At 35.8% G+C, this 57671-nt stretch carries 52 protein-coding genes and 1 riboswitch (1 of these 53 running past the window's edge); of the genes, 2 read left to right on the top strand and 50 right to left on the bottom strand.

The annotated features are described in order from the left end of the window. The 12 genes from GX308_01465 to dprA form a co-directional block, all read right to left on the bottom strand. Nucleotides 1–533: the 5' portion of a hypothetical protein gene (locus GX308_01465; GenBank protein ID NLK20760.1), read on the bottom strand. Its footprint begins 181 nt before the window's first position; only the first 533 of its 714 coding nucleotides appear in the window; its start codon is at nucleotides 531–533; its stop codon lies beyond the left edge, outside the window. Further along, a complete protein-coding gene (gene fliJ, locus GX308_01460) occupies nucleotides 526–993 on the bottom strand; it encodes a flagellar export protein FliJ (protein NLK20759.1) in 468 nt (155 codons plus the stop codon). Before fliJ ends, GX308_01465 begins: the two co-directional genes overlap by 8 nt. A gap of 11 nt (nucleotides 994–1004) precedes the next feature. After that, entirely contained in the window at nucleotides 1005–2330 is a 1326-nt protein-coding gene (fliI, locus tag GX308_01455; GenBank protein NLK20758.1) for a flagellar protein export ATPase FliI, read from the bottom strand. A gap of 34 nt (nucleotides 2331–2364) precedes the next feature. Then, nucleotides 2365–3096, bottom strand: a complete 732-nt coding sequence (locus GX308_01450; GenBank protein NLK20757.1) for a hypothetical protein — start codon at nucleotides 3094–3096, stop codon at nucleotides 2365–2367. Continuing rightward, complete coding sequence (fliG, locus tag GX308_01445; GenBank protein ID NLK20756.1) at nucleotides 3089–4102, bottom strand: flagellar motor switch protein FliG; 1014 nt, start codon at nucleotides 4100–4102, stop codon at nucleotides 3089–3091. Before fliG ends, GX308_01450 begins: the two co-directional genes overlap by 8 nt. Nucleotides 4103–4108: 6 nt before the next feature. Then, nucleotides 4109–5752 carry a flagellar M-ring protein FliF gene (fliF, locus tag GX308_01440; protein ID NLK20755.1) on the bottom strand — a complete coding sequence of 548 codons (1644 nt, stop codon included), beginning with the start codon at nucleotides 5750–5752 and terminating at the stop codon, nucleotides 4109–4111. Nucleotides 5753–5818: 66 nt separating this feature from the next. Beyond that, nucleotides 5819–6127 (bottom strand): flagellar hook-basal body complex protein FliE, encoded by a 309-nt coding sequence (gene fliE / locus GX308_01435; GenBank protein ID NLK20754.1) that lies wholly within the window; start codon nucleotides 6125–6127, stop codon nucleotides 5819–5821. 28 nt (nucleotides 6128–6155) lie between these two features. Next, nucleotides 6156–6596 (bottom strand): flagellar basal body rod protein FlgC, encoded by a 441-nt coding sequence (flgC, locus tag GX308_01430; GenBank protein ID NLK20753.1) that lies wholly within the window; start codon nucleotides 6594–6596, stop codon nucleotides 6156–6158. A gap of 14 nt (nucleotides 6597–6610) precedes the next feature. Next, nucleotides 6611–6985, bottom strand: coding sequence for a flagellar basal body rod protein FlgB (gene flgB, locus GX308_01425; protein NLK20752.1), 375 nt, complete (start codon nucleotides 6983–6985; stop codon nucleotides 6611–6613). A 270-nt stretch (nucleotides 6986–7255) separates the two neighbouring features. After that, entirely contained in the window at nucleotides 7256–8032 is a 777-nt protein-coding gene (gene codY, locus GX308_01420) for a GTP-sensing pleiotropic transcriptional regulator CodY (GenBank protein NLK20751.1), read from the bottom strand. A 320-nt stretch (nucleotides 8033–8352) separates the two neighbouring features. Continuing rightward, entirely contained in the window at nucleotides 8353–10416 is a 2064-nt protein-coding gene (gene topA / locus GX308_01415; protein ID NLK20750.1) for a type I DNA topoisomerase, read from the bottom strand. A gap of 12 nt (nucleotides 10417–10428) precedes the next feature. Further along, entirely contained in the window at nucleotides 10429–11541 is a 1113-nt protein-coding gene (gene dprA, locus GX308_01410; GenBank protein ID NLK20749.1) for a DNA-protecting protein DprA, read from the bottom strand. Between the two features lie 225 nt (nucleotides 11542–11766). On the opposite strand from dprA, the gene GX308_01405 reads away from it, so the two are divergent. After that, nucleotides 11767–13296, top strand: coding sequence for a YifB family Mg chelatase-like AAA ATPase (locus GX308_01405; protein ID NLK20748.1), 1530 nt, complete (start codon nucleotides 11767–11769; stop codon nucleotides 13294–13296). Between the two features lie 63 nt (nucleotides 13297–13359). Here the strand turns inward: GX308_01405 and GX308_01400 are convergent, their stop codons facing one another. From GX308_01400 to GX308_01285, 24 genes are all read right to left on the bottom strand, one after another. Continuing rightward, complete coding sequence (locus GX308_01400; protein NLK20747.1) at nucleotides 13360–14787, bottom strand: 4Fe-4S binding protein; 1428 nt, start codon at nucleotides 14785–14787, stop codon at nucleotides 13360–13362. 12 nt (nucleotides 14788–14799) lie between these two features. After that, nucleotides 14800–15972 (bottom strand): SpoIIE family protein phosphatase, encoded by a 1173-nt coding sequence (locus GX308_01395; GenBank protein ID NLK20746.1) that lies wholly within the window; start codon nucleotides 15970–15972, stop codon nucleotides 14800–14802. Next, a complete protein-coding gene (locus tag GX308_01390; GenBank protein NLK20745.1) occupies nucleotides 15965–17641 on the bottom strand; it encodes a 4Fe-4S dicluster domain-containing protein in 1677 nt (558 codons plus the stop codon). The genes GX308_01395 and GX308_01390 overlap by 8 nt, the downstream gene beginning before the upstream one ends. Nucleotides 17642–17668: 27 nt before the next feature. Continuing rightward, entirely contained in the window at nucleotides 17669–17908 is a 240-nt protein-coding gene (locus GX308_01385; protein NLK20744.1) for a (2Fe-2S) ferredoxin domain-containing protein, read from the bottom strand. Nucleotides 17909–17924: 16 nt separating this feature from the next. Beyond that, nucleotides 17925–18674: a phosphotransferase gene (locus GX308_01380; protein ID NLK20743.1), complete on the bottom strand. Its 750-nt coding sequence runs from the start codon at nucleotides 18672–18674 to the stop codon at nucleotides 17925–17927. Between the two features lie 12 nt (nucleotides 18675–18686). Next, complete coding sequence (gene adhE, locus GX308_01375; protein NLK20742.1) at nucleotides 18687–21296, bottom strand: bifunctional acetaldehyde-CoA/alcohol dehydrogenase; 2610 nt, start codon at nucleotides 21294–21296, stop codon at nucleotides 18687–18689. A gap of 161 nt (nucleotides 21297–21457) precedes the next feature. Then, nucleotides 21458–22381, bottom strand: coding sequence for a LysR family transcriptional regulator (locus tag GX308_01370; GenBank protein ID NLK20741.1), 924 nt, complete (start codon nucleotides 22379–22381; stop codon nucleotides 21458–21460). Between the two features lie 37 nt (nucleotides 22382–22418). Further along, on the bottom strand, nucleotides 22419–25085 hold the full coding sequence (locus GX308_01365; GenBank protein NLK20740.1) for a GTP-binding protein: 2667 nt from the start codon (nucleotides 25083–25085) through the stop codon (nucleotides 22419–22421). A gap of 215 nt (nucleotides 25086–25300) precedes the next feature. Continuing rightward, the gene (locus GX308_01360) at nucleotides 25301–25480 is read right to left on the bottom strand and encodes a MarR family transcriptional regulator (protein NLK20739.1); all 180 of its coding nucleotides are present in this window, start codon (nucleotides 25478–25480) and stop codon (nucleotides 25301–25303) included. Further along, complete coding sequence (locus tag GX308_01355; GenBank protein NLK20738.1) at nucleotides 25462–25950, bottom strand: 6,7-dimethyl-8-ribityllumazine synthase; 489 nt, start codon at nucleotides 25948–25950, stop codon at nucleotides 25462–25464. Before GX308_01355 ends, GX308_01360 begins: the two co-directional genes overlap by 19 nt. Nucleotides 25951–25962: 12 nt before the next feature. Next, on the bottom strand, nucleotides 25963–27159 hold the full coding sequence (locus GX308_01350) for a bifunctional 3,4-dihydroxy-2-butanone-4-phosphate synthase/GTP cyclohydrolase II (GenBank protein NLK20737.1): 1197 nt from the start codon (nucleotides 27157–27159) through the stop codon (nucleotides 25963–25965). Between the two features lie 18 nt (nucleotides 27160–27177). Further along, nucleotides 27178–27828 carry a riboflavin synthase gene (locus GX308_01345; GenBank protein ID NLK20736.1) on the bottom strand — a complete coding sequence of 217 codons (651 nt, stop codon included), beginning with the start codon at nucleotides 27826–27828 and terminating at the stop codon, nucleotides 27178–27180. Between the two features lie 5 nt (nucleotides 27829–27833). Then, nucleotides 27834–28934 carry a bifunctional diaminohydroxyphosphoribosylaminopyrimidine deaminase/5-amino-6-(5-phosphoribosylamino)uracil reductase RibD gene (gene ribD, locus GX308_01340; protein NLK20735.1) on the bottom strand — a complete coding sequence of 367 codons (1101 nt, stop codon included), beginning with the start codon at nucleotides 28932–28934 and terminating at the stop codon, nucleotides 27834–27836. A 134-nt stretch (nucleotides 28935–29068) separates the two neighbouring features. Continuing rightward, nucleotides 29069–29182: riboswitch (FMN riboswitch) on the bottom strand. Nucleotides 29183–29303: 121 nt separating this feature from the next. Continuing rightward, nucleotides 29304–29576 carry a metal-sensing transcriptional repressor gene (locus GX308_01335; GenBank protein ID NLK20734.1) on the bottom strand — a complete coding sequence of 91 codons (273 nt, stop codon included), beginning with the start codon at nucleotides 29574–29576 and terminating at the stop codon, nucleotides 29304–29306. A 57-nt stretch (nucleotides 29577–29633) separates the two neighbouring features. After that, nucleotides 29634–31646 carry a CPBP family intramembrane metalloprotease gene (locus tag GX308_01330; protein NLK20733.1) on the bottom strand — a complete coding sequence of 671 codons (2013 nt, stop codon included), beginning with the start codon at nucleotides 31644–31646 and terminating at the stop codon, nucleotides 29634–29636. Beyond that, nucleotides 31643–32434 carry an ABC transporter ATP-binding protein gene (locus GX308_01325; GenBank protein ID NLK20732.1) on the bottom strand — a complete coding sequence of 264 codons (792 nt, stop codon included), beginning with the start codon at nucleotides 32432–32434 and terminating at the stop codon, nucleotides 31643–31645. Before GX308_01325 ends, GX308_01330 begins: the two co-directional genes overlap by 4 nt. 71 nt (nucleotides 32435–32505) lie before the next feature. Further along, nucleotides 32506–33330 (bottom strand): hypothetical protein, encoded by an 825-nt coding sequence (locus GX308_01320; GenBank protein NLK20731.1) that lies wholly within the window; start codon nucleotides 33328–33330, stop codon nucleotides 32506–32508. Between the two features lie 79 nt (nucleotides 33331–33409). Continuing rightward, complete coding sequence (locus GX308_01315) at nucleotides 33410–33586, bottom strand: hypothetical protein (protein ID NLK20730.1); 177 nt, start codon at nucleotides 33584–33586, stop codon at nucleotides 33410–33412. A 286-nt stretch (nucleotides 33587–33872) separates the two neighbouring features. Continuing rightward, nucleotides 33873–34691, bottom strand: a complete 819-nt coding sequence (locus GX308_01310; GenBank protein NLK20729.1) for a LysM peptidoglycan-binding domain-containing protein — start codon at nucleotides 34689–34691, stop codon at nucleotides 33873–33875. A gap of 701 nt (nucleotides 34692–35392) precedes the next feature. Continuing rightward, nucleotides 35393–35869: a YbaK/EbsC family protein gene (locus GX308_01305; protein NLK20728.1), complete on the bottom strand. Its 477-nt coding sequence runs from the start codon at nucleotides 35867–35869 to the stop codon at nucleotides 35393–35395. Nucleotides 35870–35923: 54 nt separating this feature from the next. Next, complete coding sequence (locus tag GX308_01300; protein ID NLK20727.1) at nucleotides 35924–36403, bottom strand: hypothetical protein; 480 nt, start codon at nucleotides 36401–36403, stop codon at nucleotides 35924–35926. Between the two features lie 238 nt (nucleotides 36404–36641). Next, the gene (locus GX308_01295) at nucleotides 36642–36959 is read right to left on the bottom strand and encodes a rhodanese-like domain-containing protein (protein NLK20726.1); all 318 of its coding nucleotides are present in this window, start codon (nucleotides 36957–36959) and stop codon (nucleotides 36642–36644) included. Nucleotides 36960–36985: 26 nt separating this feature from the next. After that, complete coding sequence (locus GX308_01290; GenBank protein ID NLK20725.1) at nucleotides 36986–38683, bottom strand: FAD-dependent oxidoreductase; 1698 nt, start codon at nucleotides 38681–38683, stop codon at nucleotides 36986–36988. 226 nt (nucleotides 38684–38909) lie between these two features. Next, nucleotides 38910–39323, bottom strand: a complete 414-nt coding sequence (locus GX308_01285) for an EamA family transporter (GenBank protein NLK20724.1) — start codon at nucleotides 39321–39323, stop codon at nucleotides 38910–38912. A gap of 126 nt (nucleotides 39324–39449) precedes the next feature. On the opposite strand from GX308_01285, the gene GX308_01280 reads away from it, so the two are divergent. Continuing rightward, on the top strand, nucleotides 39450–40469 hold the full coding sequence (locus tag GX308_01280) for a hypothetical protein (protein ID NLK20723.1): 1020 nt from the start codon (nucleotides 39450–39452) through the stop codon (nucleotides 40467–40469). A 185-nt stretch (nucleotides 40470–40654) separates the two neighbouring features. Here GX308_01280 and GX308_01275 read toward each other — a convergent pair whose 3' ends face one another. The 14 genes from GX308_01275 to GX308_01210 form a co-directional block, all read right to left on the bottom strand. Then, nucleotides 40655–42247: a D-aminoacylase gene (locus GX308_01275; protein ID NLK20722.1), complete on the bottom strand. Its 1593-nt coding sequence runs from the start codon at nucleotides 42245–42247 to the stop codon at nucleotides 40655–40657. Nucleotides 42248–42282: 35 nt separating this feature from the next. Beyond that, complete coding sequence (locus GX308_01270; GenBank protein ID NLK20721.1) at nucleotides 42283–43467, bottom strand: YgeY family selenium metabolism-linked hydrolase; 1185 nt, start codon at nucleotides 43465–43467, stop codon at nucleotides 42283–42285. An 18-nt stretch (nucleotides 43468–43485) separates the two neighbouring features. Then, nucleotides 43486–44703: a diaminopropionate ammonia-lyase gene (gene dpaL / locus GX308_01265; protein ID NLK20720.1), complete on the bottom strand. Its 1218-nt coding sequence runs from the start codon at nucleotides 44701–44703 to the stop codon at nucleotides 43486–43488. Nucleotides 44704–44747: 44 nt separating this feature from the next. After that, a complete protein-coding gene (locus tag GX308_01260; GenBank protein ID NLK20719.1) occupies nucleotides 44748–46025 on the bottom strand; it encodes a purine/pyrimidine permease in 1278 nt (425 codons plus the stop codon). A 102-nt stretch (nucleotides 46026–46127) separates the two neighbouring features. Next, a complete protein-coding gene (xdh, locus tag GX308_01255) occupies nucleotides 46128–48677 on the bottom strand; it encodes a selenium-dependent xanthine dehydrogenase (protein NLK20718.1) in 2550 nt (849 codons plus the stop codon). 19 nt (nucleotides 48678–48696) lie between these two features. Next, complete coding sequence (gene hydA, locus GX308_01250) at nucleotides 48697–50061, bottom strand: dihydropyrimidinase (GenBank protein ID NLK20717.1); 1365 nt, start codon at nucleotides 50059–50061, stop codon at nucleotides 48697–48699. Between the two features lie 91 nt (nucleotides 50062–50152). Then, nucleotides 50153–51832, bottom strand: coding sequence for a selenate reductase (locus GX308_01245; protein ID NLK20716.1), 1680 nt, complete (start codon nucleotides 51830–51832; stop codon nucleotides 50153–50155). A gap of 20 nt (nucleotides 51833–51852) precedes the next feature. Next, complete coding sequence (gene ssnA, locus GX308_01240; GenBank protein NLK20715.1) at nucleotides 51853–53190, bottom strand: putative aminohydrolase SsnA; 1338 nt, start codon at nucleotides 53188–53190, stop codon at nucleotides 51853–51855. 13 nt (nucleotides 53191–53203) lie between these two features. Continuing rightward, nucleotides 53204–53800: a nucleotidyltransferase family protein gene (locus tag GX308_01235; GenBank protein NLK20714.1), complete on the bottom strand. Its 597-nt coding sequence runs from the start codon at nucleotides 53798–53800 to the stop codon at nucleotides 53204–53206. Then, nucleotides 53797–54570, bottom strand: coding sequence for an ABC transporter ATP-binding protein (locus tag GX308_01230; protein NLK20713.1), 774 nt, complete (start codon nucleotides 54568–54570; stop codon nucleotides 53797–53799). Before GX308_01230 ends, GX308_01235 begins: the two co-directional genes overlap by 4 nt. Continuing rightward, nucleotides 54567–55556 (bottom strand): iron ABC transporter permease, encoded by a 990-nt coding sequence (locus GX308_01225; GenBank protein ID NLK20712.1) that lies wholly within the window; start codon nucleotides 55554–55556, stop codon nucleotides 54567–54569. Before GX308_01225 ends, GX308_01230 begins: the two co-directional genes overlap by 4 nt. Next, nucleotides 55549–56565: an ABC transporter substrate-binding protein gene (locus tag GX308_01220; protein ID NLK20711.1), complete on the bottom strand. Its 1017-nt coding sequence runs from the start codon at nucleotides 56563–56565 to the stop codon at nucleotides 55549–55551. Before GX308_01220 ends, GX308_01225 begins: the two co-directional genes overlap by 8 nt. A gap of 100 nt (nucleotides 56566–56665) precedes the next feature. Then, a complete protein-coding gene (locus tag GX308_01215) occupies nucleotides 56666–57040 on the bottom strand; it encodes a RidA family protein (protein ID NLK20710.1) in 375 nt (124 codons plus the stop codon). A 213-nt stretch (nucleotides 57041–57253) separates the two neighbouring features. Beyond that, nucleotides 57254–57671 (bottom strand): hypothetical protein (locus tag GX308_01210; GenBank protein NLK20709.1); only part of this gene is annotated, 418 nt, incomplete at its 5' end.

Genomic DNA, 57671 nt, shown 5'->3' with positions numbered 1-57671 from the left:
TGTGCATATTTCTTAATCTTTTGTATCTCTATTTCCTCACCAATTAATCTTTCATATATTTCGGCGGCGGTATCGGGATGGGTGTTTTTAAAAAATTCAATAAAACCTTTGGGATCTTCTAAAGCAACCATTTCGCTGAACTTTCTCTCATCTTCTTTATATTGAATTTGCTGATTTTCTATTTCCTTTAGCCTGGTTATCTCTGCTTCTAATTTTTCGATATTGTCTTTATATATGTTGATAAATTGCTCCTTGTCCTCTATTTTTTTTTGGAGTTCTTTAGATTCCTTAACCAGTTGTTCCTTAGAAATATTAGCATATTTATCCCCTTCTTCGTTTTTAGGGGGAAGAAGATTGTTGACAATAGGAACTTTTTCTAAAGTGTTCCTTAAATATTTTTCTGTTACATTGCCAATATTAAAACGTATGATAATTCCTACAGCAATAAGTATAATAAGGAAACTTACGGTTACAATAATAAAAGGAGCCTTGCTTTTTTTATTTATATTATGTTCTTTAACTATTTCAGCCACTAGTTTTCCCCCTATCCCTTAGGCGGTTTTGTGATTTAAAACTTATGATTTCATCAATGATTTTTTGTTCACTTTTATTTACTTCTTCTAGAAATGCAGCCTTCTGCTTTTCTTTTAATGATTCAAGCATTTTCCTTTGCTTTACCACTTCCAATAGTTCGCAGCGCTTATTTTCCATATGCCTTGCGGCATCCTCCACTTTTTTGTTTTGTTCAATTATCCTTTCCTTTAAGAAACCAATATACTGATTATAATAAAGGACTTCCCGTGGAGTAATTTTATTTTCTAGCATATCCCGCATCCCACAGAATATATTGTCTGTTTTATTTATTAGTTGATGCTTTATTTCCTTTTCGTTTTGAAAGCTTGTAGAAGCCTCTCCGTATTCCTGTTTCTTTTTATCTTCTAATTTTTCTCTTATGTTCAAAATATTATCTAATCTAAATTGAAATCGGCCCATAATATGCTCCTTTAATTGGAGTTTTCATTAGTGACAATTTGCTTCATTTCCTTTAAAACATCCTTCAAATCATATTTTTCATTTATTTTTTGTGTTAAAAAGGAAATAATGGCTTTTATTTTTGAAACAGCTTCATCGATTTCTTCATTGCTTCCCCGAACATAAGCCCCTATATTTATTAAGTCCTCAGCCTCAGTATATACTGCTAATAATTTTTTAATTATATGGGAAAGTTCCTTATGTTCATCATCAATAATATCGGTCATTACCCTTGATATGCTTTGAAGAATATCTATCGCTGGGTATTGGTTTCTATTGGCTATTTTTCTAGATAAAACTATATGCCCATCTAGTATACCCCTAGCTGTATCTGTAACAGGTTCTGTCATATCATCCCCATCGACTAAAACTGTGTATAGACCGGTAATAGATCCCTTATCCGAATTACCTGCCCTTTCTAAAAGTTTCGGCATAACAGCAAATACAGATGGCGTATATCCTCGTGTTACAGGGGGTTCTCCGATAGCTAGACCTACTTCTCTTTGGGCCATGGCAAACCGTGTAAGGGAATCCATCAAAAGTAAAACATTCTTGCCTTTGTCCCTAAAGTATTCTGCAATTGCGGTTGCTGTTTGTGCCGCTTTTAAACGGACTAATGCCGGCTGGTCAGAGGTTGCTACAACAATAATTGAACGTTTTAGTCCTTCTTCTTGGAGATCTTTTTCAATGAACTCTCTTACTTCTCTTCCCCGTTCTCCAATTAAGGCAACCACATTTAAATCTGACTTTGCATTTCTTGCAATCATCCCTAATAATGTGCTTTTGCCGACGCCACTCCCTGCAAAAATCCCTACCCTTTGACCCTTTCCTATGGTCAAAAGTCCATCTATAGCTTTAACCCCTAGGGGTAAAACCTCTTTAATACGATTTCTTTTTAAAGGGTCTGGGGAATGGTTTAAAAGAGGATATTGTGTATCGGAAAGGATTGTCTTTTCCTCATCAATTGGATATCCTAACCCATCTAGTACCCTTCCAAATAAATGCTCTCCTACACCAACACTTAAAGCAGCATTAGAAGCCTCTACTATGCTTCCAGGCCCGATTCCTGTCATATCCCCTAGGGGCATTAATAATATCTTATTATCTCTAAAACCTACCACTTCTGCCTTTACAGGATTCTCTTGGTTTTGTGATTGTATAAGGCACATATCTCCAAGATTACAAATGGGTCCTATGGATTCTATGGTCAACCCAACTACCTGGGATACCTTTCCTCTATATATGTTATAATTTTTATCTAATACAACTTTATATTTTTCGATGTTAATTTTGTCCAAGTCCTCACCCATTCTATAAAGATACTATGCCATCCTACCCCAAAATAAGAAGTAAATCTTGTTTTAAACCTTGTAGTTGTGCATCTAAACCGCAATTAATACTACCAAGTTCCGTTTCTATAATACAATCTCCTAATTTTAATGTTGTATCTTTTATAATGGTAATTTTTCCATTAAAGCCTGTTTCCTCACTGAGGGCTTTTTTTGATTCTAAAACAATCGGGTAATCCCCCTCTGATATTTTAATGGTAAATTCTCCCCCATTATCCCTTGCTTCTGAGAATCCTTTTTTTATAATATATAAAATGGATTCCTTATTTACCTTTACAGCATTTTTCAAGACTTTTTCGCAGATATCAACAATTAAATCAACCATCTTAGGCTCAATACCATTTATAATCTTTTCCTTTTCTTTTAGAGCATTGTCTAATTCGGTCTTTGCTTGGATAAGTAGCCTTTTGCTTTCCTCAGAACCTTTATGAAAGCCCTCTTGATACCCTCTTTGTCTTCCCTCTTCTTCGATTTTCATTTTCGCAAGTAATGCATCTTTTTTTGCCTGGTTTAAAATCTGCTCAGACTTCTCTCTTGCTTCCTCAATCATTTTATTGGCATCCTGCTTGGCCTTTAAGATGATATTTTCTTTCATAACACCTGCCGTATTTTCGTCAACCTTTAAAATTTCATTTTGTATCTCTTCACTTATCTCTATGGGTACAGCCTCATCAGAGTTATATTTTATGGCAGGTCCCTTGATTACATTAGACAATTATTTCGTCACCTCCACCTCTGGAAATAACGATTTCACCCACATCTTCGAGTTTCCTTATAACATTAACAATTTTTTGTTGTGAATCCTCGACATCCCGTAATCTAACAGGACCCATATAATCCATATCTTCTTTTATCATACTGACTAGACGTTTTGAAAGGTTGGAAAATATAACATTTTGCACTTCTTCTCCAGAACCTTTTAGGGCAATAGCTAAATCGTTATTATCAACTTCCCTGAGAATTCTTTGGATTGAACGATTATCCAGTGTGATGATATCTTCAAATACAAACATTTTCTTCTTAATTTCTTCTGCAAGTTCTGTATCTTCAACTTCCAAGGTTTCCATAATGTGTTTTTCAGTACCCCTATCAACGGAGTTAATAATTTCTACGATTGCATCTACACCACCAACAGCAGTATAATCCTCTGTCACTAATGCTGAAAGTTTTTTCTCAAGTACCCTTTCAACTTCTTTAATGATATCAGGAGAAGTTCTATCCATTAAGGCAATTCTCCTTGCAACATCGGCCTGCTTCTCTTGGGGCAGGGATGCCAAAACTATAGATGCTTGACTGGGCTTTAGGTATGAGAGAATAAGAGCAATTGCTTGTGGATGTTCATTTTGGATGAAGTTAAGCAGTTGGGAAGCATCTGTTTTTCTTACAAAGTCAAAGGGGCGAACCTGCAATGAAACTGTAAGCCTATTGATTACTTCTAAAGCCTTTTCACTTCCCAAAGCTTTTTCTAAAACTTGTTTTGCATATGAAATACCACCTTCAGCGATATATTGCTGTGCCAAACAAATTTGATAGAAATCATCCAGCACCTTTTCCTTTATTTGAGGGGATACCGTTCGGATATTAGCAATTTCTAGGGTGAGCTGCTCTATCTCCTCTTCCTTTAAATGTTTAAAAATCCGTGCGGATTTTTCAGGTCCCAATGCAATAAGTAATATTGCTGCTTTTTCTTTCCCTGAGTATTCTTCTCTCACAACTGCCATCTATGTTCACTCCCATTCCTCGCTTAGCCAGTTGCGCAATAGACTTGCCACTGCTTCGGGTTTTTCCTCTACGAACTTATCAATTTGTCTCTTGATTTCAGATTCTTCATTGTACTCAATTGGATCTACTTCTTCCGGTTTAACTTGTGAACTTTCTAACATTTCCTCTACCGATAATTCAGGTTCTATTTCAGTTATCTCGTGAGGTTCTGTCTTCTTTATTAATGCAAAAGCTAAAAGAGCAATTAAAGCAAACAAAATGCCCATAGCTATATATTCATTGTAAGGCCTTGCTTTTATTTGTTTATCAACGAACACAGGTACTTCATATCCCACAATCTCTACATTGTTCAAATTAATTCCTGCTGCGTTAGCAACCAACCTTTCTAATTCGGGATACTCCCCATCAATATTAATCATGGCTGGTTTTGTTTTGATACGGTATTTGTATTCATCCCAGGTTTCTCCTTCAAGGAGCGAATCTGTTTCCCCATTTCCCTGGGTCTTTTCTTTTTGTTCTTGATTATAAATCTTATCTCTTAACACGACTACTGATAAATTAGATAAATCTGTTACTATGCTTCCTATACTTTTTTCTATCTCAGTATATTTTTTATCTAATTCATATTTAACTTCACTGTGATCTTCCTTAGCCTCATAATTGTTTTGACTCCCCATTTGGTATTCTGGAATATCACCACCATTTGCTGTTAGTCCCGGTTCTTCTCCTTCAGCCCCTCCACTGGCTTTTCTTGTGGATTTGTTTTCATAGGATATAATTCCCTTTTTTTCGCCTTCAATAGGAGAGCTTACAGTTTCTTGTTTTTCTTTATATTGGTCAAAATTCAAAACTAGATTAGGGGTTACCCTCACCTCATCAAATAAGGGACCTAAAATAGAAATAACCTTTTTTTCAATATCTTTTTCGGCTGCTGATTTACGTTCTTGCTGTTCACCCATATTAATCCCCGGACCATTTTCTTCACCTAGATAAAGTATATTTCCTTTATTATCTATAACCCTTACATTTCTGACATCTAAATTCTTAACGCTTCCGGCTACATAATGGGCAATACCGAGAATTTGTTTACTTGTTAATTCATTTTTTAAATCAAGCTTTACACTGGCTGTTGCCTCCTGGGTAGATGCTAAGAAAAAATTATCTTCATTGGGAATAACTAAATGAACATCCGCTGATTTTATCCCTTCAATTGAGGCAATATCACTAGCAAGTTCTTGTTGTTTGACTTCCCTATCCATAGCTTTTTTCTCTGTTTCTGTAGTTCCCATGGTGCTATTTTCTAAGGCATCTTTAAAAGTAAATCCCTTATTGGGGATTTGTTCCTTAGCTAAGGCCATCTTAGCCCTAGCATAATCTGTCTTTTTAACTTCTATTACCGTTCCTTCTTGATTGGTTATATTATAGATTTGGGCCCCGTCTAATGCCTCTTTAACATCTGCAGCCTGCGCATTAGTTAATTCCTCGTTAAATAACCTGACCAATTGAGGTCTGGTTGTAAGAAAGATAGCAATTCCTAATGTTAATATGACTAAAACAGTTATAATACCAATTCTTATTTTTTGACTTTTATCAAAACGGTTCCAGTACTCTGTAATTTGTTCGGACATCCGAGAAATTGTTTCCTGCATTAATTCACCTCATTCCTGTGCAAATATTGTATTGTTTATCATAGACTTTGTATTATCTTCCTATAATTATAGTGTAATCCTCATAATTTCTTTATAGGCCTCTAATACTTTACTATGAACTTGCACAGTAAATTGAAGTGCGATGTTTGCTTTTTCCTGAGCAATCATAACATTATGAATATTGTCTGTTTTGCCCATTACAAAGTCTAATCCAAGCTTTTCGGCTTCTTTTTGAGCCTTATCGGTTTGTTCTATTAATCCAATTGCAGCTTTATAAAATTCCTCAAAGACTTTTCCCTTTTTTTCTATTTGGTTTCGGCTAGGATCTATAGCATTACCTATGAGATTAGACCCGCCTGTAGATTCTACTTTCATGTCCATCCCCCTAATTTATATGAATGACTTAGCGTCCTATCTCCAATGCCTTTAATGCCATACTTTTATTAGTATTCATTGCTGTTACATTGGCCTCAAAGGATCTGTTTGCTGATATCATATTCACCATTTCTTCAATGATATTTACATTAGGCATTCTAACATATCCATTTTCATCTGCATCAGGGTGTTCCGGCTCATATACCAATTTAAGATCCTTATTATCCTCAACAACGCCCGCTACTCTTACACCGGAAGTACTATACTGCTCTATATTATTCTTAAGCACGGTACTAAAAGATGCCTTATTACTTCTTTCTTCAAATAACACAGTTTTTCTCTTATATGGCTGTCCATTTTCTGTCCGTGTCGTATTAACATTGGCAATATTCTGGGATATGATATCCATCCTAAGCCTTTGGGCTGTTAAACCACTAGCACTTGTGTCCATCGCATTAAAAAAAGACATATATATTCCCCCTCCTATCTACTATTTAATACAATATTTATTCGTTTAAATTCTGCAGAAACTTGGGAAATTAAAGTATTATACCTGATACTGTTTTTTGCCATTTCTGTCATTTCAACATCTATATCTACATTGTTTTCATCCATCCTCGTTTGTAATTTATCGTTTGCCATTACCATCCTAGGTTGGATGTTTTCAATATTCACCTTGCTTGGCGACTTATTAAATGCCATAGATTTTTCTAAATACTTCTCGAACTCAACTTCTTTTCTTTTATATCCCGGTGTATCCACATTAGCTATATTGTCTGCGATGGTATCATTTCTAAGCCATGACGCATCCAACGCTTTTTCTAATATGTTTGTGTTAGAATATAAACGGTTGAACAACATCTTTCTCCCCCCCCCATCTTTTAGATAATATAATCTTACTAGATTATTGTGTTTGTGTAAATCAAGATTTAAAGCTAAATTTAGCTTTAATTAGTTTTACACCAATTGATATCCATGTCAACTATTAATTTCCATATTTAAATATTTCATAGAAATTCGACTTTGTTTTCATTATATACATTTCAATACAAAGAATCAATAAAATTATTGTAAGAATTTTGACCCACACCAATACTACAAAAATAAAAAAGCGACTTCCGTCGCTTTTTATCTTCTAAGTTTGTTTAATTCTTCTATCAGGATATTATTTAAAACCTTAATATAGGTTCCTTTCATTCCTAAAGAACGGGATTCAATTACTCCGGCGCTTTCGAATTTTCTTAGGGCATTGACAATAACTGATCTAGTAATACCTACTCTATCCGCAATCTTACTAGCCACTAAAAGACCTTCAGTACCATTTAATTCCTCAAATATATGAAGTATCGCTTCTAATTCGGAATATGATAAAGTACTTATGGCAGATTTTACAATATTAGCCTTTCTATCTTCTTCGGCTGACTCCCTAGTTTTTGAACGTAGTATTTCAAGTCCAATGATTGTTGCTCCATATTCTCCTAAAATTAAATCTTCGATGGTATATTGCCCACTATCTTTATAGAATAAAAGATTTCCTAATCTTTCTCCTCCGGCAGCAATAGGGATTACAGTGCTATTGTATTTTTGTATAATATCGTCTATGTTCTTAAAACGGTATTCTGATAATGGGACATTTTCTCTGGTTTCTATTACTTTTAGTAGGAATTCGCTAACTTCTGAATCTATAAAGTTCCCCGCAGCTTCATCTTTAGACTTCAAGATGTTGTTTGAAGGATTTGTATAATTCACCCCTAAAACCTTTCCTTTTGTGTTTATAGCTAAAACATTAGATGATAAAACATCACTGAGCACCTTACATATATCATTAAAAATAACTGGTTCAGAACCTGAACGCTGTAGTAATTGATTAACCTTTCTTGTTTTTCCCAATAATTCTACTGACATATTATTTCCTCCTTAATATTATCATTGTTCCATCTGTTTAGTATTCTGTTCAAAAGATTCTCACTTTATACAATTTAAAATGTTTTTTTGGAAGTTTCACTCCAATCTTTAATCCTCAAAAAAACAAAGCTGACAGGGTCAACTTTGTTGTCAAATTCTTCTAAATAATTGTTTTTTTCTTTCAATATACATATATATCTTATCATTAATTGTTTCAAAAAACAATATGTTTTAAATAACTTACTAAAAAACTTACTTTTCTTATCTGTAAACTTAGAAATAAATTTAAAGTATACTTCATTCATATTAAGATATTATTTTTACTCTTTAGTATGACTATAATTGCAGTCTGTATTACTACATACTACCCTTACCTTATTCCTTCCTTTTTCCACTAAAAATTCCCCGCATTTAGGGCATTTTTCCCCTGTTGGCTTATTCCAAGACATAAACTCACATTCATTATTATTTTCACAACCGTAATATTTTCGTCCCTTTTTAGTCTTTTTAATAATTACTTTTCCACCACAATTGGGGCAATCTACCCCTGCTTCTTCATATAATGGCTTGGTGTTTCTACAGTCAGGGAAACCGGGACATGCTAAAAATTTACCATATCTTCCGTATTTAACTACCATATTCCTTCCGCAATTTTCGCAGATTACATCGGAGACTTCTTCTAAATCTATATTTCCTATTTCCTCCTCGGCGATTTTTAGAGTTTCACTAAATTCAGGGTAAAACTCCTTAATTATCTTTTTCCAAGGAACATCTCCATTTTCTACTCCATCTAATTGTTCTTCCATATGGGCAGTAAAATCTACGTCAACGATATTTTTAAAATATGTTTTTAAAATGTCATTTACTATTTCACCTAATTCAGTTGTGTATAAAACCTTATTTTCTTTTGCTACATAGCCCCTAGCCAAAATGGTAGTAATTGTAGGCGCATAGGTGCTAGGGCGCCCTACCCCATTTTCTTCTAAGGTTTTAACTAAGGTGGCTTCAGAAAACCTTGGAGGTGGTTGGGTAAAATGTTGTTTTCCTTCTATTTTTTGTAGCACCATAGCCTCGTTTTCATCGATATCAAACTTAGGGGTTTCGTCCTTATCCTTTTCTTTATTATATACAATAAGAAACCCATCGAATTTAATGGAGGAACCGGAATTTGTGAAAATATATTTTCCTGCGCTTATTCTAATAGAAAATGTGTTGTATTCGGCAGGGGCCATCTGACTGGCTAAAAATCTCTGCCAAATTAATTCATATAATTTATATTGGTCCTTAGATAAAGATTTTTGGATATTTTTTGGGGCCTTATCTATATAGGATGGCCTAATAGCCTCATGGGCATCTTGACTCTTTCCCTTGCTTTTATATTCCGCACCCTTTGGGTTTAAATATTCTTTGCCAAAAGTTTCTTCAATATATTCCTTTGCCTGTGCCTTTGCTTCTTCTGAAATTCTTACAGAATCTGTACGAATATATGTTATAAGACCTACTGTACCTTCCCCTTGCAAATCAATACCTTCATATAACTGTTGGGCTATTCGCATAGTTTTTTGGGTGGAAAAACCTAGATATTTAGAAGCTTCCTGCTGAAGGGTACTAGTAGTAAAGGGGGGTATTGGATTTCTTTTACGCTCTCCCCTTTTTATCTCTTCTATTTTATACTTTTGTTTTTTTACCTCTTTAATAATTTTATCTGTTTCTTCTTTGGTACTAATCTCAAGCTTTTTATCTTTTAGACCATAAAATTTAAATCCTAAAACCTTGTTATTATCTTCATTAGAAAATTCAGCATCTATGGTCCAATATTCTTCAGGAACAAAGTTTTCTATTTCTTCTTCCCTATCACAAATGAGTCTTAAGGCAACCGATTGAACTCTTCCTGCACTAAGACCCTTTCTTATTTTTCTCCAAAGAAGTGGGCTGATTTTATACCCTACAATCCTATCTAAGGCTCTTCTTGCCTGTTGTGCATCAACTACATTCATATCTATACTTCTAGCTTCTTTAATAGAATTTTTCACTGCATTTTTAGTTATTTCATTAAAGGTAATTCTGCTTATCTTTTTTTCGTCTAATTTGAGGGCATGAATCAAATGCCATGATATTGCCTCCCCTTCCCTATCAGGGTCAGTCGCTAAATATACTTTATCGGCAGCCTTTGCTTCTTTTCTTAGTTTTTTAAGAAGTTCGCCCTTCCCACGGATAGTTATATATTTAGGTTCGAAATCTTCCTCTACATTTATTCCTAGTTGGCTTTTGGGCAAATCCCTTACATGTCCCATTGATGCCTCTACCTTATATGATCTTCCTAAAAATTTCTTTATGGTTTTTGCTTTAGCTGGTGACTCTACAATAACTAAGTAGTTTGCCATAATACCCCTCCATTACTGGTTTCGGATAAATCTTTTACCCGGCAACTGCTTTATTAATCCTTTAAGTTCTAACAATGTAAGTATACTTTGAAGCCTATTTATAGGATATTTTATACTAACAGACAATACATCAATATGGGAAGGTTCAAAACTTATACAATCATATACCAAATTTTCTTCCATTGCAAGTGTACCGATTGTTTTATCTTTATATTGCGATGTATTTTCTCTTTTATCCATAGGCTTTATACTTATTTCTTCTAATATATCCTCCACATTCATAACTAATTTTGCCCCTTGTTGTATTAATTTATTAGTGCCTTTGCTTGTGCTATTAAAAATACTACCAGGAACTGCATATACTTCTTTTCCTTGTTCCAGGGCTAAATCAGCCGTAATAAGTGCACCACTTTTTTCCTCTGCCTCAATAACGATAATTCCCTGACTAAGGCCGCTGATGATTCTATTTCTTGCAGGGAAAAACCAAGGCATGGGTTTGGTACCGGGAGGATATTCTGAAATAATTGTTCCTCTTTTTTCTATGGATTCCATTAGTTTTTTGTTAAATGCAGGATAGCATATATCAACCCCATTGGCAACAATGGATACTAGAATTCCATCTGCCTCTATGGTAGCTTTATGGGCCTCTGTATCAATTCCTTGAGCCAACCCACTGATAATCCCAAAGCCTTTAGAAACCAAATCGTAAACCAGTTTTCTTGTGACCCTTATACCATATTCAGAACATTTCCTTGGACCAACTACGGCAAGAAAACCCTTTTCAAAAGTAGGCAATTCCCCCTTTGTATATATCCCTAATGGAGCATCGGGGATAGTTTTCAATAAGGAGGGGTATTTTTTGTCGTTAATTGTGAGGTAGGAAATATTCTTTTGTTGCAAGTTATAAAGCCATTTTTTTATCTGATTGGGATTTTTTGATTTATCTAATATATTTAATTCTTCTTCAGAGAGGTTGGACAAATCTTTTAATTCTTTTTTAGACTTATGCCAGAGTTCCTCAGGGGATTTGAAATAATTAATCAGTTGTATCATTTTATCCTTTTTAATACCCCTTATAGTAGTTATCCACGCCCAATAAAAAGAATCCTTTGTAATACATTCCATCGAATCACCTACCTGTATTTTATAATCGTTCTTTATGTATTATAAAAACCAATTTGAACTTAATAAATAAATTTCCCTAGAGTTTAATATTATTAACACTTCTTATATATTCTTACCTTCTTTTTTATGTTCCAATACAAATTATTTATAAACTTGGTTTATAGCCTGTAAAAATGTGGAATAATACTATTGCTTGGCATACTTGTATTTTGGAAGGAGAAACAAATGATTAGTAAAGTTAAAAGCTGTTCTCTTTATGGTATAAATGGATATCTGGTGGATGTTGAGGTAGATTTAAGCGAAGGACTTCCTGGGTTTGATCTTGTTGGGCTTCCCGATTCCTCTATCCGTGAATCCAAAGAAAGGGTCAGGGCTGCCATAAAAAATTCGGAATTCCTATTTCCTATAAAACGAATCACGGTTAATCTAGCCCCTGCAGATACTAAAAAAGAAGGCTCCGCATTCGACCTTCCTATTGCTATAGGCATTACTAGTTGTAATGAAACAATACCTGAGGATATCTTAAATAAAACTATGATAGTAGGGGAACTCTCCCTGGATGGAAGTGTTAAGCCGATTAATGGCATTTTGCCCATGGTTTATTCTGCCCTTAAAAATGGCATTACTCAGTGTATTGTCCCTTTTGAAAATGCCGCAGAAGGAGCCATAGTAGAAGATATGAAAGTCATAGGGGTCCACACTTTAAGAGATGCCTTAAACCATTTGCAAAATATAAAGCCCATCCCTCAGACTACAGTAGATATCCATTCAATTATGGTTAATCCCAGTAATAGCAACCTAGATTTTTCAGATGTTAAGGGACAAACCCATGTAAAAAGGGCCCTAGAAATATCTGCTGCCGGATCTCATAATGTCTTAATGATAGGCCCCCCTGGTTCGGGTAAAACTATGATGGCGAGAAGACTTCCCGCTATCCTCCCCGATTTATCCTTTGAAGAAAGCATAGAAATCACTAAGATATATAGTATAACTGGACTTCTTCCCAACAAAAATTCTTTAGTCAATTCAAGGCCTTTTCGTTCTCCTCACCACACTGTATCAAATTCTGCCCTTGTCGGTGGGGGACGAATTCCCAGGCCAGGAGAGGTCAGTTTGTCCCATTATGGCGTTTTATTCTTGGATGAATTGCCTGAATTTAATAAGAATGTCTTAGAGGTGTTAAGACAACCCTTAGAAGATAGAGAAGTAACCATATCACGGGTTAATGCAACCCTAACTTATCCGGCAAGTTTCATGCTCATATGCTCTATGAACCCTTGCCCCTGCGGATATCTAGGGGATGCAGAAAAATGCCACTGTCAACCAGAACAAATTAAAAGGTATTTATCCAAAATATCCGGACCCCTGCTTGATAGATTGGACATCCACGTAGAGGCATCTCCTGTTAAATATTCCGACTTAGACATAAGAGAAAAAAGCGAATCCTCTGCTAGCATTAAAGAAAGGGTATTAAAAGCACAAAAGGTTCAGCAAGAACGGTATAAAAATGAAGCCTTTTTCTTTAATGCACAACTAGGTGCAGCTCAGATTGAAAAATATTGTACCCTTGGACAAGGAGAAAGAGATTTACTTAAGACTGCCTTCGAAAAATTAAACCTAAGTGCCAGGGCATATCATAGGATACTAAAGGTATCAAGGACCATTGCAGATTTAGATGGAGAAGAAAATATCGGACTGCAACATTTAAGTGAGGCTATACAGTATAGGAGTTTGGATAGGAAATACTGGGCATGATAAAAAAGCTTGCGATAATTTGCCGCAAGCTCTTTTAGTCTTTATTTCCAAATAATGAATTTACTAAAGTACTAAAAGACTAATTGCATCTTTTATAGTCTTCTCATAGGCTTCCATACCATATTTATCAACCTCAGCCTTATCTTTTTTTTCGTGGGTAAGGCAACCGGCGCCACCAATACATCCCCCTATACATGCCATTCCTTCTATGAAATTACCAACCGGAATTCCCTTAGATACTTTAAGCAATGCCTTACGGCATTCTTCGATACCATCACAAACCATGGGATTAAAATCAAAATCAATTATTTCTTGTTCTTTCAATCCCTGTCTAACAGCATCAGAGAGTCCTCCACTCCTTGCTAAAATCCTTCCATAATAAGATGCATTATCCAATACATCCTCATCAAGGGTGGTAATATCCAAATCTCGGCTATCGAACAATGCCTGTAATTCTTCAAATGTAATAACGCTATCTATATATTCTTTCACTTCTTTTTGTTGAAACTCCATTTTTTTAGCAGTACAAGGACCGATAAATACTATCTTTGCATTATTCATATTCCCCTTAATATATTGAGATATTACTGCTGCAGGAGAAAGATTATGAGATATATGTTCTGATAGCTCTGGGAAATGTTTGTTTATATATTTAACAAATCCCGGGCAACATGAACTTGTTAAAAATCCCTTTTCAACTAATTCTTTTGATTCGGAAAAAGCAACCATATCTGCCCCTAATGCCGCCTCTACAACATGGTAAAACCCTAACTCTTTGATACCACTTATTACCTGCCCTAATTTTGCATAGGTAAACTGACTTGATATTGAAGGTGCCACAATTGCATATACCTTATATTCTTCATTAGACTTACTCTTTTTTATCAAATCAATAACATTTAATATATATGATTTATCCATAATAGCTCCAAAAGGGCATTGATAGACACAGGCACCACATGAAATACATTTATCGTTATCTATGGAAGCAACCTTGTTTTCATCCATAGAAATAGCCTTTACTTTACACGAATTTTCACAAGGTCGGGCATGATTGGTAATGGCACTATATGGGCATACCTTTGCACATAGTCCACATTCAACGCATTTTGATTTATCGATATGGGCCTTTTGATTATGATCAAATTGAATGGCCCCCCGTTTGCAAACATCCTCACAGCGCTGAGCAATACATCCCCGACAGGCATTAGTCACCTCATAACCTCCGATGGGACATTCATCACAGGCAGCCTCTATCACTTCAATTACATTGGTATTACTTTTATTACCCCCCATGGCTAGCTTGACCCGTTCAGAGACGATGGCTCTTTCTTTATAAATACAACACCGCATAGAAGGGTCTTTTCCAGGAATAATAACTTTAGGTATATCTGTAATAGTTTCTAGCAATCTGTCATTCCAAGCTTGACGCGCTACTTCCTTTAGTACTTTATACTTTAGATACTGAACATTTGTATCAAATTTTTTCATTGCTATTCCCCCTTAAAAATAACTCACCTTAATGCGCTTTCCCATTTTTTTAAGACATTCGGATAGTTCATCAATAAGGCGCATTTTGATGTTAAAATTTATAGGCAAATTCGGATTTTGATGGGCAGGGTTAACAGCTTTTCCAACATAGAAGTTTATATCTGTGGCTTCTTCAAAAAGCAATCTTGCAATCTTAGAGGCTCCGTCCTGTTTATAGCACCACTGGGTATATGAACTGTTGTCTTCTAAATAATCTTGTGCATAGCTCAAAACTTTGTTGATAGTTATAACACCCTCCGTAACCAAGTCCACTCCCTCTATTTCAGCCGTTGGGGGAATTTCTGGATCATAAAAATCCAAATTCGGTATCAAGGATTTTTCTAAAAAATCGGCTGCAATCGTCGATGTTGTTCCTCCACATACGATATGTTTACCTTCCTTTGCAAAAAACAAAGACATCATCTTAGAACAATCATTACGGTTAACAGGGGGACCTATAACTAAATTCATAGGTTCTCTTTTACGTATACGAATGGTACAAACCGTTGCATCATCCCCTGGTTCTCCTCCGTAAAGATTGTTGCATTCATTGATTAAAATAGTGGTCAAGGTCTTAGCACTAAATCCGACATCATACAATGTTTCCATAAAGCTAATAACATCTTTTCGCTGCCATCCGAAATTTAGGGATTTTCCAATTCCTGCATGGATTACCCCATCACTCATAGAAATAAAAAGATCATTTTTTTGGAGCATTATCCTAGAGCGATAAATTATTTTGCCCCCCACTTCCATAATAGTAACAGGAAGCTCAAGATTTTCACCGTCCCGCAGCAGAATCACATTTGGATTATCATATTGTATAATCTCAGCTTCCTTATTATCTATAATATGTATTATAGTGAAAGTGGAATAGGCAACTTCCCTTACGGAACAAACCGGTAGGGTTGCAGCTATAGTTAAAACACAATCTTCAATATCCATTCCATTTGATATCATAGTAGAAATAATTTTGGAAGTTAAGGTTGACAAAATACTTGCTTTAACACCGCTGCCTAGGCCGTCAGCTAGTACAATTACTGTAGAATTTTCTCCCTGGGGAGCAATATCTACTCGGTCGCCACAAAGCTGTTCTCCACTTTTATTCAGGCTTTGATAACCAATATCAGCACAAAGTCTATTCATCTAAAATCGACTCCTTTAACTTTGTTAAAGCAATCTTCGTCTCTGCCGCCGTCTCTCCTAATAGCGATGCAATCTCCTGAACAATACGCATTTGTTTATCAACCACTTTATCCGCAATATCAACAGTATTTCTACTTATATATTCTTTCTTTTCTTTCTGTTTTTCTTCCTCAGTTACATCTCGCATTATACATATTACAATATGGTATTCCTTATCATAAAAAACATTTTGTTCTACATATCTTTTATACTCTGCCAAATATGTCCTACGATTACAGATATTTTCCCCAGTTTCCATAACATCAATAAATATTTTAGGATCTAAGATACGTATAACTTGTTCTCCCATTACATCTGCTTCATTTGCAATTCTCATTAATCTACAAGCTGCATTATTGATTTGTTGTACCTCTAAATCTTCATTTAAAACGATAATACCGTTTGTTGTATTACTAATAATATTATCGGAAAAACTTTCTGCCTTTTCTTTCAAAAATGGCAAGCACATAGAAAGATTTGCTTTACCCTGATATACGGCAATTGCCTTTTCACGACAGGTATCATAGCCACAGGTACCACAATTTAACTCATGCTCCAAATTCGTTTTTCCCATCTGCTTTAGTATGGATTTAATTTCATTTTCATTTGGAATTTTTTTATTAATACCTTTATAGATGTGATACTTTTTGATTTCTTCTCTATTTAAAGAATTTACTATAAAGTCTTTTTCACCTGCATAGGATGACACTTGTTGATAATCATGGATTGGTGAGTGATGAAACTTTTCCATAATTGGACCATTGATACAACTTCCTACACAGGCAGACATCTCTATAAAACAATGGGAGGCATTTCCCCTTATAATGTCTTCAAGAACATGAATACAATTTTCTATGCCATCTATGGCAATATAGTCATACTTGTCGCTATCACAATCCATTGTCTTTAAGATTCCCCCTGTTATCGGAAAAAACCTTGCCCTACTATTTTCTAGGGAATCTTTTTCTGGGGTTAATGCAATCTTTTGTTCATTAAACCACCTAGTCAATTCTTCAAAGGTAAGTACACAATCAACAAGCTCTGGGGATTTTTCAGCTTCATCTTTCTTAGAAAGGCAAGGCCCAATAAAGATAACTTTAGCATCCGGATAACGCTTCTTAATATCTAGTGCATGCGCCTCCATCGGTGACATTACATTTGCTAAATATTTCAAAGCCTCAGGATAGTGCTTTTGAATTAGTAAATTAACAGAATGACAACAGGAAGATATAATAATATCACTTTTCCCATCTTTAATTATTTCTTCATATTCTTTTTTCACGATTGTAGCTCCGATAGCTGTCTCCTCTGCTGTATAAAAACCTAGTTTCTTTAATGCTGTTTTCATGGAGGAAATCCCAATCCCATCGTAGTTTGCAACGAATGAAGGGGCAATACTTGCAATAACCTTTTCATTCCCTGCAAGGAGTACCTTAGCTTTTTCGGTTCCATCGGCTATTTCTTTTGCATTTTGTGGGCAAATTACAAAACATTGACCACATAATATACACTCATCGCTAACTACATGGGCTTGGTTGCCTGAAAAACGAATAGACTTAACAGGACAGTGACGGATACATTTATAACAGTTTTTGCAATTTGATTTTTTGAGCTTTAAAAATTCCGTCATTAACTTGACACTCCTTTTAACACACAGTTAAATTCTTTTTAATACCTCATTTTCAAAAAATTCATTTGTATTTTCTGGTGTTAACGAATAAGGGGTATCATCAACTGTCACACATACACCATTTTGACAATTATTCATACAAAAGGTTCCTTTTAAATCAATCTTATCCTTTAAATCGTTTTGTGAAATCAGGTATTGTAATTCTTCCACTACTTGCCTGGAGCCCTTTAAGTGACAAGAGCTCCCTATACATATTGTAATAGTCATTTTTATACCCCCTGTCTTATTCATACTCAACTACATTGGCCCATTGTTTTAAAAACTCCCGTTCTTCTGCTTTACCTTTGACCAATTGTGAAGCAGCAACAATCGGCAGCCATTGCTGTACATATTTTTTAGCGGTATTTGTTTTTTTACAGAATAAATCTATATATTTTTCTGCGGTTTTAATTTCCCCTTCAAGCCAAAACAATAAATAAGTTCTCGCAACGTCTGCAGAGGCATTACCCTGGGTTGCATGGGACCAGTCAAGGATAAATGGGGTTCCATCTTCCTTAATAATAATATTACTTGGATTAAAATCCCCATGGCATACCTTATGATGCTGTGGCATGCCTTCAAGCCTGGTTTGCAAATCATAACGAGTTGTGGCATCTAAATCTGCTTGAGAAATTTTGCGGGACATTTTGTCCTTTAATTTGTTTAGTAGGATAGATTTTTTAGAATGCACCTTTATTTGTAAATCTACGAACATTTCTAAATATGTTTCAAGCTTATCGGGATCTTCTTTCATAATCTGTTCAAGAGTTTTACCCTGAATATAGTCAGATACAATTGCCCATTTGCCATCAATAGTAGTAACTTCTATAATTCTAGGGATGTTTAAGCCAGTTTCCTCTATTCTTGCTTGATTCAAAGCCTCATTAAGAATGTCTGATTTTGAAAAGTCTTTATCAAAGACCTTTATTGCTTTATCATTATCACGATAAATGGTCTTGGATGTTCTAACAGCTATAATTCTATCAAGATTCATTTTTCTTCCCCCTTATTTACCATAGTAAGCGTTTAAATACATTTGCTTAATTTCGCTCATTAATGGATATCTTGGATTTGCTCCTGTACATTGGTCATCAAATGCTTGCTCAGTCATATCTTCTAGGCGATCTAGAAAATCTTTTTCGTCAACTCCATAATCCTTGATTGTCTTTTTGATACCTACTTTTTCTTTAAGGTTGTTGATAGCCTTTATTAAGTTTTCTAACTTTTCTTCATTAGTCTTTCCACCAAGTTTAAGGTAGTCTGTAATTTCTGCATATTTTTCTAGCATGCATGGATGATCATATTGTGGAAATGTACCCATCTTAACGGGTGCTTCTTCTGCGTTAAAACGTAAAACTTCCTCAATCATAAGCCCATTGGCAATACCATGGGGTAAGTCATGGAAAGCCCCTAATTTATGGGCCATAGAGTGGCAAACCCCAAGGAATGCATTGGCAAATGCCATACCCGCCATAGTTGCCGCATCAGCCATTTTTTCCCTTGCAATTGGGTCATTAGGACCGTTCTCATAAGCCTTTGGTAAATACTCAAATACCATTTTAAGAGACCTTAAGGCTAAACTATCTGTATAATCCGTAGCAAGCATGGAAGCTAATGCTTCAAGAGCATGGGTTACTGCATCTATCCCTGATGCCGCTGTTAATCCTTTTGGTGCATTCATCATCATATCTGCATCTACTATGGCCATGTTTGGCATAAGCTCGTAATCTGCCAGTGGGTATTTTACACCCGTTTTTTCATCTGTTATTACAGCAAATGGAGTTACTTCAGAACCTGTTCCAGCTGTTGTTGGCACCGCAATAAAATATGCTTTTTCACCCATCTTAGGGAATGTGTATACCCTTTTACGGATATCAACAAATCGCATCGCCATATCCATAAAGTCAACTTCTGGATGTTCGTACATTACCCACATAATTTTAGCAGCATCCATTGCAGAGCCTCCCCCAACAGCAATAATACAATCGGGTTCAAACGCTCTCATCTGCTTAGCCCCCTCTTGAGCACAAGCAAGGGATGGGTCAGGAGCAACATCATAAAATGTAGTATGCTTAATGCCCATTTCGTCCAACTTATTTGTTATGGACTTTGTATATCCATTGTTGTAAAGAAAATTGTCTGTAACGATGAATACTTTTTCCTTATTCATTACGTTTTTTAATTCATCAAGAGCTACAGGAAGACATCCTTTCTTTATATACACTTTTTCGGGTGTTCTAAACCAAAGCATGTTTTCCCTCCTTTCAGCAATAGTTTTGATATTTACCAAATGTTTTACTCCAACGTTCTCAGAAACAGAGTTTCCACCCCAAGAACCGCATCCTAGAGTCAAGGATGGTGCTAGCTTAAAGTTATAAAGGTCTCCTATCCCCCCCTGAGAAGAAGGTGTATTGATAAGAATACGACAAGTTTTCATTCGAGATGCAAATTCGTCTATTTTATCTTTTTTATTAACTACATCAACATACAGGGAAGATGTATGTCCATAACCCCCATCTGCAATAAGTTGCTCCGCCTTATTAAGGGCATCAGAAAAGTCTTTTGCTCTATACATAGCTAGAACAGGAGAAAGCTTTTCATGGGCAAATTCTTCACTTAGTTCAACACTTTCTACTTCCCCAATTAGGATTTTAGTATTTTCAGGAACATCTACCCCTGCCAATTTTGCAATGGTATATGCTGATTGTCCGACAATTTTAGCATTTAGAGCCCCATTAATAATGATAGTTTTTCTAACCTTTTCTGTTTCGACATCGTTAAGAAAATAACAACCCCTAGTGAAAAATTCTTTCTTAACTTTATTGTATACGCTATCTAAAACAATAACTGATTGTTCAGAAGCACAAATCATACCATTATCAAATGTTTTTGAATGAATTATTGAATTGACTGCAAGGAGGATATCTGCTGAATCATCTATAATCGCTGGAGTATTACCAGCTCCAACTCCAATAGCCGGTTTACCGCTTGAATACGCAGCCTTTACCATACCAGGGCCACCGGTAGCAAGGATAATATCAGATTCTTTCATAACAAAATTAGTCATTTCTAATGATGGCACATCAATCCAATCAATAATTCCTTCTGGGGCACCAGATTTGACTGCAGCTTCAAGTACAACTTTTGCAGCAGCTATGGTACTGTCTTTTGCCCTAGGATGAGGGCTAATAATAATACCATTCCTAGTCTTTAATGCCAAAAGGGTTTTAAATATTGCTGTTGAAGTTGGATTGGTTGTTGGAATAACAGCTGCAACAACACCAATCGGCTCTGCAATCTTTTTAATACCAAACTCCTTATCTTCCTCAATTATGCCACATGTCTTTGTATTTTTGTATGCATTATAAATATATTCTGCTGCATAGTGATTTTTAATAACTTTATCTTCTACTACCCCCATGCCCGTTTCTTCAACAGTCATTTTTGCCAGTTTAATTCTTTCCTTATTTGCTGCTGTCGCAGCTGCCAAGAAAATAGCATCCACCTGCTTTTGAGTGTAGGTTGCAAATATACTTTGTGCTTCCCTAACATTTTTCAGAGCTTTATCTAGTTCCTCGACACTATCAATAACTGTATAAGTCTTTTTCATATCCATCTGATTCACTCCTTATTTTTTATATTTATATTTTATAAGCAATATAAAAAGTTTAACTCTCTTTATGTTAATATTTTAACATTCCTTTTGCATTTGGTATAATGTAAAAAAGGAATATAGACATATCATTTTTGATATGCCTACATTATTCTACAATAAAATCATAATATCCTCTTTTTTATTTTATTAATTTCATCAATAAAACTTTTGTCCAATTCAGTAAGATGATAATCATTCCTATAAATTAGTACATCTTTATATTTCTTCTTGTTAAAATTGCATGATTTTTGCACCAAATGATGTAGTTTTAGAATATGCTCCGGTATAGGGGTAGCCCACATAAAGCTATTTTTTATATTGCTTAATAAATCAAATTGGATAGCCCTCTCAAAAATAAAAATTCGCTTATTACTACAACTAAAATGTTCTGACTTCCTTGCATCTATCGGAGAGAGGGATGGGATATAGGGATCTGAATGGGCTATTTCAATGCACTGACTTAAATCTGAAGCCTCTATATTTTCTTTCTTTGCAAGGGAATTGTCCTTTGACATTAGCAAAAAATTAGAAAACTGCATGATTGTCTCTGATGATAAATTGTGCTTGTATAACATCCTATGATAATATTTCTCAAAATTTATCTGATAACGGATAATTGCCAACTTATAATCATCTTTTAATATATTGTCTATTGCCTTCATCGAATTAGTTTCTTTGTAAAAAATTTTGGCTTCATCAGTACTATTTATTCTTTGTATGAAATTTGTAAATGCCGTACCAATGTAACTTGCACGGGGTACGGAAATAGAAAATTGTTGTTTGGCATTTTTCTTATTTTCGTAAATGGATTTAACCTCGTCCACCTGCATAAGGATTTTCCTAGCATACATTAAAAATTCTTCTCCTTGGACCGTTATAGATATCCCTTTTGATGTACGATTAAAAAGGGTAATCCCGAGGGATTCTTCTAGTTCTTTAATAGCTCGGCTAAGGTTGGGCTGGCCCATTAATAAATTCTCAGCCGCTTTACTAATGGAACGGGTTTTTTCCACCTCTAATGCATACCTTAAATGTGATAAGTTCATAAACCAACCTCTTCTCAGTTTTTTAATGAATTAAAGGCTATTTTTTAAAAGGATTAGTGGTTTTTATAATTTCCATTTGTGATTTTACTTCTGAAGGTATCGAATCGAATAAAGGATTCTGAACATCTTGTTGTAAAGTCATATAGCCTTCTAGATGGTTTTTATTGGCATCTTCAATTTCTAATTTAAGTTCCCTAGCAGACAAAAGTGCGCTACCGGCACCTCTTACGATGATTTGTTGAAGCCCATCCGATGTAGCCACTATAATATTGTATTCTTTATTATGCTCATAGGAAAATTTTTCAATGTATTGATCTGCGGTCTGTGCTTCCTTCGTATATACAACATAGATATCCTGGTAATCAATCATTTCTTCTTTATGCCCTTTTACTCTATAGGCATCAAAAACTACAATAATTTTATACTCTTTAATTGCCTTATAATTACTTAATATATCCAATAGTTTGGCCCTTGCACTATCTAGATTATTCTCTGCAAGTTCCTTAAGCTCAGGCCAAGCAAAAATTATATTATAGCCATCTACAAGAAGATAATTTTCCTTCTTTTGTTCCATTTCTTTAGACTTAAATTCACCGGTGGGGCCCATTGATTTGTAGTAGCGTTCCACAGATGATTTCGTTTTTTTCCACGGAGACTTCTTCCCTTGATTTGATACCGTTTTGTCTAAAATTTGATCGATTTCCTCTAAGCTTATCCATTTACTATCAGAAGATATTTTATTATGAAACTGTTCTTCTAAATTATCTCGTTTGGGTTGAAGATAGCCTTCAATGTGCATATAATCTTTTACTTCATCCCAGCTAACTAAAAACCCTGTTCCTTGGGAACAAAATACCGAGCCCGTGGGATTTTCTATATCTCTTTCGGAATCGTAACCCACTTGCTTAACAACTTCCTCTTCATTATGGCAATAGTCATATCCTTTAAAGGTGCAAAACAATCTGCCAAATCCTCTTGTATAGGCCATTAACTCTTTTTGATAGTTCCGCATAGTGACGACTGGGGAGCTTCCTATTAGGGTTGTCATTTCATCATCGGTCTGTAATATTTCACTGGTGCCATACATTTTTTCAATATCAGTCATAGCCCTTCCTACCATATTTCTAGGTACTTCTAATTGAAAACTGTAATAGGGTTCAAGCAGTATAGATTGGGATTCTTTTAGTCCTTGCCGTACGGCACGGTAAGTTGCCTCTCTAAAATCCCCGCCCTCTGTATGCTTATTATGGGCACGACCGGATACTAGGGTTATTTTCATATCCGTAATTGCAGAGCCTGTTAATACACCCTTATGGGTCTTTTCTTCTAAATGGGTCAAAACAAGCCGCTGCCAATTTTTTGATAAGACATCTTCACTGCAGACTGTTTCAAATTGCAAACCGCTACCCCGTTCCCCGGGCTCCAGTAATAAATGAACCTCTGCATAATGCCGAAGGGGCTCAAAATGCCCAACTCCTTCCACAGTATTTGTAATGGTCTCTTTGTAGACTATATGACCTTCATCAAAAGATATATCTACATTAAACCTTTTTTTTACAAGACTTTGCAATATTTCAGTTTGGACCTCACCCATGATTTGCACCTGGATTTCTTGAAGTGTTTCATTCCAAACAATATGAAGTTCCGGATTCTCTTCTTCTATCTCTCGAAGCTTTGGCATAATCTCTCTCGGGGAACAATCCTTAGGCAATTTAATCTGATAAGATAATACTGGTTCAAGAATAGATTTTAGAAAACTTTTTTCTGTCCCTAATCCCTCCCCAGGTTTTGTTTGCGTTAGCCCTGTTACAGCACAAATCATCCCCCTTTGTACCTCACTAACAGCTTCAAAATCCTTGCCAGAATAAATGCGAATTTGGTTGACTTTTTCCTCCCAATTATCTCCTGTTAAAATATCTCTTACCCTTAGACTACCACCGGTAAGTTTCATATGAGTTAGCCTATTGCCTTGTTCATCCCTAGATATCTTAAAAATTCTAGCACCAAATGCTTCGGGATATAAGGGCCCTTTAGAATATTGAATCATCTTTTCCATAAAAAAATCAATGCCTTCTAATTTGAGGGCTGAACCAAAAAAACAGGGAAATATCTTACGGGATTTAATAGCACTTTTTATACTTTCCGTTTCTACACGCCCGGTGTCCAAATATTCTTCCAATAAAGTCTCCCCACCCATGGCAATTTCTTCATAAAATCCATTCCCTGTGTCCTTTTCAAAAGAGATGCATCCATCGCCTAACCGTTCTTTTAGGGATTTCATTAGCCTGATTTTATCAATTCCTTTTTGATCCATTTTATTAATAAATAAAAATACTGGAATACCATACATTTCCAAAAGGGTCCAAAGGGTCTTTGTATGGCTTTGCACTCCATCGGCACCGCTGATTACTAATATAGCATAATCCAAAACCTGCAGTGTACGTTCCATTTCTACAGAAAAATCAGTATGTCCCGGTGTATCTAAAAGGGTAATTTGGGTTGAACAGATTTCAAAATTTGCTTGGCTAGAAAAAATAGTAATACCCCTAGCTTTTTCAATGTCATCTGTATCTAAATAAGCATCCTGGTTATCCACCCTACCTATTTTACCAATTTTTCCGCTTAAATATAGCATACTTTCGGATAACGTTGTTTTGCCGGCATCTACATTTGCTAATATACCAATTGTTAGTTTATTTGTCATATACCTCAAATCCTTTATCTTTACGTCCGATTTTAAATGATGCATTCTATGGATTCCTAATTAAAAGCTTTATAATTTCATTCTTACAAATATCCTATCTTCTCATATTATGATACCAATAAACTTCCCTAATATCAATGATACCTATAGTTATTCAAATGGCAAAAGCCGGCTAAGATTAATTCAACTAATCTAACCGGCTTTTATTTTATAGGTTATTTTTTTATTTCCCAATAACAAGCTTTGGGGGATACTATCTTCTCCTCTCCTTTAAGCTTTTTCATTACTTTATCTACTTCTTTTCTGTCTATATCAGTTTCGGTTGATACCAACCCGGCATTAACTAGTTTATCTGCCTTTTCAAAGTATTCTAGGATTACATCGTATTTATAAATGACCCTCCATAAAATTGCTTTAGCAAATTTGCCATTTCTATAGCAGTAACTGCAGCATCATAGCCCTTATTCCCAGCTTTTGTACCAGCTCTTTCTATGGCCTGTTCAATTGTATCCGTTGTCAAAACACCAAATATAACAGGTATCTCAGTTTCTAGGGATACACTGGCAATACCCTTTGAGACCTCATTAGATACATAATCAAAGTGGGGTGTAGAGCCTCTTATAACAGCTCCTAGGCATATTACACTATCATACTTTTGTGTCTTAGCCATTTTTTTAGCAATCAAAGGTATTTCAAATGCACCAGGTGCCCATACCAAGTCTATGTGACTTTCTTGAACTCCATGTCTTTTCAAAGCATCTATAGCCCCCTCTTTAAGCCTTCCCCCTATGAATTCATTAAATCTTCCTATAACTATTCCAAATCTTAATTCCTGGGCAACTAGCTTTCCTTCTATCATCTTCATTATATTTTCCTCCTAAAAATTTAACATATGTCCAAGTTTTTGCTTTTTAGTTCTTAGATAGTACTCATTTTTTTTATTACAATCTATCTGAATTGGGATTCTATCTATAATTTCTATTCCGTATCCAGATAGGCCTTTTATTTTCTTAGGATTATTAGTCATAAGCTTTATTTTTCTTGCCCCTAAGTCCAATAAAATTTGCGCTCCTATTCCATAATCCCTCATATCCTCTGGAAATCCCAAGGCTAGATTTGCTTCTACTGTATCCATGCCTTTATCCTGAAGTGAATACGCTTTTATTTTATTAATAAGTCCAATCCCCCTACCTTCCTGGCGCATATATAGTAAAATTCCCTTCCCTTCCTCTTCTATTTTTCTCATAGCTACGGCACATTGTTCCCCACAGTCGCATCTTAATGAACCAAATGTATCCCCTGTAAGACATTCCGAATGTAGCCTAACAAGTACTGGCTCATCAGAAATGTTTCCTTTAACTAAAGCTATATGATGTTCATTGGTTAATTTGTTTTCATAGCCAATCATCTTAAATTCTCCATATTTTGTTGGCATTTTTGATTCTGCCACTCTTTGTATATATACTTTTTGTCTTTCAAGATAATCTATGATACTAGCAATATTTATTATCTTTAGGTTATGCTTTTTTGAATATTTTATAAGCTGTGGCATCCTAGCCATAGTGCCATCTTCATTCATTATTTCACAAATTACCCCCGCTGGATAAAGCCCTGCTAAGATTGCCAAATCAACTGCAGCCTCTGTATGACCTGCCCTTTTTAATACTCCTCCTTCCCTTGCAGCCAAGGGAAAGATATGCCCTGGCCTTTTAAAATCTTCGGCTGTAGCCTTGGGATTAATGATTTGTTTAATGGTAAATGCCCTTTCATAAGCAGATATCCCTGTAGTGGTGTCTAATGCATCAACTGATACTGTAAAAGCGGTTTGATAAGTATCTGTATTCCTATCAACCATATAGTCTATTTTAAGTTCCTTAAGTCTTTTTTCTATAATAGGCATGCAGATTAAACCTCTTGCGTGCTTTGCCATAAAATTTATTGCTTCAGGGGTAGCTTTTTGTGCAGCAATTAATAAATCCCCTTCATTTTCCCTATCTTCATCATCAACAACTATTATCATTTTCCCATTTCTAATGTCTTCTAAAACTTCTTCTATGGAATTAAAACTATGCATATTTTTGCCTCCTTAGGATTATATAAACCCATGTTCAGTTAGAAAGTTCATATCTATCTTTTTTTCTACTAATTTTTCTTGTTTAGACAAAATTATTTTTTCAATATATTTACTAACTACATCGCATTCTAAATTCACAATCCCCCCAATTTTTTTCTTAACCAAAGTCGTAGTCTTCTTAGTATGGGGAATAATTGAAACCTTGAAAACATAATCATCAACATATGTAACTGTAAGACTTACTCCATCTATTGCAATAGATCCCTTTTGGACTATATACAGTAACATCTTTGGAGCGGCAGCTATTGTTATCCATACTGCATTCTCTTCATTTTTGAAATTCACAATGGTCCCCATACCATCTATATGACCAGTGACTAAATGCCCCCCCAGCCTATCATTAACCTTTAGGGCCCTTTCAAGGTTAATTTCATCTCCTGATGATAGAATATGCAAATTACTTCTTTTCATAGTTTCTGGCATAACATCAACACTAAAGCTTCTTGTAGAAATCCCTGTAACTGTAAGACATACCCCATTTGTATTTATACTGTCCCCAACCCTTGTTCCATCTAAGATTTTTTTGGCTTGAATTATTATTCTTGCAGATTTTAAGCCCTTTTCTATCTGTTTAACTTTTCCCAACTCTTCTATTAGCCCGGTGAACATAAATTTTATCCCCCTCCCTTCAAATAACCTTCTAGCATTATGTCATTTCCAAATCTATTGATTTGCAAGTTTCTAAGTAAGATTGCTTCCTCCATGAAACTTTTTCCAAAGCCTCCTAAGGGGGTTTTGGCATTCCTCCCTCCTATCAACTTTGGAGCTATAAATATATTTACTTTATCAACAATCCCCGATTCCACAGCTGAATAATTTAATTCACTTCCCCCTTCTATTAGAACACTATCTAAATTTTTCTTGCCCAGGATTTTCATTAAGTAATTTAAATCAACTTGATTGTCTTTTAAAGGTGTTATTATTATCTCTGCTCCCTTAAGTCTAAAGTTTTTAAGCTTATCTTCTGATGCTAATTTCGTCGAGGCAATAATAGTTTTAGTATCTGAATTAATATTAAGTACATTTGCCTCTAAGGGCATTCTGCCATAAGTATCAACAACAACTCTTATAGGGTTTTTTCCTTTTATTCCTTTTAATCTTGTATTTAAATAAGGATTATCTTGGAGTATTGTGCCTATTCCGACCATTATTGCCGAAACCCTATGCCTTAAGCTATGAACGTATTTTCTAGATTCCCTACTGGTTACCCATTTGGAATCCCCTGTTTTTGTAGCTATTTTGCCATCTAGCGTCATGGCTGTTTTTAGTATACAAAAAGGAATATCTGTTGATATATACTTTATAAATATCTCGTTAAGTTTCCGGCTTTCTTCTCCTAGAACGCCAGTTACTACTTCGATATCATTATTTTTTAAAAATTTTATTCCCTCTCCATTTATTTTTGGATTTGGATCCTTAAGTGCTATAACTACCTTTTTTATTCCTTTATCCAATATTAATTTTGCACAGGGTGAGGTTTTCCCATAATGGGAACAGGGTTCTAATGTAATGTACATAACTGCACCTTGAACATCTTCAATGGAATTTCTAATTGCATTTACTTCTGCATGTTCTTTCCCATAAGCCCTATGATAACCCTCACCAATAATCCTTCCACCTTTTACAATAACAGCCCCTACTAGAGGATTAGGATTTGTGTATCCAATACCCCTTCGGGCTAATTCTAATGCTCTTTTCATATACCTTATATCCAGTTAAAACACCTCCAAACACTTTCTACCAAGAAATTATAAATTAGACAGCAAAAAGGCCCTGAATATTCAGGGCCTTTTAAATAAATAAGTATATAGCTTTCTTCTCTATAAAATAAATGATAGCTAAAACTATAACTTGTCTTCTTTCATCCAGACTTTACTGTCGGCTTCGGAATCTAACCGAATCTGCCTTACGGCTCGCGGGCTTTACCGCCGGTAGGGAATTACACCCTGCCCTGAAGACTTATTTGATTTTTATTAAGATAAATATAACATCATTAATAATTCATGTCAATGGGGTTAATTATTCCCATATCATAGCAAGGAAATTTTTCTAAATACCATGAATCTCATAAACTTCCCATGTTTCTAACGGATAAACTTCCCCAAAATACTATTAAGATCTTCTATTGCATTTTTATCATTATTTTCTATGGCGCTTTTTATACAGGAATCTATATGTTCTTGTAAAATCATTTTTGCAGTACTATCAAGGGCAGCCCTTGCCGCCGATATCTGGGTCAGTACATCGCTACAACCCTTTCCTTCTTCTATCATCCGCTTGACCCCTTGAATTTGCCCTATTATTCTAGATAATCTATTCGTAATCCCCTTAGTTTTATCCTCAGAATTTTTTTTCATAAATTTCCCCTCCGCCTTTTGATTCTTAACTGTATAACTGCAATACCAAGTACCAGCTTATTTTTGTTTTTTAAGGAGTAAAAGCCCCATAAAAATTAGCACTATACTAATCACAATAAGTAAAATAAGGTGCATAGAACTAAAATTGGAAAAGTCCATTTCTAGGTATGAATATATTCTCCCAACTACACTTTCAGGATAGTAAGCAGAAACGATGGCAATGCCATTGTTTAAAAAATGCATAAGCATGGGAATAAAGATAGAGCCTGTATTATAAACAGCATATCCAAGGGTAAGTCCAAGTATTGCAGTAGGAACCATTCTAATAAAATCAATATGAGTTATTCCAAATAGTACACTACTTAATATAATTGCCCTTAGACCAGTGGCTTTTTTCCTAAATGCTGTCATAAGTAGTCCCCTGAAAAATATCTCTTCACATATAGCTGGCAGTAGTGCAAAGACTAATAAAGCTACAATAAAATTATGCTCTCCTAATATAATTTCCGAAAGATTCTTGGCCACTTCCATATTCTGAGGAAATAAATACAATATGAACTGAGCAATCAATAAAGAAGCAATAAATCCTCCCGTCCAAATGCTCATTCCTCCTAAAATATGCTTGAATTTTGGAATCTTAATTGAAAAAGTCTTTCTAAAATCAGTCTTAATATAATATCCAAATAATAATGGAACTAAAATAATTATAATTTGCGTCAAAGCTATACCAACAAGCTTATATTTGATTTGTAAGAAGCTTCCTAGATAAACAAGTACAAGCAGTAATGCCGCATATAAAACTAATCCATCACTTATTGTAGGAAAGGTATGTTTTTTTATATTAGAACGACTTTCAAGGAAGGAGAATTCCCTAGAGCCTCCAAATAAAACTTCCTCGGAATCGAACATTTTTGAAAGTATAAAACCTGAAAGTAATACAAAAGCTATATTGGTAACCAGCACAATTGCAATCAAAGCTATATCATATCTAAAAGATAAAACACCTTTTATGAGAAGAGATATATTCACAACTGGTATGGTTGCATTAAGTCCATTAAGCTCCATGCTCGGTATTATAGAAGCATATGAGGGAATCATCACAATGAACATTATTGGAGTTATGTAATTTTGTGCCTCTTTAAAATTTTTAGCTAAGGAACACACGCTCATACTAACGGCAGATACCACCATGGCAAAAAGACATATGCAAATCAAAGTAACTATAAGTGGAAAAATAAGCTCATTAAATTTTATACCCTCCATTCCAATAAGCCCTGTTTCCCCAAAACTTGCCAACAAAAATCCCATAGATAGTGCAATCGATAATACACTGAGAATAGCTGAAGTTATAGCACTGATAGATACCGCTAAATATTTTCCCATTATAAGTTCACCATTGGATATGGGTAAGGTTAAAAGTGTTTCTAATGTTCCCCTTTCTTTTTCCCCTGCCATAACGTCGATTGCAGGATATATAGCCCCCATCAGTACTCCAATTATAAGAATAAAGGGGAGGATTTGTCCTATCAAATATCCTGCCATTTCCTCGTTCTTAGCTATATTGATTGTTTCATAAATAATGGGTTCTAATATAATTTCACTGTCTAATCCCATTGCTTCAATTTTTTCTTTGGTAAGTTCATTTTTATAATCCCTTAATAAGTTCTTAATTCTTATGGAAGATGTATTAGAGTCTTCAACAGAAGAATTCATATAAATTTTATAAGATGTTTGTTCTTTTTCTTCGCCAATTTCTATATATGCAGTAATCTCCCTTTGTTCTAAAGCTTCCCTATAATCTTTAACATTAATTATTTTTAGCTTGCCTTCATTTTCTTTTCCTTCAAGGATTTTTTCCATAATAGCTTTATTAGGGGATTTGTTAAAAGCTATAGGTAGTTCCTTTTGCTGCATCTTATTAAGTGATATCATCATTATCTGACTTACTAAAATAATAAGTATAGGATACATAATAATAGGCAAAATAATCGCCATAAATAGGGTTTTTTTATCCCTTAATATGTCTATCATTTCTTTCTTAAATATAGATAACACAATGGATTTTCTCATGCCCAATCCCCCCTTTGTTTAACTGCTTTAACGAATACATCCCTTAGATTCTTTTCTTTGGTTTCTGCTTTTAAACTTTCTGTTGTTCCCTTAGCAATCACTTCCCCATGATGAATCATCATAATTTTATCACATAGGGTTTCTGCTTCTTCCATATAATGTGTGGAATAAAGTACTGTTTTTCCCCTTTCCCTTTCGCTCTTCATAAATTCAATAATGGCATGACTGCTCAGTACGTCAAGCCCTAGGGTAGGTTCATCAAATATATAAACTTCTGGAGAATGAATAAGGCATCTAGCTATAGAAGTCCTCTGGGTCTGTCCTGTAGAAAGATGTTCTATACGATTGTCTATAAAACTTCTCATATCCATAATATCTATGATTTTTTCAGTCATTTCTTCAATTTCATCTTTACTCATTTCATAGAGTCTTCCAAATATATTTAAAAGTTCCCTAGGGGAAATCCTTCCATAAAGCTTTGTATTGCCTGATAAATAACCTATCTTCTTTTTTGCATTATTTCTATCCTTTTCATAATTATGTCCAGCAACAAATATATTACCCGAGGTCGGGGTTAATATTCCTCCTAGCATCCTAAGTAAAGTAGTTTTTCCTGCTCCATTGGGCCCTAGAATTCCATAGATTTCTCCCTTTTCTACTTTAAAACTTATGTTATCCACTGCCAAAAATTCTTCCTTTTTTGTTTTAAATCTTTTATTCTTTTTTTTAGTCTTTTCATCTTTTACAACCCTGATAAATGATTTAGATAAATTATTGCTTTCTATCATTATTGCACCTCTTTTATAAAATTTGTTCAATCTACTTACTTAGAATAAATATGTATTATTTCTATATAATATCAAATATTCTTAACACTCTCAATAGAGTTATAGATTATATTTGTGACATGCTCCCCCACTACTAAATGTCCCTTGACCGACTTTACATCTTGGGAATTGAGAGCAGGCTTCCCTGCGTAAGCTCCTGCTATGATTGTTACGGGGTTATAGGGTTCTAAGTTTCCGTTACTGTCTTTTAATATGCTTTCTAGCTTTTTAGCCGCTCCGTAATTTGTTCCACCTGTTTTTGAATACATTGAGTAGATGTTTGAGCCGAAATTAGGGTCTACAACTGGGATTGCTACAGACATTCCTCTATTATTGAATCTTTGAGTAATAGTCTGACTTGACAGGAAATTAAATTTAGGGCTTATTTGTATAAACATTTTTCCATTTTCGATTTTCCATTGAGCTGAGTTATAAATATTGGCAGGGTCTTTGTCTTTTGAAGTAATTTTAATTTGCAGTTTGTTAATATTGTTAGGGTCAGCGGCTAAGAAATCCTTAACTTTCTGAGGAAGTTCTCTTGCAAAGGGGACTGTTTTGTTAAGCGTTCCCCCAAAAATAACACTACTAGCTTCTTCATCCGTGATAGTAATAGTTGTTCCATCGTCTGTATATCTCCAATATCCTCCTGAATGTCGCCACATATCGCAATGAGAAGAAATAGATTGTGAACCGATATTCTCACCTTGAGTTTGCAATGTAGTGTTTTTAATATTTACTACTTCATTAAATTTTACTTCTTTCAACGTGTCTGCATAAACCATCATTGGAATGTCAAAGCATTGCAAAATTAATATGGTTGATAAAAGACAGCCCAATAACTTTTTAATCTTTCTCACATTCAAGCCCCCTTTAACTTTTTGATTGTCCATAAAAGTAAAGAGCTGATTTATTCAACTCTTTACTGCATTTATTATTTTATCTTTCTTTAAATGTCATTGAAGGGTATTGAAGAATTATTTCTGCTTTAGCCCCACCTTCAGAGCATAATCTTGCTGCTATTCCCCCACCTATAGCTTTACTCCAATTACCTTGTTTCAATTTAATCGAAAAGTTCTTTCCTTGCTTTAAGCTATCTAAATTAATAGTTTCCATATTTAATGGAACATCATATTTAGGGTCATATAGTGCTAATCCACCTAATTGCCACCAAAACCCTTGGGGTAACTTTGGAACATAACCATCAATGCTATTGTTTTGCTTATTGAATTTAATAGAATCAAAGAAAATCTTCTAATAACTGATGAACCAAATAACTGATGAACCAGGTCCATCAGTTATTATATAATACCTCCTGTTAAATTATTGACAGGAGGTATTATTTCTGATACAAAAAGTAATCAAAAAGAACCGTCCCCAATGATTCCAATGATTACAATGATTATTTTAGTCCTGCGGCTATCTGAATTTGATTTTGATGGGCCGTTGAAATTAATCCGTCTTTATGTCGGGTGCTGTTTCTAAAATGAATATCGAAATGCCCTTCAAAATTATTATCTGTAATACTTTGAACATCATGGGGCATTGAAGCCATAGAAGCGGCAATCTTCCTTTCGCCTACTTGGACAATGACTGCTCTTTCCTTCCATGAATACTCTCCTCCCCATATTTCTTTGATGACTTCTGCATCTTTTGAAGTTAGTGGTTCGCAATCTGCATGAAATGCCCCAGTACTCCTCTTTATTTGAAAGCTCTTACCGGTTTGAAAATCTGTTACGGTAGCAATTTTTCCTATAGAAAAAAGGTATTGTGCTTCTGACCACCAATCCAAATATTCTCCGTGCTTTTCACTGACCTTATCTTTAAGAGCTATATGATGAACTGGTATCGTTATTATTTGACCTATGGATAAAGAGCTATTTTCTGTCATATTATTTACTTTTAATAATTCAGTCATAGGTATTCCATGTTCAATGCTCAGATTCCACATAGTATCCCCTGCCCTAATCTTATAAGAATTATAAGAAATACTATTATTAGAAGGTGTAGAGCCTTGATTTTGCCAATTTGGATTTATTTTTAGCTCCTGTCCTACATAAATCATATCTCCATAAATCCCATTTAATTCTTTTAGCTCTCCAACTGTAGTATTTAATTGGTTTGCAATCTTCCATAATGTATCTCCAGTCTTTACCTGGTATACAGTGGCAGGGGAAATAATAGATACAGTCTTTGAATCTTGATTCCACCCCACATCCATCCCAAGAATTTCACTAACAAATCGAAGGGGAACCATGGTAGTACCATTATCTATATATGAGGGCTGCATATCAACTAATTTATCATTAATACGTGCCTTGTTAGATCCTATAATAAATGAAATCTTAGTATTACCTTTATTGATGCCCACGGTTTTAGATTGAGCATTCCACCAAACATCTCCACCTAATGTCTTAGTAACATCTCTTATTGGGACATAGGTTGTCCCATTACGAATAACAGGGGGATGTGAAAAGTTGTATTCTTGGTCGTTAATTAAAATTGAAACCTTTTCAGAAACCTGGGAAGTTTGTGTCTCCCTAGGAGCAGCAGTAACATCAATTGTGGAAGTACTAAAAGGAATCGTAGTAATTAATATCGTACCAACTATAATTTTGACGGTGTTAATTCTAATATTTTTAAAGTTTTGATTGATATATGCCTCTATACTGTTACAGAAATTTTTATCTTTTGCGATATCCTCTAAGTAATTAAATTCCTGGGAAAACTCAGTTAAATTTGGATCTAAATATAAGGCTAATATATATCCTGAACCATCCTTAATCAATCGATGCCGAATAAAAGTATTCATTAAAATTCTCCTTTAGTATAATCTCTTGCAAGGTATCCAATCTATAGAAAGTATGATACCTTGGGGAGAATTTTATTCCTCTTTCGTCATTAAAACAGCTAATAATTAGGCTAGTTAATTTCCCAACCCTTGCAAACATCAATCCATGAAGAGTAACCTGAATGCTTTTCAAGTTCTTCGATTGTTAATTTTATTGCACTATTGCTACTTCCGCAGGCAGGAAACACTGTATCAAACCGTTTTAGGGATTTATCCAAATAAACGGCTACCCCCTCATTTATACAAAAAGGACATACTCCACCTACTTGATGCCCGACTAAGTCAGCTACTTCATCTATTGATAGCATTTTTGCTTTTGATTTAAACTGAATCTTATATTTAGGATTATCAATTTTGGCATCTCCTGCTACTACAATTAAAATAGGCTTTCCATCTACCATAAAAGATAATGTTTTTGCAATCCTTTTGGGTTCACAACCTACTGCTTTTGAAGCCAATTCAACTGTTGCACTAGAAACATCGAATTCAAGTATTCGGCTTTCCATATTCCATTGTTTAAAGTATTCTTTCACCTTTTTTATTGCCATTACTATCCCTCCATATATAAAACCCTTATGCTTTAAAAAATACTAACCCTGTAATCAGTATCCCATTTCCTTTAGTATTCTTGATAGGGTTCTTAGTCGTTCCCCAATGAGTTCCCCATCATCACTAAGTACTTGACTAAACAATTTTATATCTTCATCTATTTTTTCATTATCCGTACATACATCCACATTCATGGCATCCCCCTGTAAACCTACCCTATCTATTGTAGGACTTTCGGGATTATATAATTTCTCGTATCTATATGCTTCCTTAAAATACAGTTGTGTTCTGCAAACAAGTATTGCTAGATCGAGGACCCTATGAAGGGGCATTTCTTCCGATTGCCTTGACCACTTTCCTCCAGTATGCCTCCACACTTTAGCTGAAATATCTACCTTTCCTCTATCGTTCCATTGAGCTAGGCCCAGAGAAAGTCCCTTGGCATCAGTTTTATAAGCATATCTACCATCGACATTTCCATAATTTTCAGATACAATAACAGGTTTATGTTTTAATGTAGTCGGTATTTTCATTTTATTACCTCCGTTTTAATTTAGTAATTTACTAATTTACTAGTTAAATTATAAATATCTCCATCTATTTTGTCAAGACTTAATATTTATCTCAAACCTTTTACTGTATATGATTTTATTCTGATAAATCCTTATCCTATCTTAAAATCCATATAAAAAATCCGGCTAGGATAAACTATACTAACCGGTAACCCTTGCTATATTAAACTATGAATAATTGGGACGTATCGTATACTATTTATTTTAATTTTTCTTTGTATCCGCCAGTACCCCCAAGGACATTAATCACATCAAAACCTTTTTTCTTCAAAGTTTGGCAGGTTCTTAAGCTTCTCCCGCCGGTCTGACAAATGATATAATATTTCTGTGACTTATCAAAGTATTTTTCTACTTCTGCCAATAATGCACCCATAGGTATATTTTTAGCCTTTGGCAGATGACCACTTTGATATTCATAGGATTCCCTAATATCTATCAAGTTGATTTTCTCTTTCAAATTATTTATATCGTTTACATTTATAGAAGGTGTTACCTCTCTATTGAAAAAATCAAACATTATGTCACCTCCCAAATACCTCTACCTTATTTAAAATTGTATTCTGTAACTATTTTTTCTCTCCCTGTTACTTTGTCTTGAAAATACTCATAATGGCAGATTCCCAGATAAGAACCGGATATGTTGTATAAGTTATCATACCCCATGCTTTGTAAGGCCATTATTGCATTATAGCTCCTTTGGGAAGAACGGCAATGAAGATATACCGGCTTCTCCTTTGGAATTTCATCTACTCTATCTCTTATTTCGCTTAAAGGAATATTAATCGCATTCCTAATGTGCCCTCTTTCAAATTCCCCTTTTTCCCTTACATCTATTATAAAGGCATCATTTTTTACTAGTTCCCTAACCTTAGTTACTGGTACTTGCCTAAATTGTTCATTTAATACATTTAATCCTACTAAAGCTGCATAATTGATTACATCTTTAGCAGTACCAAATAACGGGGCATATGCCAGCTCTAATTCTTTCAAATCTTCTAAGGTACCACCCATTAAAATCATGGTTGCAATGACATCTATTCTCTTGTCCACATTACCCTTTCCTATAGCTTGGGCCCCAAGGATTTTACCCGTTGGGTACTCGTAAATCAACTTAAAATGCATTGGGCTGCTAGCAGGCATTAGCCCTACCTTATCACTTGGCATGATATATACGAAATCATAAGCTATTCCTGCTTCCTTAGCGGTCTTTTCATTTAGTCCTGTAGATGCTGCTTTTAAATCAAATACTTGAACTACAGAAGATCCTATTACTCCGTTGTTCCTATGGGGAATATTATACATATGGTCAGCCGCTGCCCTAGCTTGTCTTTGGGCAGGGCCTGCAAGAGTAAGTCTTGTTTTCCTATGGGTCAAACGGTTGTAGACCTCTATAGCATCTCCTACAGCATATATATCTTTATCATTAGTCAGATAATTATGGTCTACCTTAATTCCCCCGGTTTCACCTATTTCAAGTCCTGCATCTTTTGCCAATCCAACTTCGGGAGCAACCCCAATTGCCAGTACTACAGCCTTTGCCCCTACTTCCTTTCCAGAATTTAGTTCTACTGAATCTGAATTGATTTTCCGAACTCCATCATTTAATATGAGCTGCACTCCTTGATCCATCATTTCCTTATGAAGTATTTGAACCATATCATAATCAAATGGATTCATTATTTGTGCTTGTGCTTCTATTAAGCTAATATTTTTCCCTGCTAGTCGTAAATTTTCTGCCACCTCTACCCCTATGAATCCACCACCAATAATAGCAATATCTTGTATATTATTAACGGTCAAATAATCCTTGAGCTTTTTAATGTCTACCACATTTCTTACGGTAAATACATGGGGAGAATATATACCTTCGATAGTTCTAGGACGTATAGGACTAGCTCCGGGAGATAGTACCAATTTATCGTAGAATTCTTCATACTCTTCCCCAGTTACTAAATTTTTTACTACTATTTTTTTGTCTTGACGATTTATTTTTACCACTTCACTATTGACCCGAGCCTCAATATTATACTGTTTTTTAAATTGTTCAGGACGCATTAGTACCAAACTTTCACTTTTTTCTATCATTCCACTGAGATAAAATGGTAAAGAGCAGTTAGAAAATGAAACATCTGGGCCCTTTTCAAACATAATAACCTGTGCGGATTCGTCAATTCTTCTAACTCTTGCAGCAACCGAAGCTCCACCGGCTACTCCACCGACAATCAATATTTTTTTTCCCATAATATGCCCTCCTCTTGATTTAGTATTATTTTTTGTATAAATTCATCATTAAAATCTAATAAGTTTATACAAATCATAAGGATTTTACCGCCTCAATAATTCATAGTATCTTATATATTATATACCCCCGAGGGGTATGTGACAATAGTAAAAATAGTACTTCTATTGCTTTGATATCTTTATCATTCTAGCCTTTTCATCGGATATCCCTTATTATATACCATAATTATAAAATCATTACAAATGTTCCGATTGCAATAAAGATACCTCCAAGAATTGTTTTCGTAGTAGCTGGTTCCTTTAATATTATAAATGCAAGTATCATTGTAATAACAACACTAAATTTATCCACCGGTACGACCTTCGAGGCTTCTCCTATTTGGAGTGCTTTATAATAAAAAAGCCAAGATAACCCTGTAGCAACTCCTGATAGTGTCAAAAACATCCAACTCTTTTGGCTAATATTAACTATTTGATTCTGTACTCCTGTAATAAATACCATACCCCATGCCATAACTAGAACAACTACTGTCCGTATTGCAGTTGCTAAATTGGAATTTATATCTTCAATCCCTATTTTAGCTAGTATGGATGTAAGGGCAGCAAACACTGCTGATAATAATGCAAATATAAACCACATAATTTTTCCTCCTTATAAGTTTATATACTTATCACACTATATTAAACATTGAAAATTGTCTAGTTTTAGTTATAATTATGTTAATAGAATAATAATTTTTTATAAAAAACATTTAGGAGTGATTATATGCCAGTTGTTTCTTGTTTATTTTTAAAAATAATTAGTATGGTTGTTTGTGTTATTGCATTTGCCTTTGTATTAGTACAGTTTATAATTATATCTAATATTAAAAAACAAAAATTTTATATCTCTAACGAGGTAGAACCCCATGATTTTAACTTAGTACCAGAAATTAATCAAAATTTAATTAAGGCTATAGAAATTAAACTTCATTCCAAAGGCTTTGTATTTGAAAACGATTACAAAGCAACTATTAAAAATCAAAATCAAATAATTTATTTTAGAAGGTTCATCAATAAAGAAGTATGTGCTTTTGCTAATATTTACTATTCATATGCCACAAGCACTCAACAGATTCAAAACAAGGAAATAGCAACAAAAACTGAAAAATATTCTTTTGATATATTAACAAAATTTACAGATAACACAAGAGTGCTTTCAAAAACTCAAAATGAGCCCATGCTATTCCCTTATGAAAATACTACTATTTTTATCTGTGAAGATATAAATGATATAGAGCATTTAATAGAAGAACATATTACTAAAGTTAAGGAAATGATGCAAACCAAGTATTTGGATGACTCCGATTATTCAAAAAGCATACAAGAATCTACCAGGGAAGCCTCTAAAATGTCCTATGATTTTTGGGTAAAGAATAATCTGCTTTATTATAATTCTGAAGAAAATTATTATTCTTTTACCTATTCTGGAGCTATTAAAGCCTCCCTCAAGTATCAGGCATACAATTTATCCAGAAAGTCCAAAAAGAAAAGTACTTCTTTCGATTATACAATGGAAAGCAAAAAGACAAAAATCAAAAGTAAAACATTTGTTTTTATCAAAACCCTTGATTATTTATTTTTTGTTTTACTATTAATATCCATATTTTTGACTAAGGTTCCATCTGTTAATTTTGCCCAAGTTATGCTCAAGTTAGGACTTTTATTTTTTTCCTTAATTGGAACAATTATAACATCTGCTATTCGACTTTTCTATAAACCTAGGAACAAAGATAAGATTATATAAAAAGGCTGCTTATGTCTTGAAACTAATTTGGGATTTTTTCTTATAAGGCAGTGGCCAATCTATCCCCAACTAAATTAAATCCCTACTTTTAAAAAGTGAAAACCCTAAGAAATATTGAAATGAAGAAATAAAAAAAGAATGGTTAAAACCATTCTTTTTTTGTACAATTGCATTGCCTGGTACCTTTATTTTTTATTTCGGATTACTTTGCCGTTTAGGATTTCTGTATGTTTTCCATATTCTACTGCTACTTTTCCATTTACAAGAACATATTCTATGCCTACTGGATATTGTATCGGATTGATAAAGGTACCCTTATCGTTGATTGTGTCTGGGTTAAATATTGTGATATCTGCGAAGTATCCTTTCTTTAACAGGCCCCTATCTTTCAGGTTCATAGCATCAGCTGCCTTAAATGTAAGCTTTTTAACTGCCTCTTCTAGGGTGATTACTTTTTCTTCACGTACATATTTTCCTAATATTCTTGGGAAGCTACCGTAAAGTCTTGGATGGGGCTTGCCAGGAGCTAATAGCCCATCGGTGCAGGCATTCATTTCTGGACGAGCCATAAATAATTTTACATGGTCTTCTAATCCGTAGAAATCCACCATGCCGACTGCATTTTCTTCTTCCATCAAAAGGTCGAATACTGCGGTATAAGGGTCTAGGTTGCGAAGTTCTGCCAACTGGGTAATACTTAAGCCAACGGCATCTTTGTTCTTTTCTGTGATAACGCTAGTAACAAAGATATTTTCAAACCCCGCAAAGTCTACGAAATTATCCCAGCCATGGATACCGTTCTCCATGTCATAGCGCATTTTTTTACGCATTTCGGGATCTCTTAGCCGTTGGATGACTTTATTGGTACCTCCATCATGAACCCATGGAGGAAGGATTGCCCCTAGCATAGTGCTACCTGCAACGTAGGGGTATTGGTCAAAGCTTACGGTGATGCCTTCCGACTTGGCTTGTTCTAGAAGTTCTAATACAACTTCTATTTTACCCCAATTCTTCTTTCCAGCTACTTTAAAGTGGGACCAGTGGACTCTTACTCCCGACTTCCTGCCTATCTCGATGACTTCCTTCATAGAATCAACAATGGTATCTGCTTCGCTTCTTTGATGAATAACGAATACGCCATCGTACTCAGCAACAATTTTACACATTTCTATGATTTCTTTGCTCTCTGAATAGGCACAGGGAATATAGATAAGTCCTGTGGACAATCCAAAGGCCCCAGCTTCCATCTCTCTATGGGTTATTTTTCTCATTCTTTCGATTTCTCCATCGGTGGGCTGGCGATTATCTAGACCCATGGCTTCCATACGGATATTTCCATGGGGAACCAGATAGCATTGATTAACCCCTGGTTGAGCTTTTTCTATCATCTTTAGATAGTTATCGGTTGTCCCATAGGTCCAATCGATTTCATCACTAACTCCATCAAGTCCTGCAATATTTTTACGCCAGTCTGAAATATATTTTAGGGGGAGAGGTGCCATAGAGACCCCATCTTGTCCTAAAAATTCTGTGGTGATGCCCTGCATTATTTTCGGCATGACCTTTGGACGGAGTATTACATCTAAGTCACTGTGGGAATGGGTGTCAATGAATCCCGGGGCTATTACAAGGCCCTGGGCATTAATCACCCTATCTGCATTTATATCATTGATGAATCCGATTTTTTCTATTTTATCATCTTTTATTAATAAGTCTGCAGTATATGATGGCTGTCCGCTTCCATCAACAATAATTCCATTTTTAATTAAAGTTTTCATACAATCCCTCTTTCAATCAAAGGAAATATCCCTGGTTAGATTAATAATGCCTTCATAACGCCGTAGTAGCACTGACAAACTTTTGTAAGCTGTTCTATTTCTATATATTCATCTACAGTATGGGCTAGACTTTCTAAGGAAGGTCCAATACCTAATGTCTTAATACCAGCTTCTCCTGCATAATGGGAGCCGTTGGTACAGAAATTGTACTGGGTAATCTCAGGATTAAATCCTGCATTCTTTAATTTTGTTAGCACTGCTTGAACCCATGGTTCATCCTTATCATATAGCCATCCTGGGAAGAAACGCTCTCCTTCTATTTTGTTTCCTGTATAACAGATTTCTTCTCCCACCGCATAGGATACTTTTACTTTTAATGCTTTATCCTCCGCCATTAATTTGTCTAATAACTCTTTTATAGGCTTAAGTACGGATTCTTTGGTTTCCCCGACTAATAAACGGCGATCATAGGTTGCACGGCAGTATTCGGGAACCACGGAGGCGCCGGGATATGGGGCGGATTTAATATCTGTAAGCTCTAAAATCCCTTTTCCTAATACAGGATGTTCTGTTGGTACTAGGGTTCTTATGGCATCAATAACTTTATTCATTTTATAAACGGCATTTATACCTTTTTCAGGATTTGCAGAGTGTGCTGGTTTGCCAAAAGTTTCAACTACAATTTCACCGCGGCCTCTTTGACCAATTTTTACATTGAGTTGACTTGCTTCCCCGATGATGACATAGTCTGGTTTAAAATTCTTAGAGATTTCTCTAGCTGCTACCCCTTCGAAACATTCTTCATGGACAACTCCCGCAATCAGAATTTCTCCACCAAAGTCCCGTCTTGTATCTTCTGCAAAATATTTTGCCGCTGCCGTAAAGGCTGAAACTGCTCCCTTCATGTCAGAAGTACCACGGCCATAGAGTTTACCCTCTACTATTTCACCTTTGAATGGATCATATTTCCATTTACTTGGATCGGATACGGGAACTGTATCAATATGTCCATCAAATAATACCTTAGGCCCTGGACGATTTCCCCTGATGACCCCGATAACATTACCATATCTATCATAAGTTACTTCGTCAAATCCATTGGTTTTGCAAAATTCACCGATGGTTTGGGCTGCCTGCCCTTCTTCTCCTGAATAGCTCTTTGCCTGTATCATTTTCTTAGTTAATTCGATGAGTTCTTTTTCCCTATCTATATTAAGCATCTTAATTCCTCCTAAAATTTATCTTTCATAACGGGTAGACTTTCCATTCCATATAACATTTTGGTAATTTTCTTTATCCGTATCCCCTTCTGTAGATATAAAGAGTAAACTTGAGTCTTCATTAAGTCCTAGCTTTCCTTTAATATCTACAAGAGAATCATCTGTTAAAACATTGTATATGCATCCTAAGGTAGCTGCACCGCTTTCCCCGGATACTACTTTTTCATCTCCATCTAAGGGGCTTGCCATGACACGCATCCCGTCCGCTGCTATATAATCTGGGCAAGAAATGAATGCATCCGCATAATCTTTTAGTACATTCCAACCGATAATATTAGGTTCTCCACAAGCAAGTCCTGCCATAATAGTATCCATATGACCTGTCCCAAAATGGAGTTTGTCGTCACAAGCTTCCGCCGTACGATAAATGCAATCTGCCTTATTGGGTTCTATGATTATGATTTTTGGCTGAGTGCCCTTGTAGTAGTTTGCAAAAAATCCACAAATTGCACCCGCCATGGAGCCCACACCAGCTTGTAAGAAAATATGGGTAGGCGCTTCCTTTTTAGTTTCTTCTAATTGTTTTACAATTTCATATCCTAAGGTCATATACCCTTGCATAATCCATGTAGGGATATCGGTATACCCTTCCCATGCTGTATCCTGAATTACAATCCAGCCTTTTTCTTTAGCATTTTTGTCTGCAAGACGAACGGCTTCATCGTAGTTCATATCCATAATACTGGCATCGGAGCCCTCTAATAGGATATTATTTAATCTTTCTATGGCGGAACCTTTTGGCATGTAGACTACGGATTTTTGACTTAATTGGTTTGCAGTCCAGGCAACCCCACGGCCATGATTGCCATCGGTGGCTGTAACAAATACCATATCTCCTGTTTTATCTTTTACTTCTTTTGAAACCATTTTTGTCGCTGATAGGTTTTTTATATCTTCCCCGATTTTGTCTGCAATTAGCCGCCCGATGGCATAGGAACCTCCTAATACCTTGAATGCATTTAAACCAAAACGGAAGGATTCATCTTTTACATGTATATTAGATACACCTATTTGTTTAGCTAGGTTTTTTAGCTCAACCAAGGGAGTTTCAGCATATACAGGAAAACTTGCATGGAACGTATGAACCTTTTTTGCCTCATCAAGGTTTAAAAAATCGATGTTGAATTTTTCATTGTTCTTTCTTGGGTAAAATATGCTTTTAAATGTTTCTTTCATGATTCTCCTCTTTTCTATATATTATTAATTAGATTCTTATATCATTATTTATCTTTTGGTAAAATAAGGTTTAATATGATTGCCATCAATGCCACGATAACTATTTCGCTTCCCCCAAAGATTATTTTTATCACTTCGGGACACATTTCGAATGCTCCTGGGGTTCTAGATAATCCAACTGCCAGAGCAACAGAAAGCCCTGCTATGGATAGATTTCTTTGAGTTAGTCCAGCATTAGAGAGCATTCTAACTCCTGTCATGGCTATACTTCCAAATACTGTAATTGTAGCACCTCCAAGGACTGGGAGGGGTATGGTTAAAAATATTCCTGCCAGCTTTGGTATCAGAGCAGTTACCATAATTATTACTGCCGCCACTGTAAATACAATTTTTTCTGTTACATTGGTCGTTACTACAATACCTACATTTTGTCCACAAGTCGCATTGGGAGTTCCCCCAAAGATTGCCCCCAGGGCACTGGAGATATTGTTTCCTATGATACCCCCTGATAATTCTTTATCTGTTGCCTTACGGTTAAAGGCTCCTGCAGTAGTTGCTTCAAATTGACCGATATCTTGGATGGAGTTAATCACAAAGATGATTATCATGGATACAATGCCGCCTAATGAAAAGCTCATACCAAAGTGAAAGGGTCTAGGTAGAGCAATAAAGGCTGCATTGGCTACCCTTGTAAAATCTACCATCCCTAAGGCAAAGGCTAAAATATATCCGACAATCAACCCCAGTAGGGTAGATGATACTTTCATAATACCCTTGCAAAATTGTGAAAAAAACAAGACAGAACCCAGGGTAATAAGAGCGACAATCCATGCTTTAGGAGTTCCATAAAATTCACTGTTTTCTCCCCCTGACATATATTTGACCGCTGTACCATATAGGGATATCCCTACGGTCAGCACAACGGAAGCTGTCACGATGGGTGGGAATAAAAACCTTATCTTTTTAAACCCAAACCCAACCAAGATACCAACTAAGGCCCCTACTAACTGTGCCCCTAATACTCCTGATATTCCCTCTGCCTTTACTATACTTGTAAGAGTAGGAATAAATGCAAACCCACTCCCTATAATGACTGGAAGATTAGAACCAATCCCAAATCTGCCATAGGCATGAATAAGAATTGCTATGGCCGCACATAAAAGTGAGGCCTGCATCATAATAACTAAATCGTCACTACCGATTTCCCCCACAGTTCCAAGGATTGTTGGAACTGTTACACATCCAACAACCATGGCCACCACATGTTGTAGAGCTAATGGAACTGCCTGTCCTATCCCTACCTTTTTTACATCGCTTATCATCCTGCACCCCCTGTTGTTAGTACCATCTATATTAAGTATCCCCATCAGTCATCACGAGTGAAACAAAAACCTTCTCCCTTTCGGGATGACAAGAGATATAATTTATTTTTTATATGCCGTTTTATTAATAGGTAGGGAAAATCTTCTTTGCCCATCCACACGGTATGCCGCATGAGCTGTAGCTGGAGCAGTAGGAATAGAACTGATTTCACCGATTCCCTTTGCACCATATGCAAGCCCCTTAGGATTGTTTTTCTCAATCATAATCACTTCTATTTCTGGTGCCTGGGTTGCCCTTAGAAGTCCCAGGGTTCCATATTTTGTTTTAACGTATCCATCCTCCATAATAAAGTTTTCGCTCACACCATATCCAAGCCCCATGACAACACCACCCTCGATTTGTCCTTGGCAGGCCTTTGGATTGATTACACGGCCAACATCGTGGGCTGCAACTACTTTGATTACTTTTTTATTTTCGTCCATAATCGCTACATGGACAGCATAGCTATAGGCTACATGGCTAATTGGGTTTTTCTTATCAGAGCCCATTTTATCTGTTACACCAATATATTCTCCTTCGAATAATTGACCTTCTAGCTCCTCTAAAGTCTTTGTCTTTAGAACCTCGGCTAACTTCTTTGCAGCTCTTTTTGTAGCTTCCCCTGCAAACAAGGTTTGACGAGAAGCGGTGGTGGTGCCTGAGTTGGGGGTAGTTAAGGTGTCGGCTAGTTCATGAACGATAAGAGATGGATCTAGTCCTGTACTTTCGCAAACCATAGCAAGCATAACATTACCAATTCCCTGACCGATACAAGCTGCAGATGTGAGAATATGCACTTTTCCGTTCTCTATTTTCAAATTACTGCGCCCTACATCCGGAACCCCTACTCCAAGTCCCGCATTTTTCATAGCCCCTGCTATACCTGCATAAGGATTAGATTCAAAAACATCTTTTACATCTTCTAAACACTCCACAAAGGCTGTATCTTCCCCTGCAATTTGTCCATTAGGTAATTCGTGCCCTGGACGGATTGCATTTTTGTATCTAAATTCCCAAGGGGATATACCTACCTTTTCAGCTAACTCATTGATATTTTGTTCCTGGGCAAAACAACTTTGGGTTACGCCAAATCCTCTAAAAGCCCCACCGGGAACATTATTGGTATACACACAAATTCCATTCACCTCTAGATTTTGGAAGTTATATGGACCTCCAAGATGAGTACAGGCTCTTTGTAATACAGGACCGCCTAAACTGGCATAGGCACCGCAATCTGAAATGATAGTTGCTTTAGTTGCTGTAATAATCCCATTTTCGTCACAGGCAGTGGTAATATCTATCTCCATAGCATGTCGTTTCGTATGGATATTAAGGCTTTCTTGTCTTGAGAATTTAACTTTTACAGGTTTCTTAGTGATGTAAGCCATTAATGCGGCATGGTGTTGTACGCTCATATCCTCCTTACCACCAAATCCACCCCCAACCAATTTGGTTTGACAGCGAACTAGTTCCGGAGCAATGTTTAGCATTCTGGCAATTTCCCTTTGCTCGTCGTATACAGATTGAGAAGCTGTGTACATGAGCACACCATCTCCATCTGGAATTCCAATGGCACATTCTGGCTCCATGAATGCATGGTCTGTCATTGGCACAGAGTAGTGATTGGTAACAACATATTTTGAGTTTTTGATTACTTCTTCTGCATTACCTCTAGTAATCCTTTCTTTAGCAAGAATATTACCTTTGGAATGCAGTCTTGGAGCATCTTCTTTCATTGCTTCTTGAGGATTAGTCAGGGGGATTAATTCCTCATAATCCACTTCAACCAAGGCTAAAATTTCATCCAGGGTTTCTCTTTTAGTGGAGGCTACTAAAACAATTGCGTCTCCAATATATCTCGTGGTATCTCCCTTGGCAATGAGCACGTCCCAGTCGGGAACTATATGACCAGTTTTATTAAATGGAACATCCTGTGCTGTTAAAATGCGAACGCAATCCTGATGGGCTAGGGCCTTATCCAGTCTAATGTCCTTAACAATTGCCCTAGGGTATCGGCTACGGAGAGCCTTAGCATAAATCATGCCTTCCACTGTAATATCATCCACATATTTTCCTGTCCCCAGCACCTTTTCCTTTGCGTCAATTCTTCCTAGATGTTCACCTACTTTACCGTTTCCCCTTTCTTCAGGTATGGGCAAGTTTTCTCTAAACATCTTAGCCGATAAAAGAATAGCATCTTCGATTTTTGTATAGCCCGTGCAGCGGCAGATATTACCTATAATAGCCTTTTTAACATCTTCTTTTGTAGGTTCTAAATTGGTATCTAATAAAGCCTTAGCAGAGATTACCATCCCCGGAATACAAAATCCGCATTGTACAGCCCCGGTATCTCCAAAAGCATAGGCATATACGTTTTTTTCCCTATCATTTAATCCTTCTACAGTTGTAACAGATTTACCATCCAGTTTGGATAAGGTAAAAATGCAAGCCTTTGCCTTTTTACCATCTACGATAACCGTACAAGTACCACAGGCCCCCTCACTACACCCATCTTTTGCTGAGGTTAATCCTAAGTCATAGCGTAAAAAATCCAACAGTTTTTTGTCCTCTTCCCTTTGATACTCCTTGCCGTTTACTTTGATGTTATACATTTTATGTCGTCCCCCTTAGTTAGTATATATATCTACCTTGTCTCTCTTTTACAATAGTACCTCCCCTAACAACCAATGTCCCATTAACAAATACAGTTTTTGCCTGACCCTTTACCTTAAAACCCTCATATGGGGTGTAATCCACATTTTGGAGCTGATTATCGGCAGTGATTATCCCTTCATAATAGGGAGAAAAAATGACGATATCGGCATCGCTACCCACTTCAAGAATCCCCTTTTTAGGATACATTCCATAAAGTTTAGCGGGATTAGTGGATAGGAGTTCACACATTCTTGAAACATCTATAAGACCCTTATCCACCAGATGTGTGTAAATAAGCTGCGGCCTATGTTCCACCCCTGGAGCTCCGTTAGGAATCTTACGAAAGTCTGAGCTGCCTAATTCTTTGTTTTCCTTGAAATTAAAACTGCAGTGGTCTGTTGCTATGGTATTAATTTCTCCATCGATAATGGCATCGATTAATGCCTGATTATCCTTTTCTTTTCTTAGGGGTGGTGAAATGACATACTTTGCCCCCTCGAAATTTTCCAATTCATAATGCTTATCCTCTAAAAACAAGTATTGTGGACAGGTTTCCACGGTTATTTCTTGGTTTCTTTTTCTAGCATTCCTTATTTCATTAAGCCCAAGTCGGGAGCTTAAATGAACAATATTAACCGGATAATCCACCAGAGAACTTATATAAACTAAACGATTGATTGCCTCTGCTTCTACATAGTCCGGCCTAGATTTGGGGTGAGCGCTTGGTGTCATCTCACCAGCTTCTATTCTATCTTTAGTCAATGCATTGATTAAGGCACCATTTTCACAATGCACTCCCAACACTCCGCCAATTTCTTTTACTTTTTTTAGACACTCCAAGATTTCACTATCATTGGAAAGTAGATTATCATATGCCATATACATTTTAAAGGAAGTAACCCCCAAGTTCGGCATAGTATTCATTTCTTCTTTCACTTTATCATTCCAATCGGTGATTGCCATATGGAACCTAAAGTTACAGGAGCTTTTATCTTTGGCTTTAAGCATCCAAATGTCATAGGCTTCTTTTAAAGTTTGATTTTTTTCTTGAGTAGCAAAGTCTACAATGGTTGTAGTACCACCGATTACCGCTGCCTTTGTACCACTAACAAAATCATCTGCTGTATTGATGACTCCGGTATACATATCAAAATGAGTATGTCCATCTATGAATCCCGGAAAAACCAAGCAGTCGGTAGCATCGTAGACTTCATCATTCTTAGTTGTCTTGATGGAGGGTGCAATCTCTTTGATTTTATTATCTTCTATGGCGATATCTGCCTTATATGTCCCCTCAGGACTTACTAAGATACCATTTTTTATTATCTTCAAGCCTATCATCCTCCCAATTCTTGCAAAAATCTGTAGATAAAACACTACAAAATACTAAGTTGCCAATAGCCCACCTAATATAAAATATAAGATGCGTTGTTTACAGGTAAGGCTGTTGTTCTTTGATTGCTTGTACAAAACTTTGTATAATCTGTGGGGCATCCTTTAGTTCACATTCTTTTACTTCCCCGTTGTACCTATATACTACCAAGTCTTCTATCATCGCAAAGCCCTGATTTGTACTTTCTTTTAATTCTTTTTTTCCTGAAAACAATGTCAGCCTATCTTTATATGGTGTACATTTATCCGGGCAGAATATATAACAATTTCCGCATTCATTACAATAATCATCAATATGAAGCATACGTTTTACACCTTCTACCATTAAGGTAGTGTTAGCACGATTTGGGCATACATTTACGCAGCTTCCGCAGGTTACCTTACATTCCATTCTTACATTTTTATTTTCGTCAAACGATACTAAGATTTTCTTGCGGGACACTTCTGATTTTCTATAGTTTTTATCAGAGATTGCTTCTTTTGCAAGTTCTTCTAACTTAGATACATTAACTACTTGATCTAATGGAAAATGACATGCATCTAAAAGAGTTGCAAGCTTTTTTATCACATTGTATCCGGTTGGTTTTAACAAGATAGTCGCCACTGTAATTGGCCATATTCCAGTATCAAATATTTTTTGAATATTATTAGCATCGGCCCCTCCGGAAAAGGACATGGGCAATCTGCCATCGAAATCCTTTGCTAACTTTGCCGCTAGATTGATGGTCAATGGATACAATGCCTTGCCTGACATATACATATCTTCCCCAGGTAGTTCATTCTTTTTCACCTTTACATGGAAGGTATTAGATAGCTTAACTCCGAAGGTCAAGCCATTTTCCCTAGCAAGTTCCTGCATTTTTTTAATTAAAATAACAGCATCTGGGTATTGTAAATCGCTTTCAAAACCGCCTTTTTCAAAGATCATGTAGTCATAGCCCATATCGTCCATAGTTTTCCTTACAAAATCATAACCTAACAAGGTTGGATTGCATTTTAGATAGGTATTAATCTTTTTACTAATTAATAAATGGGTAATGATTCCTTCGATTTCGTCACTGGGGCAGCCATGCATGGTGGACAAAGTAATGGAGTTGCAAATCTTTGATGAAATAGATTTAATATACTCTTCATCAATGTTTTTGAATTCATCCACATTATTAAGAGCCCATGTTTCACATTCTCTCCAGGCTTCAGTATCCCTAGCATCCTTTAACCCTTCTATAAAATCATCGATTTTCTTTGACTTGATTCCTTCTAAGTTGTACCCAACGGATGTATTGAAAATGAACTTGTCAGGATCCCCGAATCCATATTCTTTTGAAATAAGTTTAATTGCATAATAACCTTTGATATACTCTTCGATGGCTTGAGATACATACAACTCTGTAGACCACTCTACGTTATAAGCTTCATCATCTGCACGGATACAGGGCTTGTCCACATGTAAATCGTGGCCGTCTAATATTTGAACAGTTTTAAGTTCGAAGAATCTACTCCCCCCTACATAGGCTGCAACTAAGTTTTGAGCCAATTGTGTGTGGGGTCCGGCTGCCGGTCCAAAAGGATTTTCTAATGGGTTTCCAAATAAATTTAATTCCCTATTTCCATCATGGGTGTAAAGATTGCCCACCCCAAAAACAGTATTGTATTTTTCTTTTTCAAACATAATTCTTTCCATAATTTTATGAAAAGGTATCTGTACCATTACATCACTCATTTTCCCAGTCCTCTCTAGCATTATCGTTTGTCATTAATCCTTTGCCATAAATCCTTTGCTTGTTTTCTGCTTTCCTTCATTACTTCTTCCTTATTTATATGAAGAAGCTTTCTATCTTTCATAAGAATCTCACCGTTACAAATGGTAGTTGTGACCAAAGAACCATTCATTCCAAATAAAATATGAGAATTTAGGTTGTTTTCGTCCATCGGAGTTAGAGGGTCATAATCCACGAATATAATATCTGCCCCGTACCCTTCTTTGATTTTTCCTAAAGGGGTTGCAAAGAAACGATTAGCAATTTTAGCGTTATTTTCAAATAACATGGTTGGAATTTCGCCCCAGGCACAATTTGGATCTTTGTGTAGATGCTTTTGAAGGATATTGGCTACCTTGTAGCTTTCTATCATATCGTTGGTATACCCATCGGTTCCAAGCCCTACTGATACTCCTTTAGCAAAAATCTTCAGTACATCCGGGGCACCAACGGCATTTCCCATATTACTTTCGGGATTATGAACCACCATGGTGTCCGTTTCTTTTAGAATATCTAACTCTTTATCCTCAACATAGATACAATGACCTGCCACCGTCTTAGGTCCAAGGATACCCATGGAGTTTAACCGTTCCACAGTACGAACGCCGTACTTTGTAAGACTATCCTCCACATCATCCATTCCTTCTGCTATATGCACATGGTATCCTGCATTTTCTGGGTTTTGTTCTACCACATACCTAAGGGTTTCATCGCTTAGGGTAAAGCTGGCATGAAGGCCCATGATACCTTTTATCATGTCAGAGGTATCTTTATTTGCATAATTTATGAAATCCACATTTTCCTTTACTGCTTTCTTCATTTCTTCTTGACCATTTCGATCACTTACCTCATAACAAAGACAGGCGCGAATTTTGTATTCTTTTGCAATTTGGGCCAATTCCATTAGGCTGCCTTTTGTTTTTTTGTAGCTAGCATGGTGGTCAAAGACCGTAGTCACACCGTTTTCTATACAATTTAAAAACGTTACCTGGGCACTAATTCTATCATTTTCTAAGGTTAGGTGATTGTCTAAATTCCACCATAAACCCTCAAGGATATCTAAAAAATTTTTTGGGTTGTGATTTTTGATACTTAATCCTCTAGCCAATGAGGAATAGATATGATTATGAACATTTATAAGTCCTGGCATAATCACTTGGTTCTTTGCATCTATGATTTTTGCCTGGGGGTATTTTTCCTTTAATGCTTCAAAGGTACCTACTTCTCTAATTAGATTACCTTCAAAGAAGACTCCACCCCTCGGAATATAGGGCACCTTGGGATCTCTAGTAAATACTTTTCCATTTCCTATTAGATACATCATTATGTCCTTTCTAATCAGGGATGTTTAATAAATTCATTAAGTCGTAAGGGGTATCCACATCCGCCAATTCGTATTTATTATTTGCTTGTACAATAACTATGTTCTCCTTATGGGCTTTGATTACATCCAAACCTCTTTGCCCAGGCATTAAATTTTTTAGTTCTTCATAATATCGATTTGGAAACAACACTGGATTGCCAACCAAGTCATGATACCCAAGTCTCACCACCGAAGTCGGATGCTGATTAAACATATGGTACATCTTCCTTAAAGAATCTATGGTTCTTAGGGGCTGGTCACAAGTAACAAGCATACACCCCTTGGTATTGGTAATATGCTCCATACCTACTCGTATGGTATCCCGCTGTCTAGGAAAGTCATGCAAAATACAAACAACAGGATAATTTTTAGCAAGTTCCCTAATTTCTATATATCTGGTTACTAGTATTACTTCTTTGAATAAATCAAAGGGAATTTGATCTAGTACCCGTTCAACTAGAGTTCTTCCATGAAAATCTGCTAATAATTTGTTATCGCCGAACCTAGTACTGGCCCCACTGGCCATAATAATGCAACTTACATCAAATGCTTGTTTGTTTTTTTTCATGCTTTCACCATATAAAAACTTCCTTTATATTCGATTAAGTCGATTTCCCCATAAATAAGTCTAAGCTTTCTTTTTATTTCCTTAATACCATCTTCCTTAACACGGATGGTTTCTAATAAGCCTCCATCCTTCATTAGAAAGATATTATCACAATAGGATAGGGCGAAATTAGGATCATGCATGGTTATTAATGCCATCTTATTATGAAGGATTAATATTTCTTTTAGTTTTTGAAGGATGATATGTCTTACTACGAAGTCCATTGCGCTATCTGGTTCATCTAGCAATAAAAGACTGGCATCTTGTACGATAGCCCTAGCAATGATTACAAGTTGCTTTTGCCCCTCACTTAAGGTCAAATAATCTTTATTCAAAAATTTTTCTATACCTAATTCTTTTGCAATATCTATCACTTTTAATTCTTGGTGTTTATCAATTTGCTCAAAGGTTCCTAGATGTGGATTTAATCCCATTAGTATTAAGTCCTTAACTCCAATAGAATAGGTTACATCCGTTCGTTGTGAGATATATCCAATACTTTTTGCTTTTTCCTTGACCCCAAGGGTTGGAATGGATGCACCATTAAGCAGTATATTTCCTTCTGTTTTTATAAGTCCAAGAATCCCTTTTAATAGGGTTGTCTTTCCACATCCATTCCTTCCTAAGAGGGCATTGAATTCTTTTGTGCCCATGGTTAGGCCTATGTTTTTTACAATATGCCTTTTTTTATAAAATACATCTAGGTTCCTTATTTCAAGCTCATTTCTCATACAAGATGCTCCTTTCTCATCATTAAATAAATTAAAACAGGAGCACCAATGAAGCTTGTGCAAATACTAATTGGAATTTCACTAGCAGAAATACTTCTTGCAATTATATCTGATATCAGCAGCAAAGAGCTTCCTATAAGCCCAGATATCATCCACACCCTACTTGAATTACGTTTTACGATTAACCGAGAAAGATGGGGCCCTATTAAACCGATAAAACTAACTAAGCCACTAACCGAGACAATGGAAGCAACTGCAATACTGCATAACATTAAGATGATGGGGCGAATTCTTTTTATATTTACACCTAAGGCTCTAGCTTCATCATCTTTTAGTGATAATATCTCAATTTGACGTCTGTATAATATAAGAAAGAATAGTGCTATTAGGGTTATTGGTATAACCAGCCTAACCTTAGAGGCAGTTATGGTATTGAAACCTCCCATCATCCAAAACTCAATCGATGCCAGCTGCCTTTCCGGGTCCGCTGCCATCTTTAGAAACATGATAGCCGATTGTGCAAGGGCATTGACTGCAATACCGCTTAATACAAAACTTGCCAGGCTTTTTTGATTGGATTTAGATGCAATCAAAAGGGACATACCTAGAGCAAGAATTGCCCCAATAAATGCTGATGCCATAGTGACATAAAATCCACCACCAAGAGCTACAATAGAAAATGCAGCCCCTGCACTTGCCCCGGAACTTACCCCTATGATTTCCGGTGCCGCTAGGGGGTTTTTGAAAATCGTCTGCAATATGCTCCCCACATAAGCTAGGGTAAATCCTGCTAACATGACTAATATGGTACGTGGAAGTCTAAGGTTAAAAAATACATTCATTTTCATGGGGGATGCGGTTCGGGTTAAAACTCTAAATATATCCCCCGTGTTCATTTCATATCTTCCAACCCTAAAGGATATGATACATAAGAATCCTAAAAGAACAGAAAATCCGAAAATACCATTGCGAGGACCTTTATTCATTGACATTAACTTCTATATTGTAGAATGTTGAATAAAATTCCTGCACATCTAAGTTGAATTCCTCATTGGAATACTTATCGGGATAAAGGACACTGGCCATCCACAAAGAACCTAAAACTGAAGAAGGAACCGGGGAATCCCAAGCTTCTATATTATTTGGTATGACTTCTACAGCCTTGTTTTTAACTGCCTTTATATCCCTTATGGCCGTATCATTTAGTACGTCATCCTTGCTATACTCTGCTTCCGATGCAAGGATAATAACATCCGGATCCCATTTGAGTAATTGTTCATAGGATACATTTACCCAATAAGAATCTTCAATCTCAGTGGCTACATTCTTTCCTCTAGCTAAGGTTATTAATGTATCTTGGTACATCTTAGATCCGGCGGTATTTAGAAATTCGCTATTACCCCCAAGATACACGGTTTTTTCATCTATCCCATCTAAGAGGGTGCCTAACTTCTTTGTGTATCTGTCGATTGCTTCAACCAATCTGTCTCCACGGTCTATAGTATTGGTAGCTTTCGAGATAATTGCAATCATTTCATTAATCAGGTCACTATTTTCCGGGTTAACGGCAATAACCTTAATTCCAAGTTCTTCTAAGGCTTCGATATTATCTTTTAATTTTACGGGAAGAATAACCAAATCCGGTTCTAGTTCCAAAACCATTTCCATGTTTAATTCTTTCATTGTCCCTACATTGGGGCGTTGCAATAACCTTGGAGCCGCTAGTTTGTATATGGGCCGTTTTTCCGGTTTGTTTTCAATTCCAACTATTTGATCCTGTAAATCTAATGCAATGAGTAGGGATGTTGATATATAATATCCACTTACAATTCTTTCGGGTTCCTCTTCGATGGTAACTTCTCTGCCCAACTGATCTGTAATGATGAGTGGGTATGAAGTATTTTCGGTTTCAACCTCTCCCTTTTTTGAAGGAGCTAAGCAGCCCCCTAAAAAAAGTATAATTACCAATGTAAATGCTAAAATCGTTTTTTTCATATACAACCTCCTAGAATAGATAATTATGTTTTGACAATATTATTTCCTTATCTATTATTATTCAAAGCTATTTGTTATTATTTATAAATTGTCCTATCTTTTATTCTGCTTTGGCAATAACTTCAACTTCTACCAAAACACCTTTTGGAAGTTCCCTCACTGCCACGCAGGAACGAGCCGGTTTTCCAGTAAAATATTCTGCATATACTTCATTAAATGCTGCAAAGTTCCCCATATCGGATAAAAAACAAGTGGTTTTAAATACATCTTCAAGGGAGGACTTGGCCTCTTCTAAAACAGCATGTAAGTTTTTCATTACCTGATGTGTCTGTTCCCTAATTCCACCTTCTACTACGGCACCACTTACAGGGTCTAAGGGTATTTGTCCAGATGTATAGAGTATTCCATTTACTATTATCGCTTGTGAGTATGGGCCTATAGCAGCCGGAGCCTTTGTTGTATTGATTTTTTGCATAATAAATTCCCCTTTTTATATAATATTTTGTTGTTTTAGTTACAAACTGATTATATCACTGAAATATTTTTCAGTCAATCCAAGTTCACATTATTATATTTCAGTCAATTTTCTTATAATTCACTTATTAAACAATTAAAAAGAAGGACTATGGATAGACTGTATAAAGTCCATTCATATTCCTTCTTTAGATAAATCCTAGGTCAAAGCTTTTCACCTTGACCCATCATCTTCTTTTTGCTTAAATGCTCTTAAATGCATATATACCGTATTTTTGCTTACCTCCATTAATTGAGATACCTTTATTACAGCATCCTTTAAACCAAAAATCCCTTGTTCATACAAAACCCCTACTATTTCTTTATTTTTAAGATTGTTAGATATTCTTTCATCAGACATCACCTGATGAAATGCTTCAGAGTAGGCTTCTTCAATTAAGGTATCTACATCAACTGCAAAATTTTCATTCATTATAGAACCTGCTGTTTTATCTAACATTTTGAAAACAGGAAATACTTCCGAAAAAGGCGTATCTGCATAAAAATTAATACAGATTAACCCAATAATGCGATGTTTTTCTCCATATACACTAATGGTCGTTGAATAAAGGGGATTTCCTTTTTTGTTTTTT

Source organism: Candidatus Epulonipiscium sp. (assembly GCA_012519205.1).
Taxonomy (GTDB): Bacteria; Bacillota; Clostridia; order Lachnospirales; family Defluviitaleaceae; genus JAAYQR01.
Note: the sequence above shows the minus strand (reverse complement) of the source record. Positions and strands in the feature narration are given on the sequence as shown.

Excerpts from the sequence above, each read along its gene's own strand:
- fliJ (NLK20759.1), bottom strand. The coding sequence starts at position 993 with ATGGGCCGATTTCAATTTAGATTAGATAATATTTTGAACATAAGAGAA.
- fliG (NLK20756.1), bottom strand. The coding sequence starts at position 4,102 with ATGGCAGTTGTGAGAGAAGAATACTCAGGGAAAGAAAAAGCAGCAATA.
- fliF (NLK20755.1), bottom strand. The coding sequence starts at position 5,752 with ATGCAGGAAACAATTTCTCGGATGTCCGAACAAATTACAGAGTACTGG.
- fliE (NLK20754.1), bottom strand. The coding sequence starts at position 6,127 with ATGAAAGTAGAATCTACAGGCGGGTCTAATCTCATAGGTAATGCTATA.
- flgC (NLK20753.1), bottom strand. The coding sequence starts at position 6,596 with ATGTCTTTTTTTAATGCGATGGACACAAGTGCTAGTGGTTTAACAGCC.
- codY (NLK20751.1), bottom strand. The coding sequence starts at position 8,032 with ATGTCAGTAGAATTATTGGGAAAAACAAGAAAGGTTAATCAATTACTA.
- topA (NLK20750.1), bottom strand. The coding sequence starts at position 10,416 with ATGGCAAACTACTTAGTTATTGTAGAGTCACCAGCTAAAGCAAAAACC.
- dprA (NLK20749.1), bottom strand. The coding sequence starts at position 11,541 with ATGGAATGTATTACAAAGGATTCTTTTTATTGGGCGTGGATAACTACT.
- GX308_01405 (NLK20748.1), top strand. The coding sequence starts at position 11,767 with ATGATTAGTAAAGTTAAAAGCTGTTCTCTTTATGGTATAAATGGATAT.
- GX308_01400 (NLK20747.1), bottom strand. The coding sequence starts at position 14,787 with ATGAAAAAATTTGATACAAATGTTCAGTATCTAAAGTATAAAGTACTA.
- GX308_01395 (NLK20746.1), bottom strand. The coding sequence starts at position 15,972 with ATGAATAGACTTTGTGCTGATATTGGTTATCAAAGCCTGAATAAAAGT.
- GX308_01390 (NLK20745.1), bottom strand. The coding sequence starts at position 17,641 with ATGACGGAATTTTTAAAGCTCAAAAAATCAAATTGCAAAAACTGTTAT.
- GX308_01385 (NLK20744.1), bottom strand. The coding sequence starts at position 17,908 with ATGACTATTACAATATGTATAGGGAGCTCTTGTCACTTAAAGGGCTCC.
- GX308_01380 (NLK20743.1), bottom strand. The coding sequence starts at position 18,674 with ATGAATCTTGATAGAATTATAGCTGTTAGAACATCCAAGACCATTTAT.
- adhE (NLK20742.1), bottom strand. The coding sequence starts at position 21,296 with ATGGATATGAAAAAGACTTATACAGTTATTGATAGTGTCGAGGAACTA.
- GX308_01370 (NLK20741.1), bottom strand. The coding sequence starts at position 22,381 with ATGAACTTATCACATTTAAGGTATGCATTAGAGGTGGAAAAAACCCGT.
- GX308_01365 (NLK20740.1), bottom strand. The coding sequence starts at position 25,085 with ATGACAAATAAACTAACAATTGGTATATTAGCAAATGTAGATGCCGGC.
- GX308_01355 (NLK20738.1), bottom strand. The coding sequence starts at position 25,950 with ATGAAGATGATAGAAGGAAAGCTAGTTGCCCAGGAATTAAGATTTGGA.
- GX308_01350 (NLK20737.1), bottom strand. The coding sequence starts at position 27,159 with ATGCATAGTTTTAATTCCATAGAAGAAGTTTTAGAAGACATTAGAAAT.
- GX308_01345 (NLK20736.1), bottom strand. The coding sequence starts at position 27,828 with ATGTTCACCGGGCTAATAGAAGAGTTGGGAAAAGTTAAACAGATAGAA.
- GX308_01335 (NLK20734.1), bottom strand. The coding sequence starts at position 29,576 with ATGAAAAAAAATTCTGAGGATAAAACTAAGGGGATTACGAATAGATTA.
- GX308_01330 (NLK20733.1), bottom strand. The coding sequence starts at position 31,646 with ATGAGAAAATCCATTGTGTTATCTATATTTAAGAAAGAAATGATAGAC.
- GX308_01325 (NLK20732.1), bottom strand. The coding sequence starts at position 32,434 with ATGATAGAAAGCAATAATTTATCTAAATCATTTATCAGGGTTGTAAAA.
- GX308_01315 (NLK20730.1), bottom strand. The coding sequence starts at position 33,586 with ATGGAAACTATTAATTTAGATAGCTTAAAGCAAGGAAAGAACTTTTCG.
- GX308_01310 (NLK20729.1), bottom strand. The coding sequence starts at position 34,691 with ATGGATGTGGGGTGGAATCAAGATTCAAAGACTGTATCTATTATTTCC.
- GX308_01305 (NLK20728.1), bottom strand. The coding sequence starts at position 35,869 with ATGGCAATAAAAAAGGTGAAAGAATACTTTAAACAATGGAATATGGAA.
- GX308_01300 (NLK20727.1), bottom strand. The coding sequence starts at position 36,403 with ATGAAAATACCGACTACATTAAAACATAAACCTGTTATTGTATCTGAA.
- GX308_01295 (NLK20726.1), bottom strand. The coding sequence starts at position 36,959 with ATGTTTGATTTTTTCAATAGAGAGGTAACACCTTCTATAAATGTAAAC.
- GX308_01290 (NLK20725.1), bottom strand. The coding sequence starts at position 38,683 with ATGGGAAAAAAAATATTGATTGTCGGTGGAGTAGCCGGTGGAGCTTCG.
- GX308_01285 (NLK20724.1), bottom strand. The coding sequence starts at position 39,323 with ATGTGGTTTATATTTGCATTATTATCAGCAGTGTTTGCTGCCCTTACA.
- GX308_01280 (NLK20723.1), top strand. The coding sequence starts at position 39,450 with ATGCCAGTTGTTTCTTGTTTATTTTTAAAAATAATTAGTATGGTTGTT.
- GX308_01275 (NLK20722.1), bottom strand. The coding sequence starts at position 42,247 with ATGAAAACTTTAATTAAAAATGGAATTATTGTTGATGGAAGCGGACAG.
- GX308_01270 (NLK20721.1), bottom strand. The coding sequence starts at position 43,467 with ATGCTTAATATAGATAGGGAAAAAGAACTCATCGAATTAACTAAGAAA.
- dpaL (NLK20720.1), bottom strand. The coding sequence starts at position 44,703 with ATGAAAGAAACATTTAAAAGCATATTTTACCCAAGAAAGAACAATGAA.
- GX308_01260 (NLK20719.1), bottom strand. The coding sequence starts at position 46,025 with ATGATAAGCGATGTAAAAAAGGTAGGGATAGGACAGGCAGTTCCATTA.
- xdh (NLK20718.1), bottom strand. The coding sequence starts at position 48,677 with ATGTATAACATCAAAGTAAACGGCAAGGAGTATCAAAGGGAAGAGGAC.
- hydA (NLK20717.1), bottom strand. The coding sequence starts at position 50,061 with ATGATAGGCTTGAAGATAATAAAAAATGGTATCTTAGTAAGTCCTGAG.
- GX308_01245 (NLK20716.1), bottom strand. The coding sequence starts at position 51,832 with ATGAGTGATGTAATGGTACAGATACCTTTTCATAAAATTATGGAAAGA.
- ssnA (NLK20715.1), bottom strand. The coding sequence starts at position 53,190 with ATGTATCTAATAGGAAATGGAAAAGTATTTACTAGAGATCCCAAGGTG.
- GX308_01235 (NLK20714.1), bottom strand. The coding sequence starts at position 53,800 with ATGAAAAAAAACAAACAAGCATTTGATGTAAGTTGCATTATTATGGCC.
- GX308_01230 (NLK20713.1), bottom strand. The coding sequence starts at position 54,570 with ATGAGAAATGAGCTTGAAATAAGGAACCTAGATGTATTTTATAAAAAA.
- GX308_01225 (NLK20712.1), bottom strand. The coding sequence starts at position 55,556 with ATGAATAAAGGTCCTCGCAATGGTATTTTCGGATTTTCTGTTCTTTTA.
- GX308_01220 (NLK20711.1), bottom strand. The coding sequence starts at position 56,565 with ATGAAAAAAACGATTTTAGCATTTACATTGGTAATTATACTTTTTTTA.
- GX308_01215 (NLK20710.1), bottom strand. The coding sequence starts at position 57,040 with ATGCAAAAAATCAATACAACAAAGGCTCCGGCTGCTATAGGCCCATAC.